This window comes from Micromonospora citrea (assembly GCF_900090315.1).
Lineage (GTDB): Bacteria > Actinomycetota > Actinomycetes > Mycobacteriales > Micromonosporaceae > Micromonospora > Micromonospora citrea.
Genome location: NZ_FMHZ01000002.1, coordinates 2,461,936 through 2,519,606 on the forward strand (window position 1 = coordinate 2,461,936; position 57,671 = coordinate 2,519,606).

General features: G+C 74.4%; 47 protein-coding genes (2 of these 47 only partly in view). 20 read left to right on the forward strand and 27 right to left on the reverse strand.

Annotated elements, in window-relative coordinates:
* Both GA0070606_RS11170 and GA0070606_RS11175 read right to left on the reverse strand, forming a co-directional pair.
* A protein-coding gene (locus GA0070606_RS11170) for an ABC transporter ATP-binding protein (protein ID WP_091107591.1) crosses the window boundary here: on the reverse strand, positions 1–122 show its 5' end (the start). It extends 1,042 nt beyond the left edge of the window; only the first 122 of its 1,164 coding nucleotides appear in the window; the start codon lies at positions 120–122; its stop codon lies beyond the left edge, outside the window.
* A gap of 5 nt (positions 123–127) precedes the next feature.
* Positions 128–1,312 (reverse strand): polyamine ABC transporter substrate-binding protein, encoded by a 1,185-nt coding sequence (locus tag GA0070606_RS11175; protein WP_091097490.1) that lies wholly within the window; start codon positions 1,310–1,312, stop codon positions 128–130.
* A 200-nt stretch (positions 1,313–1,512) separates the two neighbouring features.
* On the opposite strand from GA0070606_RS11175, the gene GA0070606_RS11180 reads away from it, so the two are divergent.
* Positions 1,513–2,025 carry an Lrp/AsnC family transcriptional regulator gene (locus GA0070606_RS11180; RefSeq protein ID WP_091097494.1) on the forward strand — a complete coding sequence of 171 codons (513 nt, stop codon included), beginning with the start codon at positions 1,513–1,515 and terminating at the stop codon, positions 2,023–2,025.
* Between the two features lie 45 nt (positions 2,026–2,070).
* Here GA0070606_RS11180 and GA0070606_RS11185 read toward each other — a convergent pair whose 3' ends face one another.
* The gene (locus GA0070606_RS11185) at positions 2,071–2,262 is read right to left on the reverse strand and encodes a DUF397 domain-containing protein (protein ID WP_091097497.1); all 192 of its coding nucleotides are present in this window, start codon (positions 2,260–2,262) and stop codon (positions 2,071–2,073) included.
* Positions 2,253–3,020: a helix-turn-helix domain-containing protein gene (locus GA0070606_RS11190; RefSeq protein ID WP_091097501.1), complete on the reverse strand. Its 768-nt coding sequence runs from the start codon at positions 3,018–3,020 to the stop codon at positions 2,253–2,255. Before GA0070606_RS11190 ends, GA0070606_RS11185 begins: the two co-directional genes overlap by 10 nt.
* A gap of 1,090 nt (positions 3,021–4,110) precedes the next feature.
* Between GA0070606_RS11190 and GA0070606_RS11195 the strand changes: the two genes are divergently transcribed.
* A complete protein-coding gene (locus tag GA0070606_RS11195; RefSeq protein WP_091097504.1) occupies positions 4,111–5,457 on the forward strand; it encodes an aspartate aminotransferase family protein in 1,347 nt (448 codons plus the stop codon).
* Positions 5,458–5,574: 117 nt separating this feature from the next.
* On the opposite strand, the gene GA0070606_RS11200 is transcribed toward GA0070606_RS11195, so the two are convergent.
* Entirely contained in the window at positions 5,575–5,943 is a 369-nt protein-coding gene (locus GA0070606_RS11200) for a DUF3499 domain-containing protein (protein WP_091097507.1), read from the reverse strand.
* A gap of 155 nt (positions 5,944–6,098) precedes the next feature.
* Here GA0070606_RS11200 and GA0070606_RS11205 point away from each other — a divergent pair, with 155 nt between their 5' ends.
* Entirely contained in the window at positions 6,099–6,548 is a 450-nt protein-coding gene (locus GA0070606_RS11205; RefSeq protein WP_089001916.1) for a metallopeptidase family protein, read from the forward strand.
* Positions 6,549–6,633: 85 nt separating this feature from the next.
* Here the strand turns inward: GA0070606_RS11205 and GA0070606_RS11210 are convergent, their stop codons facing one another.
* The 3 genes from GA0070606_RS11210 to GA0070606_RS11220 form a co-directional block, all read right to left on the reverse strand.
* Complete coding sequence (locus tag GA0070606_RS11210) at positions 6,634–6,891, reverse strand: WhiB family transcriptional regulator (RefSeq protein WP_007455784.1); 258 nt, start codon at positions 6,889–6,891, stop codon at positions 6,634–6,636.
* Between the two features lie 833 nt (positions 6,892–7,724).
* A complete protein-coding gene (locus GA0070606_RS11215) occupies positions 7,725–10,232 on the reverse strand; it encodes a bifunctional FO biosynthesis protein CofGH (protein WP_091097511.1) in 2,508 nt (835 codons plus the stop codon).
* Positions 10,233–10,402: 170 nt separating this feature from the next.
* The gene (locus GA0070606_RS11220) at positions 10,403–11,317 is read right to left on the reverse strand and encodes a hypothetical protein (protein WP_091097515.1); all 915 of its coding nucleotides are present in this window, start codon (positions 11,315–11,317) and stop codon (positions 10,403–10,405) included.
* Positions 11,318–11,415: 98 nt separating this feature from the next.
* On the opposite strand from GA0070606_RS11220, the gene cofD reads away from it, so the two are divergent.
* Positions 11,416–12,384: a 2-phospho-L-lactate transferase gene (gene cofD / locus GA0070606_RS11225; RefSeq protein ID WP_091097519.1), complete on the forward strand. Its 969-nt coding sequence runs from the start codon at positions 11,416–11,418 to the stop codon at positions 12,382–12,384.
* Entirely contained in the window at positions 12,381–13,469 is a 1,089-nt protein-coding gene (locus tag GA0070606_RS11230) for a coenzyme F420-0:L-glutamate ligase (protein ID WP_091097522.1), read from the forward strand. Before cofD ends, GA0070606_RS11230 begins: the two co-directional genes overlap by 4 nt.
* An 11-nt stretch (positions 13,470–13,480) precedes the next feature.
* Here the strand turns inward: GA0070606_RS11230 and GA0070606_RS11235 are convergent, their stop codons facing one another.
* Both GA0070606_RS11235 and GA0070606_RS11240 read right to left on the reverse strand, forming a co-directional pair.
* Complete coding sequence (locus tag GA0070606_RS11235) at positions 13,481–14,485, reverse strand: ArsR/SmtB family transcription factor (protein WP_091097527.1); 1,005 nt, start codon at positions 14,483–14,485, stop codon at positions 13,481–13,483.
* A 356-nt stretch (positions 14,486–14,841) separates the two neighbouring features.
* Positions 14,842–15,876, reverse strand: coding sequence for a hypothetical protein (locus GA0070606_RS11240; RefSeq protein WP_091097531.1), 1,035 nt, complete (start codon positions 15,874–15,876; stop codon positions 14,842–14,844).
* 354 nt (positions 15,877–16,230) lie between these two features.
* Here GA0070606_RS11240 and GA0070606_RS11245 point away from each other — a divergent pair, with 354 nt between their 5' ends.
* A complete protein-coding gene (locus GA0070606_RS11245) occupies positions 16,231–16,785 on the forward strand; it encodes an NUDIX hydrolase (RefSeq protein ID WP_091107596.1) in 555 nt (184 codons plus the stop codon).
* On the opposite strand, the gene GA0070606_RS11250 is transcribed toward GA0070606_RS11245, so the two are convergent.
* Both GA0070606_RS11250 and GA0070606_RS11255 read right to left on the reverse strand, forming a co-directional pair.
* Positions 16,754–17,845 (reverse strand): mannose-1-phosphate guanylyltransferase, encoded by a 1,092-nt coding sequence (locus GA0070606_RS11250; protein ID WP_091107594.1) that lies wholly within the window; start codon positions 17,843–17,845, stop codon positions 16,754–16,756. The genes GA0070606_RS11245 and GA0070606_RS11250 overlap by 32 nt on opposite strands.
* Before the next feature lie 62 nt (positions 17,846–17,907).
* Positions 17,908–19,053, reverse strand: coding sequence for a glycosyltransferase family 4 protein (locus GA0070606_RS11255; RefSeq protein WP_091097534.1), 1,146 nt, complete (start codon positions 19,051–19,053; stop codon positions 17,908–17,910).
* Between the two features lie 151 nt (positions 19,054–19,204).
* On the opposite strand from GA0070606_RS11255, the gene GA0070606_RS11260 reads away from it, so the two are divergent.
* On the forward strand, positions 19,205–19,894 hold the full coding sequence (locus GA0070606_RS11260) for a TIGR03089 family protein (protein WP_091097539.1): 690 nt from the start codon (positions 19,205–19,207) through the stop codon (positions 19,892–19,894).
* Positions 19,895–20,101: 207 nt separating this feature from the next.
* Here the strand turns inward: GA0070606_RS11260 and GA0070606_RS11265 are convergent, their stop codons facing one another.
* On the reverse strand, positions 20,102–22,084 hold the full coding sequence (locus GA0070606_RS11265; RefSeq protein ID WP_091097543.1) for an acetoacetate--CoA ligase: 1,983 nt from the start codon (positions 22,082–22,084) through the stop codon (positions 20,102–20,104).
* A gap of 249 nt (positions 22,085–22,333) precedes the next feature.
* Entirely contained in the window at positions 22,334–22,852 is a 519-nt protein-coding gene (locus GA0070606_RS11270; protein ID WP_091097545.1) for an acyl-CoA thioesterase, read from the reverse strand.
* 23 nt (positions 22,853–22,875) lie between these two features.
* On the opposite strand from GA0070606_RS11270, the gene GA0070606_RS11275 reads away from it, so the two are divergent.
* On the forward strand, positions 22,876–23,523 hold the full coding sequence (locus GA0070606_RS11275) for a hypothetical protein (RefSeq protein WP_091097549.1): 648 nt from the start codon (positions 22,876–22,878) through the stop codon (positions 23,521–23,523).
* Positions 23,524–23,568: 45 nt separating this feature from the next.
* Here GA0070606_RS11275 and GA0070606_RS11280 read toward each other — a convergent pair whose 3' ends face one another.
* Positions 23,569–24,732: an acyl-CoA dehydrogenase family protein gene (locus GA0070606_RS11280; RefSeq protein WP_091097553.1), complete on the reverse strand. Its 1,164-nt coding sequence runs from the start codon at positions 24,730–24,732 to the stop codon at positions 23,569–23,571.
* Positions 24,733–24,978: 246 nt separating this feature from the next.
* Here GA0070606_RS11280 and GA0070606_RS11285 point away from each other — a divergent pair, with 246 nt between their 5' ends.
* Complete coding sequence (locus GA0070606_RS11285; protein WP_091097557.1) at positions 24,979–26,406, forward strand: UDP-glucose dehydrogenase family protein; 1,428 nt, start codon at positions 24,979–24,981, stop codon at positions 26,404–26,406.
* Between the two features lie 163 nt (positions 26,407–26,569).
* Positions 26,570–31,477 carry an SCO7613 C-terminal domain-containing membrane protein gene (locus GA0070606_RS11290; protein WP_091097561.1) on the forward strand — a complete coding sequence of 1,636 codons (4,908 nt, stop codon included), beginning with the start codon at positions 26,570–26,572 and terminating at the stop codon, positions 31,475–31,477.
* Between the two features lie 347 nt (positions 31,478–31,824).
* Here GA0070606_RS11290 and GA0070606_RS11295 read toward each other — a convergent pair whose 3' ends face one another.
* The 4 genes from GA0070606_RS11295 to GA0070606_RS11310 all read right to left on the reverse strand — a co-directional run bounded on the left by GA0070606_RS11295 (position 31,825) and on the right by GA0070606_RS11310 (position 36,643).
* The gene (locus tag GA0070606_RS11295) at positions 31,825–32,253 is read right to left on the reverse strand and encodes a protein-tyrosine phosphatase family protein (RefSeq protein ID WP_091097565.1); all 429 of its coding nucleotides are present in this window, start codon (positions 32,251–32,253) and stop codon (positions 31,825–31,827) included.
* A gap of 129 nt (positions 32,254–32,382) precedes the next feature.
* Positions 32,383–34,641 (reverse strand): MMPL family transporter, encoded by a 2,259-nt coding sequence (locus GA0070606_RS11300; protein WP_091097569.1) that lies wholly within the window; start codon positions 34,639–34,641, stop codon positions 32,383–32,385.
* 308 nt (positions 34,642–34,949) lie between these two features.
* The gene (gene purE, locus GA0070606_RS11305; RefSeq protein WP_091107598.1) at positions 34,950–35,420 is read right to left on the reverse strand and encodes a 5-(carboxyamino)imidazole ribonucleotide mutase; all 471 of its coding nucleotides are present in this window, start codon (positions 35,418–35,420) and stop codon (positions 34,950–34,952) included.
* Positions 35,421–35,461: 41 nt separating this feature from the next.
* Complete coding sequence (locus GA0070606_RS11310) at positions 35,462–36,643, reverse strand: 5-(carboxyamino)imidazole ribonucleotide synthase (RefSeq protein WP_091097573.1); 1,182 nt, start codon at positions 36,641–36,643, stop codon at positions 35,462–35,464.
* Between the two features lie 88 nt (positions 36,644–36,731).
* On the opposite strand from GA0070606_RS11310, the gene GA0070606_RS11315 reads away from it, so the two are divergent.
* Positions 36,732–37,382, forward strand: coding sequence for a pyridoxine/pyridoxamine 5'-phosphate oxidase (locus GA0070606_RS11315; RefSeq protein WP_091097576.1), 651 nt, complete (start codon positions 36,732–36,734; stop codon positions 37,380–37,382).
* Between the two features lie 3 nt (positions 37,383–37,385).
* On the opposite strand, the gene GA0070606_RS11320 is transcribed toward GA0070606_RS11315, so the two are convergent.
* From GA0070606_RS11320 to mca, 4 genes are all read right to left on the reverse strand, one after another.
* Positions 37,386–39,380: a thioredoxin domain-containing protein gene (locus GA0070606_RS11320; RefSeq protein ID WP_091097581.1), complete on the reverse strand. Its 1,995-nt coding sequence runs from the start codon at positions 39,378–39,380 to the stop codon at positions 37,386–37,388.
* Positions 39,381–39,420: 40 nt separating this feature from the next.
* Positions 39,421–41,952: a putative bifunctional diguanylate cyclase/phosphodiesterase gene (locus GA0070606_RS11325; RefSeq protein ID WP_091097584.1), complete on the reverse strand. Its 2,532-nt coding sequence runs from the start codon at positions 41,950–41,952 to the stop codon at positions 39,421–39,423.
* A gap of 178 nt (positions 41,953–42,130) precedes the next feature.
* Complete coding sequence (locus GA0070606_RS11330; RefSeq protein WP_091097587.1) at positions 42,131–42,418, reverse strand: hypothetical protein; 288 nt, start codon at positions 42,416–42,418, stop codon at positions 42,131–42,133.
* A gap of 48 nt (positions 42,419–42,466) precedes the next feature.
* The gene (gene mca, locus GA0070606_RS11335; RefSeq protein ID WP_091097591.1) at positions 42,467–43,348 is read right to left on the reverse strand and encodes a mycothiol conjugate amidase Mca; all 882 of its coding nucleotides are present in this window, start codon (positions 43,346–43,348) and stop codon (positions 42,467–42,469) included.
* Positions 43,349–43,541: 193 nt separating this feature from the next.
* Here mca and GA0070606_RS11340 point away from each other — a divergent pair, with 193 nt between their 5' ends.
* Both GA0070606_RS11340 and greA read left to right on the forward strand, forming a co-directional pair.
* Positions 43,542–43,976, forward strand: coding sequence for a DUF4307 domain-containing protein (locus GA0070606_RS11340; protein ID WP_091097594.1), 435 nt, complete (start codon positions 43,542–43,544; stop codon positions 43,974–43,976).
* A gap of 151 nt (positions 43,977–44,127) precedes the next feature.
* On the forward strand, positions 44,128–44,625 hold the full coding sequence (gene greA / locus GA0070606_RS11345) for a transcription elongation factor GreA (protein WP_091097597.1): 498 nt from the start codon (positions 44,128–44,130) through the stop codon (positions 44,623–44,625).
* Positions 44,626–44,694: 69 nt separating this feature from the next.
* Here greA and ilvA read toward each other — a convergent pair whose 3' ends face one another.
* The 3 genes from ilvA to GA0070606_RS11360 are packed head-to-tail and all read right to left on the reverse strand — an operon-like array spanning position 44,695 to position 48,521.
* Positions 44,695–45,915 (reverse strand): threonine ammonia-lyase, encoded by a 1,221-nt coding sequence (gene ilvA / locus GA0070606_RS11350; protein ID WP_091097600.1) that lies wholly within the window; start codon positions 45,913–45,915, stop codon positions 44,695–44,697.
* A gap of 49 nt (positions 45,916–45,964) precedes the next feature.
* On the reverse strand, positions 45,965–47,362 hold the full coding sequence (locus tag GA0070606_RS11355) for an amidase (protein WP_091097603.1): 1,398 nt from the start codon (positions 47,360–47,362) through the stop codon (positions 45,965–45,967).
* Positions 47,363–47,378: 16 nt separating this feature from the next.
* Positions 47,379–48,521, reverse strand: coding sequence for a cystathionine gamma-synthase (locus GA0070606_RS11360; RefSeq protein WP_091097609.1), 1,143 nt, complete (start codon positions 48,519–48,521; stop codon positions 47,379–47,381).
* A 142-nt stretch (positions 48,522–48,663) separates the two neighbouring features.
* Here GA0070606_RS11360 and GA0070606_RS11365 point away from each other — a divergent pair, with 142 nt between their 5' ends.
* The 7 genes from GA0070606_RS11365 (at position 48,664) to GA0070606_RS11395 (ending at position 56,969) form a co-directional block, all read left to right on the forward strand.
* Complete coding sequence (locus GA0070606_RS11365; RefSeq protein WP_091097613.1) at positions 48,664–49,074, forward strand: HIT family protein; 411 nt, start codon at positions 48,664–48,666, stop codon at positions 49,072–49,074.
* A gap of 440 nt (positions 49,075–49,514) precedes the next feature.
* Complete coding sequence (gene msrA, locus GA0070606_RS11370) at positions 49,515–50,177, forward strand: peptide-methionine (S)-S-oxide reductase MsrA (protein WP_091097618.1); 663 nt, start codon at positions 49,515–49,517, stop codon at positions 50,175–50,177.
* A 203-nt stretch (positions 50,178–50,380) separates the two neighbouring features.
* Positions 50,381–52,165 (forward strand): N-acetylglutaminylglutamine amidotransferase, encoded by a 1,785-nt coding sequence (locus GA0070606_RS11375; protein WP_091097622.1) that lies wholly within the window; start codon positions 50,381–50,383, stop codon positions 52,163–52,165.
* Between the two features lie 2 nt (positions 52,166–52,167).
* Positions 52,168–53,979 (forward strand): N-acetylglutaminylglutamine synthetase, encoded by a 1,812-nt coding sequence (ngg, locus tag GA0070606_RS11380; RefSeq protein ID WP_091097626.1) that lies wholly within the window; start codon positions 52,168–52,170, stop codon positions 53,977–53,979.
* Positions 53,976–55,160: an osmoprotectant NAGGN system M42 family peptidase gene (locus tag GA0070606_RS11385; RefSeq protein WP_091097630.1), complete on the forward strand. Its 1,185-nt coding sequence runs from the start codon at positions 53,976–53,978 to the stop codon at positions 55,158–55,160. The genes ngg and GA0070606_RS11385 overlap by 4 nt, the downstream gene beginning before the upstream one ends.
* Before the next feature lie 355 nt (positions 55,161–55,515).
* The gene (locus tag GA0070606_RS11390) at positions 55,516–56,445 is read left to right on the forward strand and encodes a ribonuclease Z (protein ID WP_091097635.1); all 930 of its coding nucleotides are present in this window, start codon (positions 55,516–55,518) and stop codon (positions 56,443–56,445) included.
* Complete coding sequence (locus tag GA0070606_RS11395; protein WP_091097637.1) at positions 56,442–56,969, forward strand: GNAT family N-acetyltransferase; 528 nt, start codon at positions 56,442–56,444, stop codon at positions 56,967–56,969. The genes GA0070606_RS11390 and GA0070606_RS11395 overlap by 4 nt, the downstream gene beginning before the upstream one ends.
* A 42-nt stretch (positions 56,970–57,011) precedes the next feature.
* Here GA0070606_RS11395 and GA0070606_RS11400 read toward each other — a convergent pair whose 3' ends face one another.
* A protein-coding gene (locus GA0070606_RS11400) for a cystathionine beta-synthase (protein ID WP_091097642.1) crosses the window boundary here: on the reverse strand, positions 57,012–57,671 show its end. It continues 711 nt past the right edge of the window; 660 of the gene's 1,371 nt are visible here — the last part of the coding sequence; its start codon lies beyond the right edge, outside the window — the gene reads right to left on this strand; the stop codon is at positions 57,012–57,014.

A 57,671-nucleotide genomic window follows, 5' to 3' on the forward strand; every position in this document is an offset into this window, starting at 1 on the left:
GCGCCCTGCGGGACGGTCAGGCTGAGGTCGTCGACGGCGGTGGCGGCGCCGTACCGCTTGGTGAGGCCGGCCAGCCGCAGGTCACCGGCCGGGGTCTCGCGTTCCGAGGTCGCCCTGCCCATGCTGATCACGCCCCGATGACCCGCTGGAACTTGCCCTCGTACTCGCGCTCCTGCTGCTCGTCCAGCGCCATGAAGACCTTGGACCTCGCCAGGATGGCCTCGTCCGGGAAGATCAGCGGGTTGGCGGCCAGCTCCGGGTCGATCTTCTCCATCTCGGCCTGGGCGCCCTGGACCGGGCAGATGTAGTTCACGAACGCGGCGAGCTTCGCGGCGATCGCCGGGTCGTAGTAGTGGTCGACGAGCCGCTCGGCGTTGCCCCGGTGGGTGGCCTTGTTCGGCACGACCACGTTGTCCGACCAGATCATCGCCCCGGACTCGGGCACCACAAACCTGATCTTGTCGTCGTCGAAGCCGAGCTGGATGGCGTCGCCGGACCAGCCGATGCACGCGGCGACGTCGCCCCTGGCGAGCTCGGGCGCGTAGTCGTTGCCGGTGAACCGGCGGATCTGGCCGGAGTCCACGGCCTTCCTGAGCTTGTTCAGCGCGTCGTCGAACTGCGCGGCGGTGAATTTCGCCGGGTCGTGGCCGTTCGACTGGAGCAGCAGGCCCATGGTGTCGCGCATCTCGGCCAGCGCGGTCACCCTGCCCTTGAGGTCGGGGCGGGTGAGCAGCTCGTCGACCGTACGGATCTCCTTGGTCACCCTGCCGTTGTAGGCCAGGCCCGCCAGCCCGGACTGCCAGGGAATGGCGAGCTGGTCCTGCGGGTCGAAGGACCGGTTGCGCAGCGACGGCAGCAGGTTGGCCGCGACGTTGGGCAGCTTCGACCGGTCGAGCTGCTGCACCCAGCCGAGGCGGATCAGCCGCGCCGCCATCCAGTCGGAGAGGACCACGACGTCGCGCCCGATGCTCTGGCAGCCCGCGAGCTGGTTGCGCACCTTGCCGAAGAACTCGTTGTTGTCGTTCACGTCCTCCGTGTAGGTCACCTGGATGCCCGTCTTCGCGACGAACGCGTCGAGGGTCGGCCGCTTCGCACCGTCGGACTCGTCGACGTCCATGTACTGCGGCCAGTTGGAGAACGTCAGCTTCTTCTCGGTGCCCGACAGGTCCTCGCTGACGCAGCCGGCCCCGCTCCGGGTGGCCGCCTCGGTGCCGCAGCCGGCCAGCGCGCCGCCCGCGGCCAGCAGCGTGGCCGAGCCGAGGGCGCCGGTGAGCAGTCCACGCCGGGTGAGGGACCGAGCGCGAGTGCGCATGTGACGACTCCTGGGGGTCGACGTCGGCGGGACGGGGGAGGGTGGCGCGCCGGCGGGAGGGTGCAAAGGACGAATGATCCTGACATGAGGCCCCCTCCCTTACAAGTGATTCCGTTGCGGCGATAGCTCCAGACGACGAATTACGCCAAACTGTGCGAGGCCACCCGGCGCGGCCCGGGAACCGACATGGGGAGCGGTCGATGACGAACCGGCAGCACGACAACGGCAACGGCGGGCGAAGGGTCACCGTCCGCGAGGGCGCCGGCCACGCCCTGCTCGACGACGTGGCGAAGCAGATCATCGAGCAGCTCCAGGAGGACGGCCGCCGGCCGTACGCGACCATCGGCAAGGCGGTCGGGCTGTCGGAGGCGGCGGTACGCCAGCGCGTGCAGCGGCTGCTCGACGCCGGGGTGATGCAGATCGTGGCCGTGACCGACCCGCTCCAGCTCGGCTTCCCCCGCCAGGCCATGATCGGCCTGCGTACCGACGGCGACATGGAGGCGGTGGCCGACCGCCTCGCCGAGCTGGACGAGGTCGCCTACGTGGTGATCACGGCGGGCTCGTTCGACCTGCTGACGGAGGTGGTGTGCCGCAACGACGACCACCTGCTGGAGATCCTCCAGCGGCTGCGGGCGGTCGAGGGCGTGCTGTCGACGGAGGCGTTCGTCTATCTCAAGCTGCGCAAGCAGACGTACTCCTGGGGCACCGCCTGATCCGGCCGCCGGCCCGGTCGGAGGCCACCGGGTTGCCGGTCGGGATCAGCCGGCGCGCCCGACGGAGGCGACGAACGCCCGCCAGGCGTCGGGTGCGAAGCTGAGGGTGCCGCCGTCGCGGTCCTTGCTGTCCCGGACCAGCACCCGGCCGGGCAGGTTGTCGGCCACCTCGACGCAGTCGCCGCCGTTGTTGCTGCTGCGGGTGGCGGTGCGCCAGCGGGCGTCGGTCATGTCCATGTCGTCGCCACTTCCCTGATCAGCTCGATCGACCGGCGTCGCGGCAGCGCCTCGCCCGCCACGCTCTCCCATCTGCCGCCCAGGCTAGCAATGTCGGCACTCTCGGTCACCACCTGACCGCGAAGCTGGTTGTCCACATAGGCCGCCTCGGCGCCGTCGGGCAGGCGGATCAGGACGAACGGCCCGGCGAGCCCGGTGTGCCAGGGCACCTCGGCCGGGATCACCCGCACCTGCACGTGCTCCTGCTCGGCGACCGTCAGCAGATGGGCCAACTGGCCGGCCATCACCGCCCGGTCGCCGACCAGCCGCCGCAACACCACCTCGTCGATCACGGCGACGAGCTGCGGCGGAGCCTCCCGCGCCAGGAGCGCCTGCCGGGCCACCCGACCGGCGACGATCTCGTCCACCTCGGCCGGCGGGAGCAGGCCGCCCGTCCCCAGCACCGCGCGGGCGTACCCTTCCGTCTGCAACAGCCCCGGCACCAGCAGCGGCTGGTAGGTGCGGATCGAGACGGCGTCCTGTTCGAGCTCGGCCCACGGCCGGAACCAGGGCAGGTCACGGCGTCGGAACGGCTCGGGCCACAGCTCGGCGGCGTCGCGGCCGAGCACCTCGGCGACGGCGAGCCGGGTCCTGGGGTGCGGTATCCGACCCGACGCGAGCCACCGGCCCGCCGTCTTCGGGTCCACACCCACCTTCTCCGCCAGCGACTCGACCGTCTCCCCCTTCTCGGCCATCGCCACCCGCAGCACCTCGTTCACACCCGACCTCCCACGCCGACGTCACACTCGGGCGCACCGTAGCGACGCTGCGTGCTCGCGTCGCCGCCGAACCGCCGTGTCGCGCGGGGACTTGTTTCGCGCGTTCCGGGTGGCCGACCGCTGCCCGGAAAAGGCCCTGGACATGCCGCCGGCACCCGGCCGCCGGACGCGGGCGACGCTTGACGCCCCGCCGGCCCTCGTTGCGCAACCTCGCCGACCCGACCGTGCCCGAGTCGCTGTCCGGGCGGGCCGACCCCCGCCGTCATCCGGAGCAGCCCGCCGACGCCGGGCGACTCCCCGGGGCGGCCCCGTCTCGGCGGAACCGGGCTCCGGGAGGGACCGGAAGTTCCCGGCCGACGGCGCCGACCTGACCTCGCCCACCCTGTCGAGCTGATGTCACAAACGACTCAACCAAACGCCCGCCGCACCCCGACGCCACCCTGTCATGACGCCGGCAACCGAACCTCGCCCACCCTGTCGAGCTGATGTCACAAACGACTCAACCAAACGCCCGCCGCACCCCGACGCCACCCTGTCATGACGCCGGCAACCGAACCTCGCCCACCCTGTCGAGCTGATGTCACAAACGACTCAACCAAACGCCCGCCGCACCCCGGCGCCCCAGCACCCCGGCGTCGCGGCGTCCCGGCGTCCCGGCGTCCCGGTGTCCCGGTGTCCCGGTGTCCCGGTGTCCCGGTGTCCCGGCGTCCCGGTGTCCCGGTGTCCCGGTGTCGTGATGTCGTAACCGACTCAGCTCGACAGGGCCCGGCCAAGTACCCCTCGCCCGCCCACTCGCGGCAGCTTCGCGACCGGGTCGATCGCCCGGCCCGATGAGGGTGCGGGCGCACTCAGGGCGGCACCGCACGTGGGCGGCGGTGGCCGTTGCCGGGTGCCGGCGACGGAGGACGCCCGGACACCGACCGCGAGAGCGTGCGGATTCCGTCGCTCCGACACTCAACATCCTCCGAATCCGTTGCAGAAGTGCCAAGTCACAGCCGATTTCACTTGCCTTTGCAGCTCAGGGTGTGCGATAACCGTGGGCAGAGCGGCCGGCGTCACCCCACACCGGCCCGGGACCGATGGGGCTCACATGGCGAACGCCACCGACCACCTCTGGATGCACTTCACGCGGATGGCGAGCTACTCCGCCGGCGAGGTGCCGACCATCGTGCGCGGCGACGGCGCGTACGTCTGGGACGCCCAGGGCCGCCGCTACCTGGACGGGCTCGCGGGGCTCTTCGTGGTCAACGCCGGCCACGGGCGCGCCGAGCTGGCCGAGGCCGCCGCCAAGCAGGCGGGCGAGCTGGCCTACTTCCCGCTCTGGTCCTATGCCCACCCCAAGGCGGTCGAGCTGGCCGAGCGGATCGCGGCGCTGACCCCCGGCGACCTCGATCGCGTCTTCTTCACCACCGGCGGGTCGGAGGCCGTCGAGGCGGCGTGGAAGCTGGCCCGGGCCTACTTCAAGCGCACCGGCAGGCCCAACAAGCACAAGGTGGTCAGCCGCCACGTCGCCTACCACGGCACCTCGATGGGGGCGCTGTCGATCACCGGCCTGCCCGGCATCAAGAGCGACTTCGAGCCGCTCGTGCCCGGCGGCATCAAGGTGCCGAACACCAACTTCTACCGCGCTCCGGAGCACGGCGACTCCCCGGAGGCGTTCGGCCGGTGGGCCGCCGACGAGATCGGCCGCGCCATCGAGCGGGAGGGGCCGGACACCGTCGCGGCCGTGTTCCTGGAGCCGGTGCAGAACTCCGGCGGCTGCTTCCCGCCGCCGCCCGGCTACTTCGAGCGGGTCCGCCAGATCTGCGACGCGTACGACGTGCTGCTCGTCTCCGACGAGGTGATCTGCTCCTGGGGCCGGCTCGGCGAGTACTTCGGCGCCGTCCGGTACGGGTACCAGCCCGACATCATCACCACCGCGAAGGGGATCACCTCCGGCTACGCCCCGCTCGGCGCGATGATCGCCAGCGAGCGGCTGATGGAGCCCTTCCTGACCGAGACCGGAGTCTTCGCCCACGGGGTGACCTTCGGCGGTCACCCGGTCTCCTGCGCGGTCGCCCTGGCCAACCTGGAGGTCTTCGCCCGCGAGAACCTGATCGGCCACGTCCGGGCCAACGAGGCGGCCTTCCGCGCCACCCTCGAGAAGCTGCACGACCTGCCGATCGTCGGCGACGTGCGCGGCGACGGCTACTTCTACGGCATCGAGCTGGTCAAGGACAAGGCCACCCGGGCGACCTTCGACGAGGCCGAGTCCGAGCGGCTGCTGCGCGGCTTCCTGTCCACGGCGCTGTTCTCGGCCGGGCTCTACTGCCGCGCCGACGACCGGGGCGACCCCGTGGTGCAGCTCGCGCCGCCGCTGATCGCCGGGCAGCAGCAGTTCGACGAGATCGAGCAGATCCTGCGCGCGGTGCTCACCGAGGCGTGGGCGCGCCTGTAGCTCCCCGCCGTCCGGCCGGGCCGGCCGGGCGCCTCACATGCGCCGGTGGCCGCGCGCCCCACGTGCGTCAGTGGCCGCGCACCCCACGTGCGCCGGTGGCCGCGCGCCCCACGTGCGTCAGTGGCTGGGGGGAATGACGCGCAGGTGGCCCCGGCGGCCCGTCTGCGGGGCCGAGTTCAGCGTCTCGTCGTCCTCCGGCGGGCGGGGGGCCACCGGGCGGGCGGCCTCGCGGACGGCCTCGGCGAGGGCCACCAGGTCGTCGGTGGTGGGCGGCGGGGGCTCGAACTCGCCCTCGTGCCGGACGACGTCCCATCCGCGTGGGGCGGTGAGGCTGCGGGCGTGCGGCTCGCAGAGGTCGTAGGTGTGCGGCTCGGCGAAGGCGGCCAGCGGCCCCACCACTGCTGTCGACTCGTTGTAGACATAGGTCAGCGTGGCGACCGCTTGCCGGGGGCAGCCGTTACGGGAGCAGCGCCGTGGTGACCTCACGGCGGCAGGGTATCTCCATTACCGGGTCCGGCGCACCGCTTCGCGTTGCGACACGCCCGTCGCGGTGATCACAATTCGGCCGGTTCGGCGGCGCGGCGCGCCACATCCGCGGCGCTGCCGCAGGCCAGGTCGGTGCGGGAGCTAACCTGTCCCTCATGACGAGCCCGGAACACCGCCGCCCCGGCCCCGGCCGGCGCGCCCACCGCGACCGGCACGGGCGCGGCCTGCGCGGGCGGCTGGTGCCGGCGACGGTGCCGCTGGCGCGGACGAAGGCGGAGATCTTCGACGACCTCGTGCTGGACACCGTCGAGACCCTGGAACGACGGTTCGCCAAGGAACTGGCCGGTGTCGAGTTCGCGGTGGAGGACGTCCCGCCGGACCTGAACGTCTACGACTCCGACGTGCTGGAGGACGGCGAGGTGCCGCTCGCGCGCCTGCTGCCCGGCCGGCCGGGCCGGCAGGAGGTGCCGCCGCGGATCGTGCTCTATCGTCGCCCGCTCGAGTTCCGGGCCATGGATCGCGAGGATCTCGCGGACCTCGTCCACGACGTGATCATCGAGCAGGTGGCCAACCTGCTCGGGGTCGACCCGGACGAGTTGGCCTGAGCCGCCCGCCGGGTGCCGCCGCCAACGGCGACCGGTTCGTTCGCGCCTGAGCCGGGCGGCCCCCACCGCCCCGGCCCGGCGACACTCAGGCGGCCCGCCGCTTGAGCTTGCGCCGCTCCCGTTCCGAGAGCCCACCCCAGATCCCGAACCGCTCGTCGTGGCCGAGAGCGTATTCGAGGCATTCCGTCTTGACCTCGCAACGCGAGCAGATTCGCTTCGCCTCGCGGGTCGAGCCGCCCTTCTCGGGGAAGAACGCCTCCGGGTCGGTCTGCGAGCAGAGCGCCCGCTCCTGCCACTCCGGCGCGTTTCCGAGCAGGTCGGCCACCTCAAGCTGGCCGTCCATCAAAAGCCTCCTTGTCGCGCACCGGCGTCATCGCCGCTGCAACCCCCCACGCGAAAGGCGCGCGTGTCCGTGCGGTCCGATTTGCTGCGTTCCGTGCGAACAACCCCATTCAAATTACACGCGTGTAATGCGTGCGCCGTCAAGCCAAACTTGATAATGGAGTCGCCCTCCCGACAACACTCCGGACGACCACCCGGCCGCCCGGCCTCGCAACCTGCCATATCGATTCAGACCCCGGCCGAGTAACGCCCTCTCCGGCGAGTTGCCCGAGTTTTCTCCCGTGGCGCTTCTCCGCCGACCCGACCGGACACGCCCGACGGAGACCCCCGAAAGACCACCACCACAATCGTTGATCTTGGTGGGGCACAGGTTAACGCGACTTCGCGCCGACCGCCCGTCGAGCGATGAACTACCGGCGCCATCCCGTCCACGATGTGGACTCTGTGCCGCGCGGACCGGCGGCGGCCGACCCCAACGGAGGCCTGGCGCATTCCCTCCACCAGGCACGATCCGGGATCTGCCCGCCCGCCGCGGCATTCGCTTCACCGGTGTCCGCTCGTCCCACCTGACGGTATCAGCGCCGATGCGCGGATCCGGTCCGGCGACACTGTGGAAGGTGCCGTCGCGCTCCCGGGCGCCGGGGTGCGTACGCGGCTCGTCGTCCCGGCCGACCCCGTTCTCCGGCCCCGACGCACCCGTCCGGTGTGGATGAGGCCGTTTCGCTTCCGGCCCGGTCCGGCCGCGGTGTTCGGCCCCGGTACGCCGATCGGCCGCCGTACGAACCAGGCGGTGAATTCGCACCGGTACGGCCGGCGGCGGGAAAAGGCGCGACCCTAGGGCCGGGGGCGACCGTACGCGGTGGTGCGCCTGCGCGCTGGCCGTCCCGCCGCCGCGGCAATGGCGATCAACTGCTCCTCGGTACGCGCCGAACCGTTGCCGGAGCCGGCCATCCGGGAAATGGTCTCCTCCATCAGCGTGCCGCCCAGGTCGTTGCAGCCGCCCCGGAGCATCGCCGCCGTGCCCTCGTCGCCGAGCTTCACCCAGGAGCACTGGATGTTGTCGATGCGGCCGTGCAGCAGCAGCCGGGCCATCGCGTGCACCACCCGGTTCTCCCGCCAGGTCGGCCCCGGGCGGGCGATGCCGGCCAGGTAGATCGGCGCGTTGGTGTGTACGAACGGCAGCGCCACGAACTCGGTGAACCCGCCCGTGCGGTCCTGCACGCCGGCCAGCACCCGGAAGTGCGCGAGCCACTGCCCGGGATGGTCGACGTGGCCGTACATCATCGTGGAGCTGGAGCGGATGCCCAGCTCGTGGGCCGTGCTCACCACGTCGACCCAGGCGGCGGCCGGCAGTTTGCCCTTGGTGAGCACCCAGCGCACGTCGTCGTCGAGGATCTCCGCGGCGGTGCCGGGGATGGTGTCCAGCCCGGCCTCGCGCAGCCCGGTCAGCCACTCCTGCACCGACACGCCGGCCTTCGCGGCGGCGGTGACGATCTCCATCGGCGAGAACGCGTGCACGTGCATCCCCGGCACCCGTGCCTTGATCGCCCGGACCAGGTCGGCGTAGACGGTCACCGGCAGCTTCGGGTCGATCCCGCCCTGGAGGCAGACCTCGCTCGCGCCGGCCGCCCACGCCTCCTCGGCCCGGTCGGCGACCTGCTCCACCGACAGCCGGTAGGCGTCGGCGTCGCGCTCGCGCTGGGCGAAGGCGCAGAAGCGGCAGCCGACGTAGCAGACGTTGCTGAAGTTGATGTTGCGGTTGACCACGTACGTCACGTCGTCGCCGACCGCCGCCCGGCGGACGTCGTCGGCGAGCCGGCACAGCTCGTCGAGTGCCGGCCCGTCGGCGGCGAACAGCGCCAGCGCCGCGTCGGCGTGCCTCGGCTCCAGCAGCGCGGCCGGGTCGTCGGCGGCCAGCCGCAGCCCGGCCCGCAGGTCGCCGCCGGTCCCGCTCCCGCCGCCGGCGGTGACCTTGCCGGCCACCTCGGACCAGTCGCCGTAGACGTGGTCGAAGTCGCCGCGCCGGTCGCCCGTCCGGCCGGTGGTGTCGATGGTGGCGTGCAGGTCGACCCGGCCGCCGTACGTCTCGTCGGGTTCCTGCCAGGGGCGGCCCACTGGCCGGGCCTCCTCGACGGCCAGCCCGGTCGCCGGGTCGGCCAGCGCGCCGACGTGCGGCAACAGGCGCGGGTCGAGCCACGGGTCGCCGGCCCGCACGTACTCGGGGTAGATCGTCAGCCGCTCGCGCAGCGTGAAGCCGGACTTCTCCGTGTGCCGGGCCAGCTCGTCGATCTGCGGCCAGGGGCGTTCCGGGTTGACGTGGTCCGGGGTCAGCGGGGAGACCCCGCCCCAGTCGTCGATGCCGGCGCGCAGCAGCAGGTCGTACTCGCCCGCGATCAGGTTCGGCGGGGCCTGGATGCGGGCCTTCGGGCCGAGCAGCACCCGGGCCACCGCCACCGTGGCGGCCAGGTCGTGCAGCTCGGCGTCGGGCATGCCGCGCATCGCCGTGTCCGGCTTCGCGCGGAAGTTCTGCACGATCACCTCCTGGAGGTGGCCGTACTCGCGGTGCGCGCGGCGGATCGCGAAGATCGCGTCGACCCGCTCGGCGGGCGTCTCGCCGATGCCGATCAGGATGCCGGTGGTGAACGGCACGCCCACCCGGCCCGCGTCGTCGAGCACCCGCAGCCGTACCGCCGGCTCCTTGTCGGGCGAGCCGAAGTGCGGGCCGCCCGGCTCCGACCAGAGCCGCGTCGCCGTGGTCTCCAGCATCATCCCCATGCTGGGCGCGACGGGCTTGAGCCGCTGCAACTCCGACCAGGAGAGCACCCCCGGGTTGAGGTGCGGCAGCAGCCCGGTCTCCTCCAGCACCGCCACCGCGCACGCGCGCAGATAGTCCAGAGTGGAGTCGTAGCCGCGCTCGTCCAGCCACCGTCGGGCCGCCGGCCAGCGCTCCTCGGGCCGGTCGCCGAGCGTGAACAGGGCCTCCTTGCAGCCCTGGGCCGCGCCCGCCCGGGCGATGGCGAGGACCTCGTCGCGGTCGAGGAAGGCAGCCGGCAGCCGGTGCGGCACCGTCGCGAAGGTGCAGTAGTGGCAGCGGTCCCGGCACAGCCGGGTGAGGGGGATGAAGACCTTCTTCGAGTACGTGACCACGCCCGGCCGCCCGGCCTCGCGCAGCCCGGCGTCGCGGACTGCGCCCGCCACCTCGAGCAGCTCGTCCAGCGCCTCGCCCCGGGCGGCCAGCAGCGCGGTGGCCTCGTCGACGTCGAGCGCCCGCCCGGTCGCGGCCCGACGCAGCGCCCGCCGCACGCTCGCGTCGGTCGGGCCGGGCTCGGTGCGATCAACCATCCGCCCAGCCTAAGCGTTCACCGGTCCCGCCCCGCCCGCCCGGCCCGCGCCGTGAACAAGCGCACCACCCGCCGGCCGGGGCCCCGGCGGCCGGCCGAAGAGGGGCGGGAAGCGCGAGCGCCCCGCACGGGACCGTGCGGGGCGCTCGGGTGACGGGTGGTGCCGCCCGGTCAGCGGGGGGCGTCGGGGTTGTCGCCCGGGTTGATGTGCTGGGTGCGGTCGGAATCGCCGTCGGTGGGGCGCGGGATCGCCTGGGTGGGCTCGACCGACTGGCGCGGGATCGCCTGCGTCGGCTCGGCCGAGGGCGGCTGCCCGAACGGCGGGGCGCTCGGCGTCGCCCCGAACGGGGGCGCGGACTGCGGCGCGGCGTTGGCCGGCGGGCCGGACTGCGGCGCCGGGTTGAACGGCGGAGTCGGCTGCGCGCCGCCGAACTGCCCGGGCTGCTGACCGTACGGGGCGCCGTACGTGCCGGGGGCGGCCCAGCCGCCCGGCTGGCCGGGGGCCGGCTGGCCAGGCTGACCCGGCTGCCCCGGGTAGCCGCCCTGCTGCTGCGGCCAACCGGGCTGCGGCTGGCCGTACACGCCGGGCTGGGGCTTCGGCTTGGGGACGTAGTACAGAGTGCGCCAGATCTTGAAGACGACGAACGCGGCGAGCGCGAGGAGCGCCAGCCATCCCGCCCGGGTCAGCAGGCCGAGGAAGGCGTCCAGGATCTCGCCCTCGGCCAGCCGGTCGACCGTCCAGATGAGGATGGTCAGCACGCCGAACAGGGCGCTGACCGCGTACTCGACGAGCGCCACCTGGGTGATCAGTTTCGCCTTGCCGGTGGCGGGACGCACGTGCGTGACGAGCAGCACGGCCAGCACCGGCAGGACCACGGCCTCCAGGCCGACGAAGGCGAAGAAGGCGCTGCCCGCCCGGCCGGCGAACGTGGTGTACTGAGCCGGCGTCAGCAACCGGATCAGGCCGACGAAGAGGAACACGGCGTTCGCGCCGAGAAGCACGAACGCGGCGAGCTCCCGCAACGGCTTGGTCAGTTGGCTGGCCTGCGTCCCTTCGGTGGGCGCGGGCTCGGCGGGGCTGGTCACGGAATCCCCCTCGGGGCGAAAGCGGACAGTTGCCGACGTGAGCCTAGTCTCCCGGGCCACCGGCCGATCGGAGGCGGCCCGTGCGCGAGGATGTCGGCATGCGCATCGTGGTTCTGACGGGCGGCATCGGGGGCGCCCGCTTCCTGCTCGGCGTCCGGGCGTACGCCCGCGAGGTCGGTGCCGAGGTGACCGCCGTGGTCAACGTCGGCGACGACCTGCTGCTGCACGGGCTCAAGGTCTGCCCCGACCTCGACAGTGTGATGTACACGCTGGGCGGCGGCGCCGACCCCGTGCGGGGCTGGGGCCGGGTCGGCGAGAGCTGGACGGTCAAGCAGGAGCTGGCCGCCTACGGCGCCGAGCCGACCTGGTTCGGGCTTGGCGACAAGGACGTCGCCACCCATCTGGTGCGTACGACCATGCTCAACGCCGGCTATCCGCTGCACGCGGTCACCGAGGCGCTCGCCACCCGCTGGGAGCCGGGCGTACGCCTGCTGCCGGCGACCGACGACCGGCTGGAGACGCACGTCGTGGTGAGCGACGGCGAGCCGGCGGGCCCGGACGGCGGCGGTCAGCGGGCCATCCACTTCCAGGAGTGGTGGGTACGCCACCGCGGGAACATCCCCACCCACCGGTTCGTCTTCGTCGGCGCGGAGACCGCGAAGCCCGCGCCCGGCGTGGTGGCGGCGATCGCGGAGGCCGACGTGGTGTTGATCGCGCCGAGCAACCCGGTGGTGAGCATCGCCCCGATCCTGGCCGTGCCCGGGCTGCGCGAGGCGGTCACCGACGGCCCCGCCCCGGTGGTCGGCGTGTCGCCGATCGTCGGCGGCGCGCCGGTGCGCGGCATGGCGGACCGCTGCCTGGCGGTGCTCGGGGTGGAGTGCAGCGCGGCCGGCGTGGGCCGCCTCTACGGCGGCCGGTCGGCGGGCGGGCTGCTCGACGGCTGGCTGGTCGCCGAGGAGGACGCCGGTGCCCTGGTGCCGGAGGTGACGGTGCGCTCGGCACCCCTGCTGATGACCGACGAGGCGGCGACGGCGGCCATGGTCCGCGCCGCGCTGGAGCTGACGTGAGGCTGGAGATCCTGCCGGTGCCGGGCATCGGCCACGTGTCCGAGGGCGACGACCTCGCCGCCCTGATCGCCACCGCCGCGCCCTGGCTGCGCGACGGCGACGTGCTGGTGGTGACCAGCAAGATCGTCTCCAAGGCGGAGGGGCGGCTGGTGGACGTCCCGGCGGACGGCCCGGAGCGGCTCGCCGCGCGCGACGAGGTGCTGGCCGCCGAGACGGCGCGGGTGGTGGCGACCCGGGGCGCCACCCGCATCGTGCAGACGCACCACGGGTTCGTGATGGCCTCCGCCGGCATCGACGCCTCGAACGTCGACAAGACCCGGCTGGTGCTGCTCCCGGAGGACCCGGACGCCTCGGCCCGGGCGCTGCGCGCCGCCCTGCGCGACCGCTACCACGTCGACGTCGCGGTGATCGTCAGCGACACGATGGGCCGGCCCTGGCGCAACGGGCTCACCGACGTGGCGCTCGGCGTCGCCGGGATGGACGCGATCCGCGACCACCGGGGCGAGGTCGACCCGTACGGCAACGAGCTCCAGCTCACCCAGATGGCGGTCGTGGACGAGCTGGCCGGCGCGGGCGAGCTGATCAAGGGCAAGTGCGACCAGGTGCCCGTCGCGGTGGTGCGGGGCTACCTCACCGCGCCCCGGCCCGACGACGGCGCCGGCGCGGCGGCGCTGGTCCGGGACGCCTCGATGGACCTGTTCTCGCTGGGCACCGCCGAGGCGAGGGCGGCCGGGCTGGCCGCCGCCGCCACCCTGCCCGACGCCACCAACCCGACCCCGCCAGACGTGGACGCGGTGCGGCGGGCGATCGCCGCGGTCGCCGGCGTGGTCGCGCCCGGCACGGAGTTCACCCTGGTCACCGACGAGGCCGTACGCGCCGGAACGGTCGCCGCCGTCGCGGACTGGCCGGCGGGGGCGACGGCGCTGGTGCTCGGTTCTCCGGCCGACCCGGCCGGCCCGCTCGAGCTGGTCCGCTTCGGCGCCGACCTGCACCGCCTGCGCGCGGCCCTGGCGGCGGAGGGCGTCGCCTCGCTCCCACTGCCCCCGCCGGCCGGCACCCCGGCTGCGGCCTGCCTGGCCCTCTGAGGGGGCGGCGGTCAGGAGTTGAGCATGGCCCGCCCCAGCGGGGTGAGGGTGTGCAGGACGGTGTTGCGGTCCCGGTGGCTGACCAGGAGGCCGGCGTTGCGCAGCACGGTGGTGTGCTGGCTGGCGGCGGCCGGCGAGATGTTCAGCCGCCGCGCCACCTCCCCCGTGGTGCAGCCGTCGTCGCTGACGGCCAGCACGGCGGCCCGGGTGCGGCCGAGCAGCGCGGCCAGCGCCTCCCGCCCGGCGTCCGGCGTGCCCGGGCCGGCGGCCTCGCCGGGGGCGGGTGCGAGCCCGCCCAGCCGGTCCACCGGATAGACGAGGACCGGCGGCAGCGCCGGGTCGAGCAGGGCGACCGGGGTGGCCGCGCAGAAGAACGACGGGACCAGCAGCAGGCCACGCCCGTCCAGGTGCAGCTCGCGGCTGTGCGGGTAGCCGCGGACCTGGAGCACCCCGGACTCCCAGTGCAGGGCGGGCCGCAGGCCGGCCAGCAGCCCCTCGACCCCGCCGTCGAGCAGGGACCGGGCGCGGCGGGCCCGGTCGGCCTCCACGGCCGCCTGGATCCGGGTCCAGTACGGATCGATCGCCAGGTCGCGGTACTGCTCCATGGCGCCGGTCAGGTCGTGCAGCGTGCCCGGTTCGCCCCTGGCCAGCGCGGTCGCGGCGGCGGGCAGCGCGTTGCCGGCGGCGAGGAGGGACAGGTCGCGGCGCAGCAGCGACACCGGGGTGCGCCGGACGGCCTCCAGGCCGGCCTCGAAGCCGTCCGTGCTCTCGTACGGGGTGAGGAAGTCGGGAAAGTAGCCGCGCGGCGGGTTCAACGCCAGGAGCAGGCGGAGCCCGGCGGAGGCCGGACCCTGGCGCAGCCCCCGGGTCACGGTGTGCCGCCAGCCCGCCAGCAACGGATCACGGTCGCGCGTTGGCAGCAGGTGCAGACTGAGGACCAGTTCCCACACCGGGTCCGCCGCCGGAGCCACCCGGGTCCGGAGGATGTCCTCTGCGGAGAAATGGATCTTCAGCATGGAGCGCTCCCGTGTCGCTCGGCAGGGGGATGCCGGGTGACCGTTGAAGCGTACCCGGGCGGCACTTATCTCCGTTTTTCAGCCTGAGCTGAAAAACCTCGACGTCGACCGCGCAGGTTCGTCATGCTTCCACTGCCCGTACGGGGCGGGCGCGTCGGTGACGCGCCCGCGAGTCGGGGCCCCAGGGGGACGGGGAGACCGGCGACCGGGCAGCGCCACGAGGGTCTGCGGGCCTGCTCCGCGGAGGCGCTGTCCGGTCGCCGGTCCGGGCCCGCCCGGTCGAGCCGACCCTTGGCACCGCCAGCCGGCAGGGGCCGTCCGCAGGGAGCGTGGCTCCCCGGCCGGACCGCCGGCGTTCAGTCCGCCCAGAGGGCCACGCGGTGGTCCTCGTCGGTGACGTAGAAGCTGCGCCCGTCCCGCTCCGCCACCCCCTCGACGTGGTGGAACGGCGCCAGGTCGGCCACCAGCTCGCCAGGGACGAGGTGCCCGTCGCCGGGCGCGGGGAACCGGACGTGCCGGGAGGTGACGTCGCCGCCGGTCGGATGGTCGTCGAGCAGCACCGAACCCTTGCCGAGCGCGTCGATCGACCCGATCACCGCCGCGTAGCCGCCGCCGTCGGTGGGGGTGATCGCGCGGAAGCCGGCCAGCGCGCCGGGCGGGGTCACCCCGGTCAGGACGTACGCGCCGGCCGCCTCCGGCCAGCTCGGCGCGGGATCGAACATCCCCGGCACGCCCGTCAGCTCGACGAGGATCGGCTCGCCGTCGGCGGTGACCGGGAACCGCAGTCCGAGCAGGACGCCGCCGGCCGGCGTGAAGGCGGCGCCCTCGACGTTCAGCGGCAGGTCGTCGGGGACGAGCCGGCTGACCCAGCCCTTCGACCGGGCGGTGCCGCGTGCGACGGTCTCCCCGATGAACCGGGCCCGCACCCGCTCGCCCGGGGGCAGCGGGGTGAACGCCGCCTTGAGCAGGGCGTCGTTGACCGCCCGGTGCAGCCGGAAGCGGTTGCGCACCACCTGCACCGGCAGCGTCCCGCCGGCCGCGTCGTCCTCCCGGAACCGGGCCACGAAGGCGCGACGCGGGCGCAGCGGCCCGCCCTTCGAGCCGAAGTGCGAGCCGAAGACGTACACCCAGCCGTCGTGGCGGGCGAGCGCCTCGCCGTCCTCCGTCCGGCCGTTCTCGGCCCCGGCGTCGGCGGTCACGTGGCGGGCGACCCACTCGCCGTCGTCGAGTTCCAGCAGCAGGGCCAGGCACTGCTCCACCGGCCCCTCGTCCAGCACCGTCCAGAAGCCCTGCCGGGCGCCGTACGCGCGCAGCAGCGCGGTGGAGCGCACCGGCAGCAGGTCGCTGGCCTCGTTGCCGGCCACGACGAATTCCAGCAGTCGCAGGGTCACCGGGCCAGGGTACGAAGCGCCGGCTCGTACAGTGTCGGCATGCCGGACTCCCCCGCCACCGCGCTCCGGACGACGCCGCCGCCCGCCGACGGCGACGGCGACGCCCACGCGGCCCCGCACGCCGACGGCGACCTTCGCGCGGCGCACCCGACCCACGGCGACGCCAACGCGGCGCACCCGACCCACGGCGACGCCAACGCGGCGCCGCACGCCGACGGCGGCCTTCGCGCGGCCCCGCACGCCGACGGCGACCTTCGCGCGGCGCACCCGACCCACGGCGACGCCCACGCGGCGCCGCACGCCGACGGCGACCTCGGCGCGGCCCCGCACGCCGACGCCGGCGTCCACGCGGCGCTGCACGCCGACGCCGTCGCCACACTGCGCCGCTGGGAGCCGACCGGCCCGGAAGCCGCCGAGGCCCGGGACCGCACCCTGGCGCTGCTGGCCGCCGGGCCGGTGGCGATGGGCCGGGCGCACCGGCCCGGGCACGTCACGGCGAGCGCGCTGGTGCTCGACGCCACCGGGTCGCGGGTGCTGCTCTGCCTGCACGGCAAGTTCCGCAAGTGGGTGCAGCTCGGCGGGCACTGCGAGCCCGCCGACCGGACCCTCGCCGGCGCCGCCCTGCGGGAGGCCGCCGAGGAGTCCGGCATCGCCGGCCTGCGGATCGACCCGGTCCCGATCGACGTGGACATCCACCCGGTGCGGTGCCAGGGCGGCTCCCTGCACTACGACGTGCGGTTCGCCGTCCTGGCCCCGCCCGGCGCGGCGGAACGGGTCAGCGACGAGTCCGAGGCGCTGGGCTGGTTCCCGCCGGACCGGCTGCCGGAGCCGCTGGCCGGCGGGACGGCGCGGTTGGTCACCCCGGCCCTGGCGACGCTCAGACGAGCCCCTCTTCGCCCCGCTCCTTGAGTTCGTCGACGATCTTCTTGACGTCCTGCGCCCGGTCGCGCGGGCAGACCAGCAGCGCGTCCGGGGTGTCGACGACGATGAGGTCGTGCACGCCGACGGCGGCCACCAGCCGCCCGGAGTGCGGCACCACCACCAGCCCCGAGCTGTCCCGCAGCAGCACGCCCGGCTTGGCGTCGGCGCCGAGCACCACGTTGCCGTCGGCGTCGGCGGGCAGCACCTCGCCCAGGGTGTGGAAGTCGCCGACGTCGTTCCAGCCGAAGTCGCCCGGCACGGTCGCCACCCGCCCGGCGGTCGCCGCGCCCTCCATCACCGCGTAGTCGACGGAGATCTTCGGCAGCGTCGGCCAGACCGTGCCGAGCACGTCGTCCTGCGCCTCGGTGCCCCACGCCTCGGCGATCGCGGCGATCCCGGCGTGCAGGGCGGGCTGCTGGCGGGCCAGCTCGGCGAGGAACACGTCGACCCGCCAGACGAACATGCTGGCGTTCCAGAGGTGCCGGCCGGAGCGCAGGTACGCCTCGGCGACGTCCGCGCTCGGCTTCTCCTTGAACTCGGCGACCGGGCGCAGCGGGCCGCCGTCGACCGGGTCGCCGGTCTGGAGGTAGCCGTAGCCGGTCTCCGCCCGGGTCGGCGTGATCCCGACCGTCATCAGCAGGCCCCGCTCGGCGCCGCGTACCGCCTCCTGGACGACCTCCCGCCACCGCTGCGGGTCGCCGATGAGGTGGTCGGCCGCGAAGGAGCCCATCACCGCCTCCGGGTCGCGCCGCGCGATGACGGCGGCGGCCAGGGCGATCGCCGCGCAGGAGTCCCTGGGCGAGGGCTCGACCAGGATGTTCTCCTCCGGCAGCCCGGTCAGCTGGCGCGCCACCGCGGCGGCGTGGGCGGTCCCCGTGACCACCAGGGTCCGCTCGGCCGTGGTCAGCGGGCCCAGCCGCTCGACCGTGGCCTGGAGCAGCGAGGCGGCGGAGCCGGTCAGCGGGTGGAGGAACTTGGGGTGGCCGGCGCGGGACAGCGGCCACAACCTCGTGCCGCTGCCACCCGCCGGGATGACGGCGTAGAGCATCAGCACATCATGCCCGAACCCCGCACGCCCGGACGCCGGGTTGCCGCCGCGCCGCTCCGACGTCAGGCGCGGGCCCGGCTCCAGGCCGCGATGTGCACCTCGGCGCTGGACTCCCACGTGAACTCCTTGGCCCGGTCGAAGCCGGCCTTGGCCAGGGACAACCGCCGCTGCTCGTCGTCGAGCAGCGCGGCCAGGTCGGTGGCGATCTGGTCGGGGGCCTCGCTGGTGTACGCCACCGCGTCGCCGCCCACCTCGGGCAGCGACAGCCGGGGCGTGGTGAGCACCGGCGCGGCGCACGCCATCGCCTCCAGGATCGGCAGGCCGAAACCCTCCCCGTAGGACGGGTAGGCGGCCACCAGCGCCCCGCCGAGGAAGCCGGGCAGGTCCGCGTAGCGGAGGTAGCCCGGGCGCAGCAGGCGAAGGTGCGACGGCACCTCCGCCACCGCGCGGTCGATGTCGTCGTCGTGCCCCTGGCCGCCGGCGATCACCAGGGCCGGCGGGTCTTCCCGGTCGGCGACTGCCCGGGCCCAGCCGCGGATCAGGTTGGGCACGTTCTTGCGGGGCTCCTTCGCGCCGAGGAACGCGACGTAGCTGGTGCCGCCGAGCCCGAGCCGGGCCCGGACCCGAGCCTTCTCCTCCTCGCTGGGCGCGTGGAAGGCGGCGTGGTCGACCCCGTGGTAGGCGACGTCGATCCGGGTCGGGTCGGCGTCGAGGAGCCGGATCAGCTCGTCGCGGGTGGCCTTGCTCGGCACGATCACCCGGTCGGCCCGGCGCAGGGAGGTCTTGATCGCGCTGCGGAAGAAGGTGCGCCGGGACTTGTCGTAGTGCTCCGGCTCGGTGAAGAACGTCGCGTCGTGCACGGTCACCGTGACCGGGCAGCCGGCGCGCAGCGGGCAGGTGTAGAACGGCGAGTGCAGCACCTGCGCGCCGACCTGCTGGGCGAGCAGCGGCAGGCCGGTCTGCTCCCAGGCGAGCCGGGCGGGACGGTGCGCGACGGCGGCCGGGGCGGGGATGATCTCCGCGCCGGGCAGCATCCGGGCGTAGCGCTCCAGGTCGGTGCGGAGGCTGACGACGGCCAGCTCCACCCCCGACCCGCACACCTTGCCGAGGGCGCCGAGCAGGCCGTCGACGTATCGACCGACACCGCCGCGATCGGCGGGGACACTCGTGGCGTCGATGAGCACGCGGGGCGGGCGACCGGCGGTCACGGGGCGACTCCTTGAACTGGCGGGTCTGTGGGGAACAACACTCCGGGCAAGCCTACGCCGGAGCCCGGGGCGGACGCTGACTGCGACCCGACGGTACGCCGACTTGTCGTTGTCTTCGAGTACGGCCGGCGGGGGCGTATCGTTCGCGCCGATGGCCGACAACATTGCCCGGGTCTTCGCCGACGCGATCGCGACCGACCCGACCCGACCGCTGCTGACCTGGTACGACGACGCCACCGGCGAGCGGACCGAGCTTTCCGGCGCCACGCTGGCGAACTGGGTGGCCAAGACGGCCAACCTGCTCGTCGACGAGGCGGCCGTCGGTCCCGGCGACACCGTCGGCGTGCTGCTCCCGCCGCACTGGCAGACCGCGGCGGTGCTGCTGGGGTGCTGGTCGGCCGGGCTGCGGGTGGCCGCCGCGCCGGGCGACGTGGAGGTGCTCTTCACCGCCGTCGCGCGGATCGACGAGGCGGGCGCGTGGCCGGCCGGCGAACGGTACGTCCTCGCCCTCGACCCGTTCGCGCTGCCGATGCGGCAGGTCCCGCCCGGCTTCGCCGACTACGTCTCGGTGGTGCGCGCGCACGGGGACCACTTCACCCCGTACGCCGCCGGCCCGGACGACGCGGAACTGCTGGCCCGGGCGAGCGCCCGCGCGGGCGCGCTCGGCATCACGGCCGGCGACCGGGTGCTGGTCGACACGGCCGCGTATCCCGACCCGGTCGACTGGCTGCTCGCCCCGCTGGCGGTCGGTGCCAGCGCGGTCCTCTGCGCCAACCTCGACCCGTCCCGGGTGGAGCCCCGAGCCGCGACGGAAAAGGTCACCCGAACCCTGCCCCGCTGACCCCAGGCCCCCCTGACCCAAACCCCTGACCACCCACCCCGCCTCCACCGCCCCACGCCGCCTTCCACCGCCGCCTTCCACCCCGCGATCTTGCAGTTACTGCCCTCGATACGGGCGATTCGCCCCATGTGCCGGGGCAGGAAGTGCAAGATCGACGCGGCGGGGCGGGTAGGGCGGGGGGCGCGGGTGGGGCGGAGGGCGGGTGGGTCAGGCGGGGGTGGTGTGGGTGGCGCGGCGCTGGGCGAGGGTGGCGAAGGCCGACAGCGACTCCGGGTTGGCCAGGGCGCCCTTGGCCGCCGCCGAGTCCACCGGCGTGCCGGTGAGGATCTTCTTCACCGGCACCTCCAGCTTCTTGGCCGACAGGGTGCGCGGGACGGCCCGCACCTGGTGGATCTCGTCGGGCACGTGCCGCGGCGACAGGGCGGTACGCAGCTCTCGGCAGATTTTCCTCCGCAGCGGGTCGTCCAGCTCCAGCCCTTCGGCGAGCACCACGAAGAGCAGCAGCTCACCCGCGCCGCCCTCGTCGTCCTCCAGGTGCACCACGACCGAGTCGACGACCTCGTCGAGCCCCTCGACGACCGAGTAGAACTCGGCGGTGCCGAGGCGTACGCCGCCCCGGTTGAGGGTCGCGTCGGACCGGCCCGTGATCACGCAGCCGCCCCGCTCGTTGATCGTGATCCAGTCGCCGTGCCGCCAGACGCCCGGGTAGAGGTCGAAGTAGGCCTCCCGGTAGCGCGTGCCGTCCGGGTCGTTCCAGAAGCCCACCGGCATGCTCGGCATCGGCTCGGTGATCACCAGCTCGCCCAGCTCGCCCACGACCGGGGTGCCGTCGGCGGACCGGGCCTCCACCTTGGCGCCCAGCGCCCGGCAGGTGATCTCCCCGGCGTGCACCGCCAGCAGCGGCACGCCGCCGACGAAGCCGGTGCAGACGTCCGTGCCGCCGGAGAGCGACTGGAGCTGGAGGTCGTCGCCGACCGTCTCGTACACCCAGGTGAAGCCCTCGGCGGGCAGCGGCGCGCCGGTCGAGCCGACGCCACGCAGCGCGGACAGGTCGGCGACCTCCCGCGGCACCAGCCCGGCCTTGCGGCAGGCCAGCAGGAACGGCGCGGAGGTGCCGAAGTACGTCGTGCCGGTCTCCTCGGCCAGCCGCCACAGCGCGCCCAGGTCGGGGTGGCCCGGGTTGCCGTCGAAGAGCACGATCGCCGCGCCCACCGCCGGCCCGGAGACCAGGAAGTTCCACATCATCCAGCCGGTGGTGGTGAACCAGAAGAACCGGTCCGCCGGGCCCAGGTCGTGGTGCAGGGCCAGCATCTTCAGGTGCTCCAGCAGGATGCCGCCGTGGCCGTGCACGATCGGCTTGGGCAGGCCCGTGGTGCCGGAGGAGTAGAGCACGTAGAGCGGGTGGTCGAAGGCGACCGGGGTGAACGTCAGCGGCTCGTCGGTGTCGGCGGCCAGCTCCGACCAGGCCAGCGCGCCCTCGGGCGCAGCGCCGGCCGGGTCGAGGTAGGCGATGCCGACGGTGTGCTCCAGCGACGGCAGGGCGGCCCGGATCGCCGCCACCTCGCCCCGCCGGTCCACCGCCTTCTCGCCGTAGCGGTAGCCGTCCACCGCGACGAGCACCTTGGGCTCGATCTGCTGCCAGCGGTCGGTGACGCTGCGGGTGCCGAACTCGGGCGCGCAGGAGGAGAAGATCGCGCCCAGGCTGCTGGCGGCGAGCAGCAGCACGTACGTCTCGGGGATGTTCGGCGCGTACGCGGCCACCCGGTCCCCGGCGGCGACGCCGAGCCGGCGCAGCCCGGCCGCCACCCGGCGCACCTGCTCGCGCAGCTCGGCGGCGGTGAGGGTGACCGGCGCGCGGGTCTGGCCGTGCGCGATCACCACCGGGTCGTCGTCGGCCCGGCCGGGCATCCGCAGCACGTTCTCGGCGTAGTTGAGGGTGGCGCCGGGGAACCAGCGGGCGCCGGGCATTCCCCGGTCGGTCAGCGTGACGGTCGGCGGGGTGTGCGCGACGACCTCGAAGTGGTCCCAGACCGACCGCCAGAACGCCTCCAGGTCGGTGACCGACCAGCGCCACAGCGCGTCGTAGTCGGCGAAGTCCAGCCCCCGGTGCTCCCGCAGCCAGCGCAGGTAGCTCCCGATCCGGGACCGCTCGCTTACGTCCGCCGGCGGCGTCCACAGCACGTCACCCACTGCTCCACCCTCCCCTGGCCCCGCACGACACTGTGAAATGGGCCGTGGCGCCATCTTGCCCTACCTCGCAGCGCCATTCTCCGCACCCGGCCCCCGGCGGCGCACGTGCGGAGCCCACATGCCCCGCCGCCCACCTGTGTGGCCGGGGCGCACGGAAGGGCGCCTTCCCCATCGTTTCCGGCGCACATCCCGCGCGGTCGGGGCGCCTTCGCATCGTTTCGTGCAGGGCAGGCACCCATCCTCGCGCGGTCAGCCGGCGCGGTGGGCCTGGATGGCGCGGCGGCGGGCCAACCGGTGGGCGCGGCGGATCTCCGCCTCCCGGAACCGCCGCTCGTCCTCCGGGGTCTCCGGCAGCACCGGCCGGACCGGCCGCGGCGCGCCGCCGACGTCGACGCCCACGAAGACGAGGTACGCGGTGGCCACCAGCACCGGCTCGTCCTCGGCCGAGTCCCACCGCTCGGCCACCACCCGGACGCCCACCTCCATCGAGGTCTGCCCCGTCCAGTTCACCTGGGCGTGCGCGTGCACCAGGTCACCGACGCGGACCGCCTCGGCGAAGACGATCTCGTCGATGGCCGCCGTGACCGCCGTGCCGCCGCTGTGCCTGGCGGCCGCCGCGCCCGCCACGTCGTCGACGAACTTCATCAGCACGCCGCCGTGCACCGTGCCGTAGAGATTGACGTCGACGGCGGTCATGATCCGGCTCAGGGTGACCCGGGAGTACGAGGTCGGCTTGCCGGCCGGGGCGGCGGAGGGGTGCTCGGTCATGTCGGAAACGGTACGGTGCGCGGATGCGACATCTCTGGAGCTTCCTCGCCGGGTTGGTGGTGGCACCCGTCACGTGGGTGCTGGTCACGCTCGGGCAGGACGGGTCGGCGGGCACCGTCGACCGTTGGGTCGAGATCGGCACGTCCAACTCGGCCAATCTCATCGAGCCTGCCGTCTACCTCGCCGTCGGCGGGATCCTGCTCGGCCTGCTCGGCACGCTGCGCATCTCACCGCTCGGCCCGCTGGTGGCCGGGCTGCTGCTCGCCGCCCCGTACGTGGGGATGTTCGCCGCGCCCTTCGAGGTGCGCGACCGCATCCCGGACGGCTGGAAGGTCTTCGGCGACCCCCTGCCGCTGCACCGGCCGGTGGAGAACGGCACCCTGTTCCTGATCGGCCTGCTCCTGGTCATGGCGACGTTCAGCGGGCAGCGCTGGCGCCGCTGGCCCCGGCCGGTGACCGAGCCGACGCCGGCCACCGCGTCCGGCCCGGAGCGGGACGACTTCACGCTGACCGACTGGCCCTCGACCGACCGGGACACCGCCCCGCTGACCCTCGGCTACCCGGACCCGACGCCGACCGAGCCGCTGCCCCGCCGCACCGGCGGCGAGTCGCCGTGGTCGGCGCCGCCGCGTACGGGCAACCGACCGGAGGACACGACCGAGATCCGGTGACGCACGCCGGGCGGGCCGGAACTCCCGGCCCGCCCGCCGACCGGCTCAGCCCTTGAGGAGCTGGCGGGCCATCACGATGCGCTGCACCTGGTTGGTGCCCTCGTAGATCTGGGTGATCTTGGCGTCCCGCATCATCCGCTCGACCGGGTAGTCGCGGGTGTAGCCGTAGCCGCCGAGCAGCTGGACGGCGTCGGTGGTGATCTCCATGGCCGCGTCCGAGGCGAAGCACTTGGCCGCCGCGCCGAAGTAGGTGAGATCGGCGTCGCCGCGCTCGGACCTGCCGGCCGCCGCGTACGTCAACTGCCGGGCCGCCTCCAGCTTCATGCCCATGTCGGCCAGCATGAACTGGACGCCCTGGAACTCGGCGACCGCCTTGCCGAACTGCTTGCGCTCCTGCACGTAGCCCTTGGCGTAGTCCAGCGCCCCCTGGGCGATGCCGACGGCCTGCGCCGCGATGGTGACCCGGGTGTGGTCGAGGGTCTTCATGGCGGTGGCGAAGCCGGTGCCCTCGGCGCCGATCATGCGGTCCGCCGGAATCCGGACGTTGTCCAGGTAGACCTCGCGGGTCGGCGAGCCCTTGATGCCGAGCTTCTTCTCCGGCGCGCCGAAGCTGACCCCGGCGTCGGACTTCTCGACCACGAAGGCGGAGATGCCCCGGGACCGGGCGGACGGGTCGGTCACCGCGAAGACGGTGTAGAACTCCGAGACCCCCGCGTTGGTGATCCAGCGCTTGACGCCGTTGAGCACCCAGTGATCGCCGTCACGTACGGCGCGCGTGGTCATCGAGGCCGCGTCGCTGCCCGCCTCCGGCTCGGAGAGGCAGTACGAGAACATCGCGTCGCCGGCCGCGACCGGGGTCAGGTACTTCCGCTTGAGCTCCTCGGAGCCCGCCAGCAGCAGCGGCATGGTGCCGAGCTTGTTGACCGCCGGGATCAGCGAGGACGAGGCGCAGGCGCGCGCGACCTCCTCGATCACGATGGCCGTGGCCAGGGCGTCCGCCCCCGCGCCGCCGTACTCGGCGAGGATGTGCGGGGCGTGGAAGTCCGCGGCGCGCAGCGCGTCGTAGGACGCCTTCGGGAACTCACCGGTCTCGTCCGCCTCGGCGGCGTGCGGCGCCACCTTGGCCGCACAGACCTCACGGACCGCCTCCCGGATCGCCTCGTGCTCCTCGGGCAACCGGTAGACGTCGAACGACTGCTCTGCGGCCATGTCGGCCCCTCCCCTTCACCGCTATCATGCGCAGTCTGTAGCGTCTCCTGACCGCCGACGGCGCAGACTGAAGGATAGCGACCACCTCAGGTGATGTTACCGCCGCGTAGGCTAGGCCACGACGCGCGTCGACGCCGCCCGGCGATGATGGAAGTGACAGGCATAGAGTCCCTCCGGTGCCCGCCCAGGCGCCGCAGCAGAACGCGACGCGACGACGCGACGCCAGCGCGAGCGGAGAAGACAGGCGTGACGATCCCGTACCCGAACACCCAGCCGATGCCCGCCATCGCCGCGGTGACGCCCCCCTCGGGCGCGCAGCGACCGCGGGTGACATTCCTGGGCACCGGCTACCTCGGTGCGACCTACGCCATCTGCTATGCCGAACTGGGCTACGAGGTTCTCGGCTTCGACGTCGACGCCGACAAGATCGCCATGCTGAACGCCGGCGAGGTGCCGATCCACGAGCCCGGCCTGGACGAGCTGCTCAAGCGCAACCTGACGGCCGGACGGCTGCGGTTCAGCACGGACATCGCCGAGACGGCCGACTTCGGCGACGTGCACTTCATCTGCGTCGGCACGCCGCAGCGCGCCGACGGCATGGGCGCCGACCTGTCGTACGTCGAGGCGTCGGTCACCAGCCTGGCCCAGCACCTGACCCGCAAGGCGCTGATCGTCGGCAAGTCGACCGTCCCGGTCGGCACCGCCGAGTGGGTCGAGCAGCTGGTCAGCAAGCACACCCCCGCCGACCTGGGCGTCGAGGTGGCGTGGAGCCCCGAGTTCCTCCAGGAGGGCTTCGCCGTCGACGACGTGCTGCGGCCCAACCGGATCGTCGTGGGCGTCAAGAGCGAGTGGGCCAACGGCATGCTCTACGCCGCCCACAAGGGCGTCTTCGACCTGGCCGCCACGGAGGACCGCGAGGTGCCCCTGGTGGTCACCGACTTCGCCACCGCCGAGCTGGTCAAGGTCGCCGCGAACGCGTTCCTCGCCACCAAGATCTCCTTCATCAACGCGATGGCCGAGGTCTGCGAGGCCGCCGGCGGCGACGTCACCCACCTCGCCCGGGCCATCGGCTTCGACCCGCGCATCGGCAACCGCTTCCTCCAGGCCGGGCTCGGCTTCGGCGGGGCCTGCCTGCCGAAGGACATCCGGGCCTTCCAGGCCCGCGCCCAGGAGCTCGGCGCCGGTGAGGCGCTGCGCTTCCTGCACGAGGTCGACCTGATCAACATGCGCCGCCGGACCCGGGTCGTCCAGCTCGCCGCCGAGCTGCTCGGCCGCCGGTCCGGGCCGGCCGGGCCGGACCTCTCCGGCACCCGGGTCGCCGTGCTCGGCGCGACGTTCAAGCCCAACACCGACGACGTACGCGACGCGCCCGCGCTCGCCGTCGCCTCGCTGCTGCGCAAGGCCGGCGCGGACGTGCACGTCTACGACCCGCAGGGCATGGAGCGGGCCCGCGCGGTGGCTCCCGAGCTGGTCTACGAGCCCGGCATCAACGAGGCCGTGACCGACGCCGACCTGGTCTGCGTGCTCACCGAGTGGGCCGACTTCCGCAACGCCGACCCCGTCGCCCTCGGCGAGCTGGCCGCCGGCCGCAAGGTGGTCGACGGGCGCAACTGCCTGGATTCGGCACTGTGGACGCAGGCCGGCTGGGAATACCGGGGCATGGGCCGCCCCTGACCGACGACGACCGGACGGCCGGCCGTGGAGCACGCTCCGCGACCGGCCGTTCGCCGTCCGCGTGGACGATCTCTGCCCCGGACCCGCCGACAACTGTCGAAATCCGCGCCCGCATTGGGCATGCTGCGATGGTGGGAGTCCACAGTGCGGGTGGAGGGGTGTCGTGGCGAGCTTTCAGTGCTCCTCGTGCGGCCGGGAGATCAAGCCGGCCGTCAGCTGCCCGCACTGCGGCGCGCACCAGCCACAGTGGGTCGAGCACCTGGCGGAGATCGAGCGGTCCATAGCGGAGATGAAGGCCCGCGAGGCCGCCATCGCCAGCGAGCAGCGCCAGATCGCCGCCAAGATGCAGGCCGCGCTCTTCCAGCGCGACATCCTCGCCCACGCCGGCGAGGAACGCCTCAAGCAGGCCACCCGTCCGCGTAGGGTGCTGCGCCGCCGGCCCGGCCGCCGGCCGCCCACCGCCGCCACCGGCGCCCCACCCCGGGTCCCCCGGCAGGGCACCCCGTCCGCCCCCGACGACCCGCCCCCGCCGCCGGAGGCCACCTGGCTGGACGCCGACGACCCCGAGAACCCGCCGGAGGCGTCCTCCCGCGAGGTGCAGAACATCCCCCTCGGGCTCGGCGCGCTGCTGCTCGGCGTCGCCGCCGTCGTCTTCGCCGCGGTGGCCACCAGCTCGATGGACGCGCTGGCCCGGCTGGGCATCCTGCTGCTCGCCACCGTGCTGATGCTGCTCGCCCCGCCGGTGCTGGCGCGGCGCGGTCTCACCTCCACCGCCGAGACCATCTCCGCGGTCGGCCTGCTGCTGGTGCCGCTCGCCGGCTACGCGCTGTGGGCGGTGGACCGGATCGGCAACGGCGGCACCTCGGGCGCGATCTTCGCCGGCGTCATCTTCGCCGTCACCGCCGGCGTCTCCTTCGGCTACGCCGGCTGGACGGGCCTGCGCGCGCCCCGGTTCGCCACCGTGCTGGCCGCCCAGCCGGTGCTGCCACTGCTGGCGTACGACCGGATCACCGGCCCGGGTGGCTGGGCGCTGGTGCTGACCGCGGTGGCCGTGCTCGACCTCTGGCTGGCCCGCTCCCCGGTGACCGTGGAGCGGGCGGTGCGCCAAGACCTGCCCGAGCCGCCCCCCGCCCCGGCCGCGCCGACGGCGCCCCGGCAGCGCCGTGCCGAGGGCCGGCCGGAGGGGGCGCCGGAGGAGACCGGCGAGGTGCTCGACGGCGCGCTGCCGGAGCAGGAGCCGGCCCCGGCCGCCCGTCCGGTGCCGTGGCTGCGCGAGCTGACCTGGGCGCTGCACGGCGTGGCGGTCGCCGTCGCCCTCGCGTACGCCGTCACCGCCCTGCTGCGCGCGACGACCGTGCCGGCCGCGGCGGGCGCGGGGCTGGTGCTGCTGCTGGCCGCCGCCGTGGGCCTGGCCGGGACGCTGGCGCTGCGTCGGCCGCCCCTGCCCGACCTCGGCGCCGGGATCTTCACCCTCGCCGTGATCGGCGCCCTGAGCCGGGTCGCCTCGGTGGCGCTGCCCGGCCGGGCGCTGCTGCTGATCGCGGCGGTCATCACGGTCACCGGGCTGGCGGTCCGGGCGGTCCCGGAGGCCGCCCGGCGCGGGCCGCAGCTCGCCTCGGCGGTGGCGCTCACGGTGAGCGGCGTGGTGGTCGCCGGCGGCGCGCTGCGCGCCGGGGTCGCCCCCGTCCGCGCCGCCCTGCCGGCGTGGGCGGCCGACCTGGGCCACCACCCCGCCGAGCTGTCCGCGGCGGTCGGCCCGGCCGCCTGGCAGCTCGCCGCGAGCGCCTTCCTGCTGACCGTGGCCGCCGTGCTGGCCCTGCCGCCGGAGATCCGCCGGGAGTTCGCGGTGGTGGGCGCGGCGCTGACGGCGCTCGCCGTGCCGGCGTCGTTCGGTCTCGGGTGGGCGGTGGCGCCCTGGCCGATGGTGCTGACCGCGATCGGCATCGGGGTGGTCGGGCTCTCCGCGCGGACCGGGCGGGCCGCCGTGGCGCACGCCGCCGCCGCGGCCGGCGTCGGCCTGTTCGGCGCGGGCGCCGCCCTGGCCCGCCCCGCGCTGACCAGCGCGGTCCTGCTCGCCCTCTTCGCCGCCGGGGTGCTGGTCGCCGTGGCGCCCCGGATGCGGCTCGCCCCGGCCGCCGCCGACACCGTCTCGGCCTGGGCCGCCGGCGGCGCGGCGTTCGCGCTGCCGGGCGCGGTCGCGGCCTTCGTCGCGGCCACCGTGCCGACCGATCCGACGCCCACCCCGGCGAGCCTGCGCGAGGCCACCGTGCCGGTGCTGGCCGCCACCTTCCTGGCGGTCTGCGTCACCCTCGGCTACGCCGCCATCGTGCAGGTCTCCCAGCGGCGCATCGCGGCGCCGCTGGCCGTGGGCACCGCCCTCGGCGCGGTCGTGGTCACCGCCGCCGCGTTCGGCGCCCCGGGCGCCACCGCCGCCGACGCCTGGGTCGGCGGGCTGCTGCTCGTCGCCGCCGCGATGGTGGTCTTCGCCGGCCCCATCGACGCGGGCCGACGCTCCGACCTCACCCTGGACGGCTCCGACCTCGCCGCCGCGGCGGTCACCGCCGCCCTGATCGCCACCCTGGCCCGGATCGCGGCCGTGCTCACCCCCGGCGGGCAGCTCGCCGTCGCCGCCGGGCTGGTGCTGGTGGTCGCCGTGGCCGCCCGGGCGATGCCCGAGGAGTGGCGGCGCGGGCCGATCCTCGGCATCGCCGTCGGCGGCGTGCTGATCGGGCTGCTGGCCGGCTGGAGCGCCCTGCGGGGTGGGTGGGGCGTCCTCGCCACCCCGGGCCCCATCTGGGCCGGCGACCTGACCGGCTGGCCGGCCGCCCCGACCGGCGGGTCCACGTGGCAGGCTCCCGTCGCGCTGGCCCTGCTCGGGGTCGCCGCCGCGGTCCTGCTGCCGCCACCGTGGAAGTACGACGTGTCCGGCGGCGCGGCCGTGCTCGCCACGATCGGCGCGCCGGCCGCGTTCGACCTGCCGTGGTGGTCGCCGGTCCTGGTCGGCGGCATGGTCGCCACCGTCTTCGGGATGGCCGCCGTGGCCGCGGTCGACCCGCGCGCCGGACTGTCCCGGGCGGTCGTGGCCGGCGTGGTCGCCCTGCACGCCGCCGGGGCCGGCCTGGTCCGGCCGTGGACGACCGCGCTGGCGCTGGGCAGCATCGCGCTCATCGGTGTGGTGGTGGCGGCCCTGGCCCGGTCGCTGGCCATTCCGCTGGTCGACGACATCGAGGCCGAGGGGATGCCGCCGCACCTGGCCCAGATCGGGGGCGCGGCCGCCGGGGCGGCCCTGCTCGCCGCCCCGGGCGCGGTCGCGGCGCTGGCGGCCGAGTTCGGTCACTCGTCGGAGGTGGTCCTCACCGCCGCGCTGGCCGCGTCCAGCCTGGGCCTGGCGGCGGTCGCGGCCGTCCGGCGGCAGGTTCCGCAGTACCTGCCCTGGGCGAGCGCGGCCGTGGCCGGCGGCGCGACGGTCAGCGCGCTGGCCGCCATCCCCACCGGGCTGCCCGTCGGTGTCTACGCCGCCGCGGCTGCCCTGCTCGGGGTGCTCGCCGAGCTGATCCGCGGGGCGACCGAGCCGCCTGCCGACGCGGCCCAGCCGGTGCGGCGCTGGTCGGTGCTGCTCGACGGGGCGCTGCGCCGGCTGCCGGACGACGGCACGCGGCGACGCTGGCGGGTGAGTCCGGCCGCCGGCGCGCTCGCCGTCGCCGCGCTGCCCACCGTCCTGGCGCTGGTGTCGATCGCGCCTGCCCTGGTCGTCGCCCTGGTCGAGCCGCACCGCAGCCTCGCCCGGGTCTGGCAGGGGCCGCCGCCGGACCTGCTCACCCCGCCGCCGGACGCGGTCGACGCGACCCACGTGCTGACCGCGCTGCTGCTCACCGCGACCGCCGCGCTGGCGGCCACCGGGTTCAGCGGCGGCCGGCGTTCCCGGGCGGTGCCGGTGGTGCTGCCCGGCGCGGCCGTGACGCTGCTGATCACCCCCGTCGCGCTGGGCAACGGCTGGCCGGCGAGCACCCTCGCCGCGCTTGCCGTGTTCACGATCTCGATGCTGGGTCTGGCCCTGACCCCGCCGCCCCCGCTGGCCGAGCGGGCCCGCTCGCTGCGGCTGACCCGCGTGCTGGTCTTCGCCATCGGGCTGGCCGCCGGGGGCGCGGGGCTGGCCGGCAGCCTCGCCACCCGGGAGCTGACGCTGTTCACGCTCGGCGGCGCCGTCGGCGTCGGCACGGTGGCGGCCCTGTTCGGCAGCACCCAGCGGGCGCGCATCCTCGGCTGGCTCTTCGCCTCGCTGATGGCGCAGCTGTTCGTGCTCACCGCCGGGCTGGTGGCCGGGCTGGCCGCCGTCTGGTCCGCGTTCGGCGTGCTGGCGGTCGGCGCGGCCCTGCAGGTGTTCGCCGCGACCCTGCCCCGCCTGCGCCGCCCCGAGGCCCAGCGCGAGGCCGCCACCGTGGAGTGGAGCGGGCACGCGGCCGCGCTGATCGCCCTGGCGCTGGCCTTCGACTCGCCGCGACACATCGCCGCGCTGCTGGCCGCCTGGGGCGCGGTCCTCGGGGTGGCGGCCGCCCGACCCGGCCGCCGGCCGGTGGAGCGGCGCATCCTGTTCTGGGCGGTCGTGGTCTGCGAGATCGCCGCCTGGTGGATCCTGATGCGGGTGGCCGACGTGGCGCTGCCGGAGGCGTACACGCTGCCGTTCGCCGCACTCGCCCTGCTCGTCGGGGTGCTGGAGCTGCGGCACCGGCCCGACCTGAGCAGCTGGGTCGCGTACGGCCCGGCGCTGGTCGCCGCGTTCGTGCCGACCCTGGCGATCGTGCTGGCCACCGACTCCAGCACGCTGCGTCAGGTGCTGCTGCTGCTCGGTGCGGTGGCGGTGCTCGTCTTCGGGTCCATGAGCCAGCAGCAGGCACCGGTGATCGTCGGCGCCGGCGTCACCGCGATCGCGGCGGTGCACGCGCTGTTCAGCTTCGGGCCCTGGCTGGCGCTGATCCCGGTCGGGCTCCTGCTCCTGGTGCTCGGCGCGAGCAACGAGCGCCGCCGCCGCGCCCAGGAACGCCTCCAGACGGCCCTACGCGGCATGCGGTGAGCCGCAGGGCCCGGCGGGCGGCACCGGGGTGGGGCGGGACGCCAAGGCTGGACTGAGGGCTCGGGCCCGGCGCGCGGCACCGGGGCGCGGCGGGACGCCGAGGCTGGGCGGTGGGCTGGGGCGCGGGCTCGCCCGGACACCTGCCAACCCGTCACACCGGCGCGACGAACTGCGGGCGCCTGGCGTCGAGAGGGTGCGGGGCACCGCCCCGTGAGGAGCCGGACCTCGGCATACGAGAGCGCCGCCGACGAGCGGCCCTGCTGCTCGTCGGCGGCCTCCGCGCGTGTCGGGGGCGCACGACGGGCGGGACCATCGCCCCCGCCGCGGCGCCGGACTGTCGCGGCCGGCTACTGGAACCGGGCGATGTAACGGCGCTGCCAGGGGGTCTCGACGGCCTGTGGCGAGTAGTGCTGCCGGACGTAGGCGACCGCCCGGTCGTTCGGCACCCCGTCGATCACCGCGAGGCAGGCGAGGGCGGTGCCGGTGCGTCCCTTGCCGCCGCCGCAGGCGACCTCGACGCGGCCGTCCTCGGCGCGGGTCCACGCCTCGCGCAACGCGGCGGCGGCCGCGACGCGGTCGGACGGCAGCCAGAAGTCGGGCCAGCGCACCCAGCGGTGCTCCCAGGCCGTCGGGGCCGGCGGCTTACCGAGGAGATAGAGCGCGAAGGTGGGTTCCGTCCCTTCCGGGAGCGGGCGTCGAAGTCCCCGGCCGCGGACGAGTCGGCCGGACGGCAGCCGGAGCACGCCCGGCGCAGTGGGGTCCCATGAAGTGGTCATCTGTCGTCAGGGCCCCGTGCCCTCGCGGGCCGGTGTGCCCGTCCTCCTTCCGGTTCGGTGTGTGTTTCCGGGCAATGGTCAGCGGGGCCGGCGGCCCGTCACGCACGGCGCGCCGCGCCGCCGACCCGGTTACCGGTCGACGGCCGCCACGAAGACCTGAGTGTCGGCGTCACGGTCGGCGTCCGCGACCGCGGTCCGACGGGGGCCGGCGATGAACCGCGGGGCCCACCAGTTGGCCTCGCCGAGCAGTCGCATGAGCGACGGCAGGACGACCGCGCGGATGATGGTGGCGTCGATCAGGATCGCGGCGGCCAGCCCCACGCCGAGTTGCTTGAACTCGACGACCGACAGGGTGGCGAAGATGCAGAACACGGCGACCATGATGATCGCGGCGCTGCTCACCGTGGACGCCGACGAGACGATGCCCTGCTCGATCGCCTCGCGGGTCGACAGGCCCTGCTGGACCGCCTCGCGGATGCGGCTCACGACGAACACGTGGTAGTCCATCGAGAGTCCGAAGAGGATGACGAACAGCATCAGCGGCAGCCAGGACACGATCGCGCCGTTGGAGGTGAACCCGAGCAGGTCCTCCGCCCAGGTGTGCTGGAAGACCAGCACCAGCAGCCCGTACGAGGCGGCCACGGAGATCGCGTTGAGCAGGATCGAGGTCATCGCCACCACGACCGAGCGGAACGTGATGAGCATGACCAGGAAGGTCATGGCGAGCACGAACGCGACGACCCCCGGCAGCGCGTCGGCCATGCGGTCGCGGAAGTCGGCGTCGTTGGCGGTGCGGCCGGCCACCGCCCACTCCGTGTCCGGGACCGTGCCGACCGTCTGCGGCAGCAACTCGGCGCGCAGTCGGTGCAGCGACTCGGCCGCCGCGTGGCTGTCGCTGGTGCCCGTCACCCGGACGGTCGCCAGGAAGACGGTGCCGTCGGCGGACCTGCGTACGGTCGGGGGGCGGTCCTGGGCGAACCGGCCGTCCCCCTTGATGAGCGCGGCGAGATCGGTGATCTCGCGCTCCACCGCCGGCCCGCCCGCGCCGCCGGTGCGGATCGCGACGAGGTGGCTGGTGCCGAGTTCGTTGCCGGGGAACGCCTGGGCCAGGCGGTCGTAGGTGTGCAGGATCGGGATCGAACGGGGCAGGTCGGTGAGGGTGGGCCGCTTGAGGTTCATCCCCAGCGCCGGGACGGCGACGACGACCAGCACTCCGACGGAGACCACGAACGTCGCCAGCGGCGCGCGCAGCGCCGGCCGCAGGACCGCCGCCCAGAAGCGGCTGCGCTCCGCCCGCTGGATCCGCCGGCCGAGGAAGGGCACCCGGGGCCGGTCCACCCACCGCCCGAGGACGACCAGGATCGCGGGCAGGACGGTGAGGGATCCGATCATGGCCACCCCGACGACCAGGATCGAGCCGGTCGCCATCGAGCTGAACGTGTTGTCGCCGACCAGGAACAGGCTGGCCATGGCGACCATGACGGCCACGCCGGAGACCAGCACTGCGTGCCCCGAGGTGCGGGCCGCGATCTCGACCGCGCTGCGGTGGTCGCGCCCGCGGGCCCGTTCCTCGCGCTCGCGGCGCAGGTAGAACAGCGAGTAGTCGACGCCGACCGCCATGCCGATCAGCAGGATGATGCTGTTGACCATCTCCCCCGCCGGGAAGATGTGCGAGGCGAACTGGGCCAGGCCCATCGCGCCGGCCACGGCCGACAGCGCCAGCACGACGGGCACGCCGGCGGCGATCAGGGCGCCGAAGCTGAACAGCAGGATCACCAGCGCCACGGGCACGCTGATGAGTTCCGCCTTGACGAAGTCGGCCGCCAGCGTCTCGGTCAGCGCCTTCGACAGCGAACCCGATCCCACCTGTTCCACCCGCAGGTCGGGATGCTGCTGCTGCGCCTGCGCGGTCGCCTCCAGCAGCGGCCCGACCCGCGCGTCGGCGTCGTCCGCCGAACCGGCCATCTTCACCTCGACCAGCACCGCCTGACGGCTGGGGGAGACGACCGGGTCCGCCACCTTCGCCACGTCGGTCAGGGCGCGCATGCGTGCCGACAGGTCGGTGGCCACGGCCCGCGCACGGTCGAGATCGAGTTCGCCGGCCCGCGCCGTGATCAGGACGCTCTCCGCCGCCGGGGGTTCCGGGAACTTCCCGGCCTGCTCGATGCGGTCCGCACGGGCCAGTTCCCCGTGCAGGCTGTCCTGCGTGGTGGCCTCGACCGTGCCGACGAGGCTGCCGCCGACCACGCCGGCCAGCACGAAGCACAGCCAGGCCGTGATGGCGAGCCAGGGATGGTTGGCGCTCCACCGGCCGATCCGCGTGGTGAGGGGCGCACGACCGCCTCGTCGCCCGCGGTGCGCCGGCGCGTGACCGCCGCCCGGCGTCATCGGCCGTCCTCCCGCTCCACGAGGTCGGTCACCGACCCGACCGGTCCGCCCGACAGCGGGTCAAACTCCTGGACGCACGAGCCAGCGTGCGTCGACGCATGCCACAGATGGATCATGCCGACGACGCTATGGATCCACGGCGGCCCGGACCATGAGGCCGACCGCCGAGCGCGGCGGGCCGACCCCAACGGCCCGGGTGCGGAAATCCACACCCCGGCGCGCCGGTCGCCCGGCTCCCTCCGGGCGTGGCCGGCGCGCGGCGGCGCGTTTCCGGAAGTCGTCAGGCGGGCGAGGCGCGGAGGGCGGCGTCAGGCGAGGGAGGCGCGGAGGGCGGCGTCCTTCTCGGCCACCAACTGCTCAAGGTCCGCCTGGTAGGCCGACATGCGGTCGAGCAGGGCGCGGTCGGCGGCCGCCAGGATGCGGACGGCGAGCAGCCCGGCGTTGCGGGCGTTGCCGATGGACACCGTGGCCACCGGCACGCCAGCCGGCATCTGCACGATGGAGAGCAGCGAGTCCATCCCGTCGAGATGCTTCAGCGGCACCGGCACGCCGATCACCGGCAGCGGGGTGACCGAGGCGATCATGCCCGGCAGTGCGGCGGCGCCCCCCGCACCGGCGATGACCACCTTCAGGCCCCGGTCGGCGGCGGCCCGGCCGTAGTCGATCATCTTGACCGGGGTCCGGTGCGCCGAGACCACCTCGACCTCGTACGGCACCTCGAACTCGTCCAGCACCTCGGCGGCGGCCTTCATCGTCGGCCAGTCCGAGTCGCTGCCCATGATCAGGCCGACGACGGCACCCGCCCGCTCCCCGTTCGCGCTCACTGGCGCCCCTCCCGCAGCCAGCGGGCTGCCCGGGCGGCCCGCGTCCGTACGTCGTCCAGGTCGTCGCCGAGCACCGTCACGTGCCCGATCTTGCGGCCGGGTCGCACCTGCTTGCCGTAGAGGTGCACCTTGGCGCCCGGCTCGGCCGCGAAGAGGTGGTGCAGCCGCTCGTCGATCGACATCCCGCCCGGCTCGCCGCCCAGCACGTTCGCCATCACCACGACCGGCGCGGCCAGCGAGGTGTCCCCCATCGGGTAGTCGAGGACCGCCCGCAGGTGCTGCTCGAACTGCGACGTGCGGGCGCCCTCGATGGTCCAGTGCCCGGAGTTGTGCGGCCGCATCGCCAGCTCGTTGACCACGACCCGGCTGCCGCCGGGCGCGGCCGGGTCGGCGACCTCGAACAGCTCCACCGCGAGCAGGCCGACCACGCCGAGCGCGGTGGCCAGGTCGATGGCGAGCTGCTGGGCGCCGAGCGCCAGCTCCTCGGACAGGCCCGGCGCGGGGGCGAGCACCTCGACGCAGATGCCGTCCCGCTGCACCGTCTCGACCACCGGGTACGCGGCGACCTGCCCGAACGGCGAGCGGGCCACCTGTACGGCGAGTTCCCGGCGCAGCGGCACCCGCTCCTCGACGATCAGCCGGGTGCCGCCGGCGAGCAGCGTCGCGGCCAGCTCGGCGGCCTGCGCCGCGTCGTCGACCAACCACACGCCCCGGCCGTCGTAGCCGCCGCTGGCCGCCTTGAGCACCACCGGCCAGCCGGCCTCGTCGCCGAAGGCCACCAGATCGGCCGGCTCGGCCACCGGCCGCCACGCCGGGTTGGGCGCGCCCAGCTCGCCGAGCCGCTCCCGCATGGCCCGCTTGTCCTGGGCGTGGAGCAGCGCGTCGGCCGGCGGGAAGAGCTTCACGCCCTCGGCCGCCAGCGTGCGGATGTGCTTGTTGGGGACGTGTTCGTGGTCGAACGTCACCACGTCGCAGCCCTTGGCGAAGGTGCGTAGCGCGGCGAGGTCGGTGTGGTCGCCGTACTGGACGTCGGCGGCGACCAGCGCGGCGCCGTCGTCGGGGGCCAGCGCGAGCACGCGCAGCGACTGGCCGAGGGCGATCGCGGACTGGTGGGTCATCCGGGCCAACTGGCCGCCGCCCACCATGCCGACAACGGGCAGACCGGTACGGGAATCCATAGCGGCGTCAGCCTATCGGGGCGGCTGACCGGCCGCGCCGCCGGATGGCCCGTCGAGCGCCCGGCGCCCGCTCTGAAAGGATCATGGCATGACGATTCGCACCCTGCTCCGAGGCCTGCCGGTGCTCGCGCACGACATGCCGTCGTTCGATCCCGCCGCCGCCCCGGCGGATCCGCTGGCCCTCTTCGTCGAGTGGATGGCCGGCGCGATCGACGCCGGCGTCGACGAGCCGCACGCGATGACCGTCGCCACGGTCGACGCCGACGGCATGCCGGACGCCCGGGTGCTGATCCTGAAGGACCTCGACGAGGCGGGCTGGCACTTCGCCACCAGCTCGGCCAGCGCCAAGGGCCGCCAGATCGCCGCCAACCCGCGGACCGCGCTCAGCTTCCACTGGCGGGAGCAGGGCCGCCAGGTCCGGGTGCGGGGCGTCGCCACCGCGGCGGACCCCGACCTGTCGCGGGCCGACTTCCTGGCCCGGCCCGAGGGGTCCCGGGTGGCCAGCCTGGCCGGCCGCCAGAGCGACGTGCTCGCCGACCCCGCCGAGCTGGACCGCGAGCTGGCCCGGGTCCGGGAACGGCTGGCCGCCGACCCGGATCTGGTCGCCGGGACGCACACCGTCTACGCCGTCGCGCCCCACAGCGTCGAGTTCTGGCAGGCGGACGCGCAGCGCCGGCACGTCCGGCTGCGCTACCACCGCGCCGACGCCGGCTGGGACCGCGAGCTGCTCTGGCCCTGAGCGTCAGCGCCGGCCGAGCTGGTTGACCAGGTCGTCCACCGTCGTCACCGGGCGTTCGCAGACGAAACCCCGGCAGGCGTACGCGGTGGGCCGCCCGTCGACCATCGGCCGGTCGGCGAGCAGGGGCACGCCGTCCTGGCCCGGCCGGCCCGCCACGATCACCGCGCCGGGCGGGGCGTGCCGGTGCGCCGCCGCGACCAGCGGGTCGCCGGTCGGCTCGTCGGTGACCACGGCGATCTCGTACGGCCCGGAGAGCAGCGCCTCGCCGACGGCCGCCGCGTAGCCGGTGAACCGGGCGTGCCGGCCGACGATCGGCGCCACGGTCGACAGCGCCGCCTCGGCGGCCTCGCGGTAGCGGGTCTCGCCGGTCAGCGCCGCGTACGCGACGAGCGCCGCGACGAGCGCGGAGCGCCCGGACGGGGTGGCGTTGTCGGTGGGGTCGGCGGGGCGGGTGACGAGGCGCTCGGCGTCGTCGGCGGTGTCGTAGAACCCGCCGCCGGGGGCGGCGAACCGCTCCAGCGCGACGTCGAGCAGCCGGCCGGCCAGCGCCAGCCAGCGCCCCTCCCCGGTGAGCTGGTGCAGCGCGCAGAACGCCTCGGCCACGCAGCCGTGATCCTCCAGCACGCCGGCGGGCTCGCCGACCACGCCCGCCCGGGAGACCCGGCGCAGCCGCCCGTCGACGACGTGCCGGTCGGCGAGCACCTCGCCGACGCGGACGGCCGCGGCGGCGGTGACCGGGTCGCCGGTGAGCGCGCTGTGCTCGACCAGCGCGGTGACCGCGAGCCCGTTCCAGGAGGCGACCACCTTGTCGTCGCGGGCGGGTTGGGGCCGGGTGTCGCGGACCTCGCGCAGCCGGGCCCGGACCCGCTCCCAGCGGGCGGCCACGTCGGGGGCGACGTCGTCGACGTCCCGGGCCAGCCGCAGCACGCTGGTGCCGGATTCGAAGTTGCCGGCCTCGGTGACCGCGAACAGGTCGGCGGCGAAGCGGCCGTCCTCCTCCCCCAGCGCCTCGACGAGCTGGGCCGGCGTCCAGGCGTAGGTGAGACCCTCGACGCCGTCGGTGTCCGCGTCCAGCGCGGACGCGAGGCCGCCCTCGGGCGTGCCCAGGTCGTCGATCATGAAGGCGGCGGTCTCGGCGGCGACCCGGGCGGCGAGCGGGTCGCCGGTCAGCCGCCAGAGCTGGGTGTACGCCCGCAGCAGCAGCGCGTTGTCGTAGAGCATCTTCTCGAAGTGCGGAACGGTCCAGTGCTCGTCGACGGAGTAGCGGGCGAAGCCGCCGGCGAGCTGGTCGTAGATGCCGCCGCGGGCCATCGCCTCGCAGGTGTGCCGGGCGATCTCCAGGCTGCGCGCCGAGCCGGTGCGCTGGTGGTGGCGGAGCAGGAAGAGCAGGTTCATGTGCGGCGGGAACTTGGGCGCGCCGCCGAAGCCGCCGTGCGTCTCGTCGTACTCCTCGGCGAGCCGATCGGCCGCGGCGTCGAGCAGCGCGGCGTCCAGCGGGGCGGTGGGGCCGCCCACGGCCTGGGCGCCGCCGATCGCCTCGACCACGGCGGCGCCCTGCTTGACCACGGCGTCGCGCTGGTTTCGCCAGGCGGCGGCCACCGACTGGAGCAGGCGGACGAAGTTCGGCCGGGGGAAGTAGGTGCCGCAGAAGAACGGTGTGCCGTCGGGGGTGGCGAAGACGGTCATCGGCCAGCCACCCTGCCCGGTCATCGCCTGGGTGGCGGTCATGTAGACGGCGTCGACGTCGGGGCGCTCCTCGCGGTCCACCTTGATCGACACGAAGTCGTCGTTCATCAGGGCGCCGACCTGCTCGTTCTCGAACGACTCGTGGGCCATCACGTGGCACCAGTGGCAGGCGGCGTAGCCGACCGAGATGATCACCGGCACGTCGCGCCGCTTCGCCTCGGCGAACGCCTCGTCGCACCACGGCCACCAGTCGACCGGGTTGTCGGCGTGCTGGAGCAGGTAGGGCGAGGTGGCGTCCGCGAGTCGGTTCACCCGACGACCATAACCACCCCGGGGCGCGCCCGCCGGGCGGTCAGGAGGCGCCGTCGGCGCGCAGCGGCAGGACGTTGGGGCGGGCCTCGTCGAGCAGGGTGCCGAGCACCGCGCCGATCTTGTCGGCCGGCATCGGCTTGAAGAAGTGGTATCCCTGGGCGGCGGTGCAGCCCAGCTCGGCCAGGGCCGAGCGCTGCTCGGCGGTCTCCACGCCCTCGGCGACCACCCGCAGCCCCAGCTCGTGGGCCAGCCCGACGGTGGTACGCACGATCGCCGCCGCCTCCGGCGAGTCGGCCATCCGGATCACGAAGGAGCGGTCCACCTTGAGCTCGTCCACGGCGATCCGGGTGAGGAACGTCAGCGAGGAGAAGCCGGTGCCGAAGTCGTCGACGGCGAGCTGCACGCCCATCGACCGCAGGGTGGCGAGCACCTCGTCGATGATCTCCAGCTCGCTCATCACCACCGTCTCGGTGATCTCCAGGACCAGCCGTTCCGGCGGCACCTGGTGCCGCCGCAGGGCGTCGGAGATCTCGGTCGGCAGGCGGGGGTCGAGCAGGCTGCGCGCCGACAGGTTGACCGAGATCGGCACGTCGAGCCCGTCCCTGGCCCAGCCGGCGGCCACGGCGAGCGCCTTGTCCAGCACGTAGCGGGTGAACGTGCCGAGCTGCTCGCTGTTCTCCACCGGGCGGATGAAGTCGTGCGGGCCGAGCCAGCCCCGGCGCGGGTGACGCCAGCGGATCAGCGCCTCCACCCCGGTCGGCGCGCCGGTGGCCAGGTCGACCGCCGGCTGCAACGCCAACACCAGCTGGTCGTCGGTCTTCAGCGCCTCGCGCAGCTCGGCCAGCAGGGCCAGCTGGTCGGTGCTCGCGGCGTCCCGGGTGGCGTCGTACGCGGCGACGCTGCCGCCGCCCTCCTTGGCCTGGTACATCGCGATGTCGGCCCGGCGCAGCAGCTCGGTCAGGTCGGCGGTGCCGGCGTCGGCGACCACCACCCCGACGGAGACCTCGACGGACATCCGCACCCCGGCCACCTCGGTCGGCGCGGCCAGCCGCTCGGCGATCTCCCGGGCCTGCCGCAGCGCGTACGCCATCGGGGCGGTCCGGTCACCGAGCACCGGGACCGACGTCAGCAGCAGCGCGAACTCGTCGCCGCCGAGCCGGGCGAGCAGGTCCCCGGGGCGGGCGAGGGTGCCGAGCCGGTTCGCGGTCAGCCGCAGCAGCTGGTCGCCCGCGGCGTGCCCGAGGGTGTCGTTGACCTCCTTGAACTGGTCGATGTCGAGCAGCAGCAGCGCCACCGGATGGTCGTGGGCGAGCTGCCGCAGCGCCTGGTCGCCTTTGCTGAGCAGGGCCGACCGGTTCACCAGCCCGGTGAGCTGGTCGTGCACCGCCTCGTACGACGAGCGGGCGGTGACCAGCCGCAGCTCCCGGTGGGTGGCGGCGTCGTGCAGGGCGGCGGCGAGGGCGTCGCCGTACGCGGCCACCGCGTCGCGTTCGCGGGCGCTCGGCGGCGCCGAGCGCGGGAAGCGGACCCGCAGCTCACCGACCCGCGCGGCGCCCACGGTCAGGGTGCGGACCAGCTCCTGCTCCTCGGGATCGGGCGGGCCCGGCGGCGCGACCTCCCGGTCGACCAGGTGACCGCCCGGGTCGCCCCGGTAGCGCCGCCACCGGCCGTCGCCCCGGGCGACGTCGACGTCGACGAGTTCGGCGTTGAACAACGTCAGCGCGCCGGCCACCGCCGCGGTGGCGACCCCCCGCTCGTCGAGCTGGTTGAGGGCGGCGGTGGCCTCGGCGAAGGCCCGCCAGGTGCGGCGCTCCTGGTCGGCGCGGAGCCGGTGCCGGTAGGTCTGCTGGAGCAGCCAGAGCGCCGGCGGGAGCAGCAGCAGCCAGCGCGCGTCGAGTTCGAGCAGCGCCACCACGGCCAGCCCGACGCCGACGTTGCCGACGAACATCAGCAGCTTGCCGCGGAGCGCGGCGAACAGCGGCGGGAGGATCGGGATGCCGTGGCGCAGCGCCAGGTTGGCCCCGCCCAGCCAGGCGGTGGCGAGCAGGTAGGTCACCGACCCGGCGACCACGGCCAGGGCGAGCCCCGGCGTCGGCGCGGCGAGCAGCGGCTCGCCGAGCGCGGTGGTGACCGCGACGGCCAGCGCGGTGGCGGCGGTCAGCGAGCCGGCGATCCGGACGACCTCGAGCACCGGCCGGCGGTCGCCCAGCAGCGACATCGCCGTCCAGGCGAGCCCGGCGCCGAGCAGCGTGGCGGAGGGCAGCCAGCCGCCGGGCGCGAGGTGGAGGCAGACGATCAGTGCGGCCTCGCCCCAGGTGATGCTCACCATGCCGGCGGCGGCGCGGAACCGCAGCCGGGCGAGCTGGGCGACGGCGATCACGACCACGGCGACGCCGAAGCGGGCCGGCCCACCGAGCGGGTCGTCGGCGGGCAGGCGCGTCGGCAGGGTCCAGCCGACCGCGGCGACGACCAGGGCGGTCAGCGCGACGGCGGCGGTGAGCAGGAGCAGCCGTGGCGGGGTGCCGCGGCTTTCGAGCCGGTCGGACGACTCGCCGGCCCTGCCGGAGGTCACCGACCCCCTCCGCCCGCGGGCCGGTCGCCGGTACGCCGGATGGCCGCTGCTGTGGTGGTCATCGGCGCCCCCTCCCGCGCACGGCTCGGGAACTCTTGGTCCCCCGGCGGAAGGCTAAGGCAAACCCGGTGGCCGCAACAGGGGGCGGCAACCGGGTTCGACGTGAATCATGCGTGGACTAGCCGTTGCGGCGCTGCTGGCGCCCGTTGGGAGCGCCGGCGGATGAATCCTGCGGCCCGGTCCCGTCTGTCGGATCGACGACTGTCGCGTCGGCCCGGTCGACGGGCGACCCCTGCGGCGGGAACCGATCGGGCAGCCGCCGCAGCCGGGCGTTCATGTTGCGGATCAGCAGGACGGTGGCGGTCGCCAGGATCAGGATGAGGAAGAGGCCCATCGGCCCGGCCAGGCCACCCGAGCGGGTGTCCCCGAAGTTGTTCTGGGCGAGCACCTGTGCAGCGGTCAGCATGGCGTTCCTCCGGTGTGCGGTTGGTGACCAGGGTAGCCCGCGGCCGGATCAGCGGGCACGGACCGCCTCGCGCACGCCGGCGAAGAGGTCGGACTCGGGCAGCGGGCTGTCGACCAGCGAGCGGACGAGCTCGAAGTCCTCCGTGGGCCAGGCCCGCCGCTGCACCTCCATCGGCACGTGGAACCAGAAGCCGTCCGGGTCGATCTGGGTGGCGTGGGCGCGCAGCGCGTCGTCGCGGACCGGGAAGTAGTCGGCGCACTCGACCCGGGTGGTGATCCGGGGGCCCTTGTCGGGCCGGTCGTCCCAGCGCTTGAGCCAGTCCTCGTAGGGCGACTCCAGGCCGACGGCGAGCATCGCCTCGTGCAGTGCGGTGATCTTGCCCTTGGAGAAGCCGATGTCGTAGTAGAGCTTGAGCGGCTGCCACGGCTCGCCCAGCTCCGGGTAGCGCCCGGGGTCGCCGGCCGCGTCGAAGGCGGCCACGCTGATCTTGTGGGTCATGATGTGGTCGGGGTGCGGGTAGCCGCCCTCCTCGTCGTAGGTGGTGACGACGTGCGGGCGGAACTGGCGCATCAGCCGCACCAGCGGCCCGGCCGCCACCTCGACGTCCTGCAGGGCGAAGCAGCCCTCCGGCAGCGGCGGCAGCGGGTCGCCCTCGGGCAGGCCGGAGTCGACGAAGCCGAGCCACGCCTGCTCGACGCCGAGGATGGCCCGCGCGGCGTCCATCTCGGCGCGCCGGATCTCGGCGATGTTGGCCCACACGTCGGGGCGGTCCATCTTGGGGTTGAGCACGCTGCCGCGCTCACCGCCGGTGCACGTGACCACCAGGACGTCCACGCCCTCGGCCACGTATTTCGCGGTGGTCGCGGCACCCTTGCTCGACTCGTCGTCTGGGTGCGCGTGAACGGCCATCAGGCGCAGTCGCTCTGCCAACGTCGGCGCTCCTCGTCTCTGCCTCCCGGCGGATCCCCCCGCGGGACCGCCCGGCTGACCTGCCGGAATCCTCCCCCCGCGCCGAGACCTGCCGGTGCCGACGTGTCATTCTTGACGACGGGACGGGCTGGGAGGATGGAACTCTGCCATTCTTGCCGATGCCGCCGACAACAACGCCAGGAGATACCCGCCGGTGACCGAGACGCACGCCACACCCGCCACCGGCGCGCCGGTCTTCCCGCCCGGCCGCTACGGCCGCCGCCGGGAGCCCGGCCGCCGCCGCCCGCTGCTGGTGGCGCTGCTGGCGGTCGCCCTCGTCGCGGTCCTCAGCCTGATCGCGGTCCGGCTCTACCGGCAGTACGGCGACCCGAACTACGACGCCCAGGTGATCACCTACACCGGGATCACCGACAGCCAGGTGCTCGTCGACTTCCGGGTGACCGTGCCCGAGGGCGGGTCGGCGGTGTGCCTGCTGCGCGCCCGCGACCGGGCCGGCGCGGAGGTGGGCCGGGAAGAGGTCACGGTGGCCGCCCGGCCCGACCAGCGGCAGGTGACGACCCAGCACCGGCTGGCCACCAGCGCCCGGCCCTTCGTCGGCGAGGTGGTGCGCTGCCGGCCGCCGGCCTGAGCGGCCACGACGCGGGCCGGGCGCGCCGGCACGACGAGCCGGCGGCGCGGAACGCGGCCCCGCCGGTGATCGTCCACACCCCCGTGTCGTACCGCACTGGTAACTTGGAGTTTCACCTGTCAGCCAGCACGCACATCTGAGGAGATCGCCTGTGTCCACTGGCAACGAGGCGCCCGCCACCTGGCTGTCCCAGGACGCGTACGACCGGCTCCAGGCCGAGCTCGACGAGCTGATCGCCAACCGGCCGGTCATCGCCGCCGAGATCAACGCCCGGCGCGAGGAGGGCGACCTGCGGGAGAACGGTGGCTACCACGCTGCCCGCGAGGAGCAGGGCAAGGCCGAGGGGCGCATCCTCTACCTCAAGGAACTGCTCCGCACCGCGCAGGTCGGCGAGGCGCCGACCGCCGACGTGGTGTCCCCCGGCATGGTCGTCACGATCTACTTCGACGACGACAAGGACGACACCGAGACGTTCCTGCTCGGCTCCCGGGAGATCGCCTCGACCACCGAGCTGACGGTCTACAGCCCCGAGTCGGCGCTGGGCAAGGCGATCCTGGGTGGGCGGGCCGGTCAGACCTGCACCTACACCGCCCCCAGCGGCGCCGACATCAAGGTGACCGTGGTCAGCTTCGAGCCGTTCTCCGGCTGACCCGCGCCGCCCGGGCCGAGCCCGGGCGACCACCCGCACGACCCCGCTGAGGCGTGGCACCCACCGGTGTCACGCCTCAGCCGCGAAGACCACCTGGTAGCCGCTGGCCCGCAGCGCGCTGATCAGCGTGTCGGAGTGCTCGACGCCACGCGTCTCCACCGACAGCGCCACCTCCACCTCGCCCAGGCGCAGGTGCGGGTTGGCCCGCTGGTGCTCCACGTCCACCACGTTCGCGCGGTGCTCGGCGATCTCGCTGAGCAGGGAGGCGAGCTGCCCCGGGCGGTCCGAGCAGCGCACGGTGACCCGCAGGTAGCGCCCCGCCGCGGCGAGGCCGTGCTCGATCACCCGTAGCATCAGCAGCGGGTCGATGTTGCCGCCGGAGAGCACCGCCACCACGGGCGCCTGCACCTCGACAGCGCCCGCGAGCAGCGCCGCCACGCCCACCGCGCCCGCCGGCTCCACCACCTGCTTGCCGCGCTCCAGCAGCATCAGCAGCGCCCGGGAGATGTCCTCCTCGGAGACCGTGACGATCTCGTCGACGAGCTTCCGGACGTGGGTGAAGGTCAGCTCCCCCGGCCGGCCGACGGCGATGCCGTCCGCGATCGTGCTGAACGACGGCAGGCGCACCGGCTCGCCGGCCACCAGGCTCGGCGGGAAGGCCGCCGCGCTGGCCGCCTGCACGCCGACGATCCGCACGTCCGGCCGCAGCGCCTTGGCGGCCACCGCCATGCCGGAGACCAGGCCGCCGCCGCCCACCCCGGTGATGATCGTCCTGACCTCGGGGCACTGTTCGAGGATCTCCAGGGCCACCGTGCCCTGGCCGGCGATCACGTCCCGGTGGTCGAACGGGTGGATCAGCGTCGCCCCGGTTCGCTCGGCGAAGGTCTGCGCCGCCACCAGGGACTCGTCGACGGTGTTGCCGACCAGTTCGACCTGGGCGCCGTAGCCCTTCGTGGCGGCGACCTTCGGCAGCGGCGCGTTCACCGGCATGAAGACCGTCGCGTGCGTGCCGACCAGGCCGGCGGCGAGCGCCACCCCCTGGGCGTGGTTGCCCGCGCTCGCCGCGACCACGCCGTTGGCCCGCTCCGCCTCCGACAGCCGGGAGATCCGCACGTACGCGCCGCGCACCTTGTAGGAGCCGGCGCGTTGCAGGTTCTCGCACTTGAGCCACGTCGGCCCGCCCAGCGCCGCGCTCAGCGGGCGGGAGGGCTCCAGCGGGGTGGTGCGGACGACGCCGGCGAGCAGTTCCCGCGCGGCCCGTACGTCGGCGAGACCGACCAGTTCCGTCATGCCCTGATCGTGCCACCCGCCGCCCCCGCCGACGCGCGCACGCCACCGCTCAGACGGTGGCGGGAATGCGCGGGTAGCCGGGGGCGTGGCGGGACCAGGGGGCCTGCATCTCGAACTGCCCGGCGACGCCGAGCAGCAGCAGCTCCGAGCCGGGCGGGCCGATCAGCTGCACACCGACCGGCAGCCCGTCCGGGCGACGGCCGACCGGCACCACCAGGGCGGGCAGGCCGGCGATGTTCCAGGGCGCGGCGAACGGGGCGTACCGGATGTTGGTCAGCATGTTGGCCCGCCAGGACCGGCCGGACCAGCTCTCGGCCGCCGGCGGCACGGTGGCCAGGGCGGGGGTGAGCAGCAGGTCGACCGAGTGGTCGGCGAAGAACCCGATCGAGCGCTCGCGCCAGGCGGCCCGGTCGGCCTCCCGGACGTACCCGCGCCGCTGCGCCCACTCGCCGAGGGCGACGTGCCGGCGGCTGCGCCGCTGCAGGCCGCGCCGGTCCAGTCCGGCGGCGCGGACGTCGGCGGCCGCCGCGGCGAGCCAGGTCGCGATCCCCTGCAGGCCCAGCGCCGTCGGGTAGACCGGGTCGGCCGGCACGGTGTCGTGACCGGCGGCGGCCAGCAGCCGGCCGGCGGCGGCCACCGCGTCCCGGTTGGGGGCGTCGGCGTGCACGCCCCGCACCGGCGAGCGGAGCGAGACGCCCACCCGCAGCCGCTGCGGCGGGACCAGCTTCTCCGGCCGGCGGCCGGCCAGCACCGAGAAGCCGACGGCCGCGTCGGCGACCGTGCTGGTGAGCATGCCGTGCTCGGTGAGGCCGAACCAGTCGTCCGCGCCGAGCTGACAGGGGACCACGCCCCGGCCCGGCTTGAGCCCGACCAGTCCGCAGCAGGCCGCCGGGATGCGGATCGACCCGAGACCGTCGTTGCCGTGGGCGATCGGCACCAGCCCGGCGGCGACGGCGGCGGCCGCCCCGCCCGACGACCCGCCGGGAGTACGCCCGGCGTCCCAGGGGTTGCGGGTGACGGCGGTCTCGTCGTCGGTGATGCCCCAGAGGCCGAGCTCCGGCATCCGGGTCACCCCGAGGATCACCGCGCCGGCGCCGCGCAGCCGGCGGACCACCTCGTGGTCGGCCTCCGCCACCGGCGTACGCACCGCGGCCGACCCGTTCCAGGTGGGCAGGCCGGCGACCGGGGTGTTCTCCTTCACCGCCACCGGCACCCCGGCCAGCGGCAGGTTGGCCAAATCCTCCTGCTCGTCGACCTTCTCGGCCTCGGTGATCGCCTCCCCGCCGCGTACCGTGCGGAACGCGGCGAGGTCGGCGTCGACCCGGGCGATGTGGTCCAGGTGGTCGGCGACGACCTGGGTGGCTGTGACGTCGCCCCGGCGTACGCCCCGGGCGATCTGCTTGGCGGTCGCCCCCACCCAGGTCGGCATGATGTCCTGCACGGCCACCCTCCCTCACCAGCGGTCAGCCCAGCGCCTGCTCCAGATCGGCGAGCAGGTCGTCGACCGTCTCGATGCCGACAGACAGTCGCACGAGATCGCCGGGAACTTCAAGCGGCGAGCCGGCAGCACTTGCGTGTGTCATCCGGCCCGGGTGCTCGATCAGGGATTCCACGCCGCCGAGCGACTCGGCGAGCACGAAGAGCTTGGCCCGGTTGCAGATCTCGACGGCGTGCTCCTCGCCGCCGGCGGCCCGGAAGGAGATCATCCCGCCGAACCGGCGCATCTGCTTGGCGGCCACCTCGTGGCCGGGGTGCGAGGGCAGCCCCGGGTAGATGACCTGGCCGACCCTGGCGTGCCCGTCCAGGTAGGCCGCGATCCGCTCGGCGTTGTCGCAGTGCCGGTCCATGCGTACGCCCAGGGTCTTGATGCCGCGCAGGGTGAGCCACGCGTCGAAGGGGCCGTTGATCGCGCCCATCGCGTTCTGGTGGTAGCGCAGTTCCTCGCCGAGCCCGGCGTCGGCCGCGACCAGCGCGCCGCCGACCACGTCGGAGTGGCCGCCGACGTACTTGGTGGTCGAGTGCACCACCACGTCCGCGCCGTGCGCGATCGGCTGCTGGAGGTAGGGCGAGGCGAAGGTGTTGTCGACCACCAGCAGGGCGCCGGCGTCGTGCGCGACGGCGGCCAGCGCGGCGATGTCGGCGATGCCGAGCAGCGGGTTGGTCGGCGTCTCCACCCAGACGATCTTCGTGCTGCCGGGGCGGATCGCGGCCCGGATCGCGTCCGGGTCGGAGACCTTGGCCGGGGTGAAGTCCAGCCCCCAGCGCTCGGCGACCCGGGCGAAGAGGCGGTACGTGCCGCCGTACGCGTCGTCCGGGATCACCACGTGGTCGCCCGGCTTGCAGACGGTGCGCAGCAGGGTGTCCTCAGCGGCCAGGCCGCTGGCGAAGGCGAGCCCGACCGACCCGCCCTCCAGCGCGGCGAGGCACTCCTGGAGCGCGTCGCGGGTCGGGTTGCCGGAGCGGCTGTACTCGTAGCCCAGCCGGGGCGCGCCGACGGCGTCCTGGGCGTAGGTGCTGGTCTGGTAGATCGGTGGGATCACCGCGCCGGTGCGGGCCTCGGGGTCCTGACCGGCGTGGATGGCGAGCGTCTCGAAGCCGTGACTCATTCCCGGAACGTTAGTCGTCCAGCCCGTCCCGGCCGATGGAACCCGGGGCAGGTCACCTCCGGCCGGCCGCGCCGCTCCCGCTGGTGGGCCGACCGTCGCCGGTGCACCCCGCTCGCCGGACGGACGGGACTACCCTGCCGGGATGAGCGGGTGCGTGTTCTGCGGCATCGTGGCGGGCGACGTGCCGGCGTTCCGGGTGGCCGACGAGCCGGACGGCGTGGCCTTCCTGGACAGCCGGCCGGTCTTCAAGGGACACGTGCTCGTGGTGCCCCGCACCCACCTGGTCACGCTGGTCGACCTGCCGGCCGACGCGCTCGCCGGCTACTTCGGCCTGGTCCGGCGGCTCGCGGTGGCGGTGGAGACCGGTCTGGGGGCCGGCGGGACGTTCGTGGCGATGAACAACAAGGTGTCCCAGTCCGTCCCCCACCTGCACACCCACGTGGTGCCCCGGACCAAGGGAGACGGGCTGCGCGGCTTCTTCTGGCCCCGCACCCGCTACGCCGACGACGCCGAGGCCGAGGCTCACGCCGCCCGGATCACCGCGGCCCTCTGACGCGCGGGCGGGCGTCTCCGGGCGCTCGTCGGCGCCCGTGGACGCTCGTCGGCGTCCGATCGCCGTGACACAGGGTAGCAACCGGGACTGTTTACTTTCCGTGACGACCGGGCGCGGGCCCTCCATCCCGCTTTCGCCCCTTTGCTCTGCACCCGAATACGCACCACGGCGCTGACCTGCGACGACGCCAGACGCAGGTTCGGCGGCGGCAGGCACGATCGGCCACGCACGGTGACTGGCGCGTATGGGTATGCAGAGCAAAGGGCGTGCGGCGGGATCGGCCCGCTCGCACCGGACGTTACCGAGCGCAACCACGCCGTGATCCTGTGGTCCGCCGCCGCCCTCGTCACGGCGGCACCCGCCTGAGTGTGGGCGGAGCGGGTAAGGAAGGCGGGTCCGGCGGTGTTGCACGCTGGGAGAGGTACGAGAGGAGTCCCACCGTGTTCCTGCGCCGCATGAAGGCCGAGCTGCCCACCTCCGACCAGGCCCTGCCCGGCCGTCCGATCGCGATGCCCGTCGCGGACCGGCACGAGGTGCTGGGCACCCCGCTCAAGGGCCCGTTCCCGGAGGGCTCGCAGGTGGCCGTGTTCGGCATGGGCTGCTTCTGGGGTGCTGAGCGACTGTTCTGGACCCTGCCGGGCGTGATCACCACCTCCGCCGGCTACGCGGGCGGCATCACGCCGAACCCGACGTACGAGGAGGTGTGCTCGGGCATGACGGGGCACGCCGAGGTGGTCCAGGTGGTCTACGACCCCGGCACGATCAGCTACGAGGACCTGCTGAAGGTCTTCTGGGAGAACCACGACCCGACGCAGGGCATGCGCCAGGGCAACGACGTCGGCACCCAGTACCGGTCGACGATCTACGCGACCACCGACGAGCAGCTCGCCACGGCGCGGGCGTCGCGGGACGCGTTCGCGCCGATCGTGGCGCGCGCCGGCAAGGGTGAGATCACCACGGAGATCGACCGCCTCGGCGACTACTACTTCGCCGAGGACCACCACCAGCAGTACCTCGCCCCGACGAAGAACCCGAACGGCTACTGCAACCACGGCCCGAACGGGCTGAGCTGCCCGGTGGGCATCGCCCGCACCGCCGGCTGAGCCCGGCCGAGCCCCGGGAACGGGTCTGCGGTGTTTGTCACACCGCAGACCCGTTTCCGATTCGGGCACCGGGCAGGGCCGGGCCGGAAAGCCACCGGATCGCACGGCCCGGCGGGTGCGGGCGCGCATCCTAGCAACCGCGCACACCCGCCGACATCAGCTCAACGGGCGAACCACCCCGGCCTCTGGCAGCATTGCCTCGCATGTGCGGACTTGCGGGAGAGTTCCGCCGTGACGGCTCGCGCGCCGACGTGTCGGCGGTGGAGCGCATGGCGGCCACGATGAGTGACCGGGGGCCCGACGACAGCGGCGTCTGGGCCCAGGGCCCGACGGCCCTCGGGCACCGACGCCTGAAGATCATCGACCTCTCCGCGGCGAGCGGGCAGCCGCTGGTCGACCCCGGGGCGGGACTGACGGGCGTCTTCAACGGCTGCATCTACAACTACCGCGAGCTGCGCGAGGAACTCCAGGCCAGGGGCCACCGGTTCTTCTCCTCGGGCGACAGCGAGGTCGTGCTGAAGGCGTACGCCGAGTGGGGGCTCGACTTCGTCGACCACCTGGTCGGCATGTTCGCCGTGGCGATCAGCGAGCGGGACACCGGCCGGTTGGTGCTGGCGCGGGACCGGCTCGGCATCAAGCCGCTCTACGTGGCCGAGACGCCGGGCGTGGTGCGGTTCGCCAGCACCCTGCCCGCGCTGCTGGCCGGCGGCGGCGTCGACACCACCATCGACCCGGTCGCGCTGGCGCACTACCTGAGCTTCCACAGCATCGTGCCGCCGCCGCGCACCATCCTGCGCGGCGTCGCCAAGCTCCCCCCGGCGACCGTACGCGTCTACGAGGCCGACGGGCGCACCTCCGAGCGGGTCTACTGGGACCCGTCCTTCACCCGTTCCGCCGAGCGGGCCGGCTGGTCCGAGCGGGACTGGCAGGACGCCCTGCTGGAGTCGCTCACCACCGCCGTGCGCCGCCGGATGGTCGCCGACGTGCCGGTCGGCGTCCTGCTCTCCGGCGGGCTGGACTCCAGCCTGGTGGTCGCCCTGCTCGCCGGCGAGGGCCAGCGCGGGCTCTCCACCTTCTCCATCGGCTTCGACTCCGTCGGCGGCCGGGAGGGCGACGAGTTCCGCTACTCCGACCTCGTGGCGAAGACGTTCGACACCGACCACCACCAGATCCGGGTGGCCGCCGCCGACCTCGTGCCGCCGCTGGAGGCGGCCGTCGCGGCGATGTCCGAGCCGATGGTCAGCCACGACTGCGTGGCGTTCTACCTGCTCAGCGAGGAGGTGGCCAGGCACGTCAAGGTGGTGCAGTCCGGCCAGGGCGCGGACGAGATCCTCGGCGGCTACCACTGGTATCCGCCGCTGGCCCAGGTCGGCCGCGACGAGGCGCTCGACACGTACGCCCGGGCGTTCTTCGACCGGGACGCGGCCGGGCTGGCCCGGGTGCTCAACCCGGCGTGGCTGGCCGACGGCGACCCGGCGCGGGAGTTCGTGGCCGCCCACCTGGGCCGGGCCGGCGCCCAGACGGCGGTCGACGCCGGGCTGCGGATCGACACCCAGGTCATGCTGACCGACGACCCGGTCAAGCGGGTGGACAACATGACCATGGCGCACGGGCTGGAGGCCCGGGTGCCGTTCCTCGACCACGAGTTCGTGGAGCTGGCCGCGAGCTGCCCGCCGGAGCTGAAGCTGGCGCAGGGCGGCAAGGGGGTGCTCAAGGAGATCGGCCGCCGGGTGCTGCCGCACGAGGTCATCGACCGGCCGAAGGGCTACTTCCCCGTGCCGGGCCTCACCCACCTGGAGGGCAAGCTCCTCGACCGGGTACGCGACGCGCTCTCCGCGCCCGAGGCCCGCCGCCGCGACCTGTTCCGCGCCGACTACGTCGACGCGCTGCTCGCCGACCCGAACGCCGAACTGACCCCGTTGAACGGAAACAAGCTGTGGCAACTCGGACTCCTGGAAATGTGGCTCCAGAGCCACGGAATCGACTGACCGTGACCGACACCCTGGCGACGGGCGCGGCCCGGTCCGACCGGATGCGCAACGGCCGGCGACGGGAGCGGGTGGGCCCCGGCGGCGACCCGGTGGCACCGGGGCCGGCGGAGGCCCCGGCGCGCGAGGGCGACACCGACGTCGTGCTCGACTGCGGCTGGGGGCGGCTCGTCTTCGGGCAGACCTTCACCGACCAGGCCGCCGTCGCCGCCGTGCTGCGCTCCGAGGCCGCCGGCTCCCGGGACATCTGCATCTACCTGCGCGACCCGCACGTGCTGGTCTCCCGGCTGCCCGACGAGCTCTTCATCGACCCGTCGCTGACCTACCGGCTGCCGCTCGACGGCGCCGGGCCGGCCGACGAGGACGTGCCGGGGCTGACGATCCGCCCGCTGGCCGGCGCCGCCGACGCGGACGCCGTGAACCGGATCTACGCCCGCAACGGCATGGTCACCGCACCGGTCGACGTGCTCGTCGCCAACGCGCGTACCGACCGGTTCCTGCACCTGGTCGCCGAGGACGCCACCGGCGAGGTCGTCGGCACCATCACCGGCGTGGACCACGTCGCGGTCTTCGACGACCCCGACAACGGGGCCAGCCTGTGGTGCCTGACCGTCGACTTCAACACCGCGCCGCCCGGCACCGGTCAGGCGCTGATCACCGCGCTCGCCGCCCGGCTGGTCGCGCGGGGCCGGGCGTACGTGGACCTGTCCGTGCTCGCCGAGAACGGCGGGGCGATCCGGCTCTACGAGCGGCTCGGCTTCTACCGCACGTCGACGCTCTGCGTGAAGCGGAAGAACCCGATCAACGAGCGGCTCTTCCTGCCCGCCACCCCGGAGGGGTACGACCAGCTCAACCCGTACGCGAAGATCGTCGCCGACGAGGCGATGCGGCGCGGCGTCCGGGTGGAGGTCACCGACCCGGCCTGGGGCGAGCTGCGGCTGACCAGCGGCGGGCGGACCATCCTGACCCGCGAGTCGCTGTCGGAGCTGACCTCGGCGGTGGCGATGAGCCGCTGCGACGACAAGCGGGTGACCCGCCGGATCCTCGCCGAGGCCGGCCTGTCCGTGCCGCGCGGGCGCACCGCCACCGGCGACGACGGCGACGCCGCCTTCCTCTCCGAGGTCGGCCGGGTGGTGGTCAAGCCGGCGCGGGGCGAGCAGGGAAACGGCATCACGGTGGGGGTACGCACGCCAGAGGCGCTGACCGCCGCCGTCGAGCTGGCCGCTCGGTTCTGCCCCGACGTGCTGATCGAGGAGATGCGCGCCGGGGAGGACCTGCGGGTGGTCGTCATCGACCACGAGGTGGTGGCCGCCGCGGTCCGCCGACCCGCCTCGGTCACCGGCGACGGGGTGCACGACATCGCCGAGCTGATCGAGCGGCAGAGCCGCCGCCGGGCCGCCGCCACCGGCGGCGAGTCCACCATCCCGGTGGACGACATGACCCGGGACGTGCTCGCCGAGGCCGGCCACGAGCTGCACGACGTGCTGCCCGAGGGGCAGGTGCTGGCCGTACGCAAGACCGCCAACCTGCACACCGGCGGCACCATCCACGACGTCACCGCGGAGCTGCACCCGGCGATCGCCGAGGCGTGCGTGACGGCCAGCCGGGCGCTGGACATCCCGGTCACCGGGCTGGACCTGCTGGTGCCCGCCCCCGACGGGCCCGAACACGTCTTCATCGAGGCCAACGAGCGGCCCGGCCTGGCCAACCACGAGCCCCAGCCGACCGCCGAACGCTTCGTCGACCTGCTCTTCCCGGGCACCCGCGCGCCGCAGCGGCTCTGGTCCCCGGTCGGCCCGGGAGGCGCCGCGTGAGCCCGCGACCCCTGGACATCGACCTGGACTACCTGCGCCAGGTGCTGGTGGAGCTGCTGGAGATCCCGAGCCCGTCGGGGCGCACCGACCACGTGCAGCAGTACGTCGGAGAGCGGCTCTCCGCGCTCGGCATCGGCTCCACGCTGACCCGGCGCGGCGCGCTGAGCGCCTGCCTGCCCGGTCCCCGGTCCACGGGGGCCGACCGGGCGATCGTGGTGCACACCGACACCATCGGCGGCATGGTCAAGCGGCTGAAGGAGAACGGCCGGCTGGAGCTGAAGCCGATCGGCACGCACAGCGCCAGGTTCGCCGAGGGCGCGCACGTGCGGATCTTCACCGACGACCTCGACCGGGTGATCACCGGCCAGGTGCTTCCCCTGAAGGCCAGCGGCCACCGCTACAACGAGGCCGTCGACTCCCAGGGCATCGGCTGGGAGCAGGTCGAGGTGCGCGTCGACGAGCCGGTCGACGACATCGCCGGGCTGCGCGCGCTCGGCGTCGACGCCGGGGACTTCGTCGCGTTCCTGCCGAACCCGACGGTCACTCCGACCGGGTACGTCAAGTCCCGGCACCTCGACGACAAGGCGGGCGTCGCGGCGGTGCTGACCGCGTTCAAGGCGATGGTCGACGCCGGCGTACGCCCGGCCGTCACCGCGCACCTGCTGGTCACCGTGACCGAGGAGATCGGGCACGGCGCCTCGCACGGCCTCGACCCCGACGTGGCGGAGATCGTCTCGGTGGACGCCGCGGTGGTCGCCCCCGGCCAGCAGTCCCGCGAGGACGCGGCCACCCTGGCGATGGGCGACGGGGTGGGGCCGTTCGACTACCACCTGACCCGCAACCTGGCCTCGATCGCCGCGGAGCACGCGGTGCACCTCGTCCGGGACGTCTTCGACTACTACCGCTCCGACGTGGCGGCGGCGGTGGAGGCCGGGGCGCACGCCCGGGTGGCGCTGCTCGGCTTCGGCGTGGACGCCACCCACGGCCACGAGCGCACCCACCTCGACGGGCTGCGCCAGCTCACCCAACTGCTCTGCCTCTACCTCCAGAGCGACCTGGTCTTTCCGGAGTGGGACGCCGAGCCGGAGGGCGACCTGGCCGACTTCCCGTCGCTGGCGGTGCAGCCGGCCAGCGAGGAGGGCCCGCGCGAGGGGCCGATCGGCATCGTCGAGAACCCGTGACCGTGGGCCCGGTCCGGTCGGCCGCCGGCCCGGCGGGCTATTCCCGCCGGCCGTGTGATCGAAATCCGTTGCCCGGAGCGCGAGGGCTGGATAGCGTGGCCGTACACGGGAAAGGAGGTGGTCCAGACTTGTATAGCAATCGGACTCGTGAGGTGGCTGTCCGCTAGCCGCTGTCCTCGACAGTGAAGACCCCGTCCGCCGCGAGGCGGGCATGCACGATCGTCGAGACCGTGTGGCAGCGGTGCGGCGAAACCACGACAGCCACCCGACCCCCGGGGTGCCGGCCCAGTCCAGCCGGCCCGCGCGCGAGCGCGGAAACCCCGGGGGTCGCTCCACGTTCAGGGGTGATCACACCGTGTCGATGCGCGAGCTGGTGGTGCTCGGGACGGCCAGCCAGGCGCCGACCCGGCAGCGCAACCACAACGGGTACGTGCTGCGCTGGGACGACGAGGTGATCCTCTTCGACCCGGGCGAGGGCAGCCAGCGGCAGCTCCTGCACACCACGGTCACCGCCACCGACCTGACCCGGATCTGCGTCACCCACTTCCACGGCGACCACTGCCTCGGCCTGCCCGGCACCATCCAGCGGCTCTCCCTGGACCGGGTGCCGCACCCGGTGGCGGTGCACTTCCCGGCCGGCGGCGCGGAATACTTCGCCCGCCTGCGGCACGCCTCCAGCTTCCACGAGACCGCCGAGCTGCGCGTCGAGCCGATCGAGACCGACGGGCAGCGCATCACGCTGGGCGTCGGCACGCTGGAGGCCCGCCGGCTGCGGCACCCGATCGAGACGTACGGCTACCGGCTCGTCGAGCCGGACGGCTGCCGGATGCTGCCGGAGCGGCTGGCCGCGTACGGCATCGCCGGGCCGGCCGTCGGGGAGCTGGTCCGCGTCGGCCACCTCGACGTCGGCGGACGCCGCGTCACCCGCGAGGAGGTGAGCGTGCCCCGACCCGGGCAGCGGTTCGCCTTCGTCATGGACACGGGCCTCTGCGACGGGGTGTACGCCCTCGCCGAGCACGCCGACCTGCTGGTCATCGAGTCGACGTTCCTCGACTCGGAGGCCGCGCTCGCCGCCGAGGTCGGCCACCTCACGGCGGGCCAGGCCGCGCGGGTGGCGGCCGAGTCGGGCGTACGCCGGCTCGTGCTCACCCACTTCTCCCAGCGGTACGCCGACGCGAGCCGCTTCGCCGAGGAGGCCCGCGCGCACTTCGACGGCGACCTGGTGATCGCCGAGGACCTGACGACCGTGCAGGTGCCGCCCCGGCGGGTAGCCTCGGCCGGGTGACGGTCACCCTCCGCCCCGCCACCGAGGCCGACCTGATGCCGGTCGGCGCCCTGCACCAGCGGTCCCGGGTGGCGGCGTACGCGTCGTTCCTGCCGCCGGAGGCGCTGGCCGAGCCGGGGCCGGAGGCGATGGGGCGCTACTGGGCCGAGCGGTGGGGCTGGGAACGCGACGACCACCGGATGACCGTCGCCGAGCGCGGCGGCCGGCTGGTCGGCTTCAGCTACCTCGGACCCGACGACGAGGGCGACCCGGCGACGGGCCTGCTCAACGCCATCCACCTCGACCCGGCCGAACGCGGCCGGGGCACCGGCCGCGCCCTGATGGTCGACGCGCTGGCCGCCATGCGTGCGCGCGGCTGGGCCCGGGCGGTGCTCTGGGTGCTCGCGGCCAACGATCACGCCCGGCGCTTCTACGAGCGCGGCGGCTGGGCCCCGACCGGCGTCTCCCGCGACGAGCACGTCGGCCCGGAGGTCGTGGCCCAGCTCCGCTACGCCCGCGCCCTGGAAGGAGCGGACGGGGCATGAGGAAGGGCCCCCGTCGCCGGGGGCCCTTCCTTCACCACGCCGTCAGCGGGCGCCGAGGTGGGCCAGCAGGTCCTGGCGGGTGAGGACGCCCCTCGGCTTGCCGTCGACCAGCACCAGCGCGGCGTCGGACTTCTCCAGCAGGCCCACCGCCTCGCTCACCGGCTGCCCGCCGCCGATCATCGGCAGCGGCTCGGCCATGTGGCGCTCGATGGTGTCGTGCAGGTGCGCCTGGCCGGTGAAGAGCGCGTCGAGCAGGTCCTTCTCGGCGATCGAGCCGGCCACCTCGCCGGTGACCACCGGGGGCTCGGCCTTGAGCACCGGCAGCTGGGAGACGCCGTACTCACGCATGTAGTCGATGGCGTCGCGGACCGTCTCGGTCGGGTGCACGTGCACCAGCTCGGGCAGGCCACCCGGCTTGCTCGCCAGCGCGTCGGCGACGGTCGGCTCGGTGCCGGAGTTGTCCAGGAAGCCGTACCGGGCCATCCAGTCGTCGTTGAAGATCTTGGACAGGTAGCCCTTGCCGCTGTCCGGCAGGAGCACCACGACCACGTCGTCCGGGCCGGCGGAGCGGGCCACCTCCAGGGCGGCCACCACGGCCATGCCGCAGGAGCCGCCGACCAGCAGCCCCTCCTCGCGGGCCAGCCGCCGGGTCATCTCGAACGACGCCTTGTCGGAGACCTCGATGATCTCGTCGGCGACGCC

What these genes read in the sequence shown, in the direction of transcription:
- GA0070606_RS11175 (WP_091097490.1), bottom strand. Translation starts at nt 1,312, where the DNA reads ATGCGCACTCGCGCTCGGTCCCTCACCCGGCGTGGACTGCTCACCGGC.
- GA0070606_RS11180 (WP_091097494.1), top strand. Translation starts at nt 1,513, where the DNA reads ATGACGAACCGGCAGCACGACAACGGCAACGGCGGGCGAAGGGTCACC.
- GA0070606_RS11185 (WP_091097497.1), bottom strand. Translation starts at nt 2,262, where the DNA reads ATGGACATGACCGACGCCCGCTGGCGCACCGCCACCCGCAGCAGCAAC.
- GA0070606_RS11195 (WP_091097504.1), top strand. Translation starts at nt 4,111, where the DNA reads ATGGCGAACGCCACCGACCACCTCTGGATGCACTTCACGCGGATGGCG.
- GA0070606_RS11205 (WP_089001916.1), top strand. Translation starts at nt 6,099, where the DNA reads ATGACGAGCCCGGAACACCGCCGCCCCGGCCCCGGCCGGCGCGCCCAC.
- GA0070606_RS11210 (WP_007455784.1), bottom strand. Translation starts at nt 6,891, where the DNA reads ATGGACGGCCAGCTTGAGGTGGCCGACCTGCTCGGAAACGCGCCGGAG.
- GA0070606_RS11215 (WP_091097511.1), bottom strand. Translation starts at nt 10,232, where the DNA reads ATGGTTGATCGCACCGAGCCCGGCCCGACCGACGCGAGCGTGCGGCGG.
- cofD (WP_091097519.1), top strand. Translation starts at nt 11,416, where the DNA reads ATGCGCATCGTGGTTCTGACGGGCGGCATCGGGGGCGCCCGCTTCCTG.
- GA0070606_RS11235 (WP_091097527.1), bottom strand. Translation starts at nt 14,485, where the DNA reads ATGCTGAAGATCCATTTCTCCGCAGAGGACATCCTCCGGACCCGGGTG.
- GA0070606_RS11250 (WP_091107594.1), bottom strand. Translation starts at nt 17,845, where the DNA reads ATGCTCTACGCCGTCATCCCGGCGGGTGGCAGCGGCACGAGGTTGTGG.
- GA0070606_RS11260 (WP_091097539.1), top strand. Translation starts at nt 19,205, where the DNA reads ATGGCCGACAACATTGCCCGGGTCTTCGCCGACGCGATCGCGACCGAC.
- GA0070606_RS11270 (WP_091097545.1), bottom strand. Translation starts at nt 22,852, where the DNA reads ATGACCGAGCACCCCTCCGCCGCCCCGGCCGGCAAGCCGACCTCGTAC.
- GA0070606_RS11275 (WP_091097549.1), top strand. Translation starts at nt 22,876, where the DNA reads ATGCGACATCTCTGGAGCTTCCTCGCCGGGTTGGTGGTGGCACCCGTC.
- GA0070606_RS11280 (WP_091097553.1), bottom strand. Translation starts at nt 24,732, where the DNA reads ATGGCCGCAGAGCAGTCGTTCGACGTCTACCGGTTGCCCGAGGAGCAC.
- GA0070606_RS11295 (WP_091097565.1), bottom strand. Translation starts at nt 32,253, where the DNA reads ATGACCACTTCATGGGACCCCACTGCGCCGGGCGTGCTCCGGCTGCCG.
- GA0070606_RS11300 (WP_091097569.1), bottom strand. Translation starts at nt 34,641, where the DNA reads ATGACGCCGGGCGGCGGTCACGCGCCGGCGCACCGCGGGCGACGAGGC.
- purE (WP_091107598.1), bottom strand. Translation starts at nt 35,420, where the DNA reads ATGGGCAGCGACTCGGACTGGCCGACGATGAAGGCCGCCGCCGAGGTG.
- GA0070606_RS11310 (WP_091097573.1), bottom strand. Translation starts at nt 36,643, where the DNA reads ATGGATTCCCGTACCGGTCTGCCCGTTGTCGGCATGGTGGGCGGCGGC.
- GA0070606_RS11315 (WP_091097576.1), top strand. Translation starts at nt 36,732, where the DNA reads ATGACGATTCGCACCCTGCTCCGAGGCCTGCCGGTGCTCGCGCACGAC.
- GA0070606_RS11330 (WP_091097587.1), bottom strand. Translation starts at nt 42,418, where the DNA reads ATGCTGACCGCTGCACAGGTGCTCGCCCAGAACAACTTCGGGGACACC.
- ilvA (WP_091097600.1), bottom strand. Translation starts at nt 45,915, where the DNA reads ATGACGGAACTGGTCGGTCTCGCCGACGTACGGGCCGCGCGGGAACTG.
- GA0070606_RS11360 (WP_091097609.1), bottom strand. Translation starts at nt 48,521, where the DNA reads ATGAGTCACGGCTTCGAGACGCTCGCCATCCACGCCGGTCAGGACCCC.
- GA0070606_RS11365 (WP_091097613.1), top strand. Translation starts at nt 48,664, where the DNA reads ATGAGCGGGTGCGTGTTCTGCGGCATCGTGGCGGGCGACGTGCCGGCG.
- GA0070606_RS11375 (WP_091097622.1), top strand. Translation starts at nt 50,381, where the DNA reads ATGTGCGGACTTGCGGGAGAGTTCCGCCGTGACGGCTCGCGCGCCGAC.